Source organism: Thiospirochaeta perfilievii, assembly GCF_008329945.1.
GTDB classification, from domain to species: Bacteria; Spirochaetota; Spirochaetia; order DSM-2461; family DSM-2461; genus Thiospirochaeta; species Thiospirochaeta perfilievii.
Genome location: NZ_CP035807.1, coordinates 922,741 through 980,411 on the forward strand (window position 1 = coordinate 922,741; position 57,671 = coordinate 980,411).

General features: G+C 32.4%; 45 protein-coding genes and 2 pseudogenes (2 of these 47 only partly in view). 26 read left to right on the forward strand and 21 right to left on the reverse strand.

Features of this window, described 5'->3' with window-relative positions:
- From EW093_RS04260 to EW093_RS04295, 9 genes and pseudogenes are all read left to right on the forward strand, one after another.
- Positions 1-625, forward strand: partial view of an SH3 domain-containing protein gene (locus tag EW093_RS04260; protein WP_149567202.1) — the 3' portion only. The gene continues 650 nt to the left of window position 1, outside the view; only the last 625 of its 1,275 coding nucleotides appear in the window; its start codon lies beyond the left edge, outside the window; the stop codon is at positions 623-625.
- Complete coding sequence (locus EW093_RS04265) at positions 625-2,553, forward strand: ABC-F family ATP-binding cassette domain-containing protein (RefSeq protein WP_149567203.1); 1,929 nt, start codon at positions 625-627, stop codon at positions 2,551-2,553. The genes EW093_RS04260 and EW093_RS04265 overlap by 1 nt, the downstream gene beginning before the upstream one ends.
- A gap of 1 nt (position 2,554) precedes the next feature.
- Positions 2,555-3,175, forward strand: a complete 621-nt coding sequence (locus tag EW093_RS04270; RefSeq protein ID WP_149567204.1) for a rhomboid family intramembrane serine protease — start codon at positions 2,555-2,557, stop codon at positions 3,173-3,175.
- 54 nt (positions 3,176-3,229) lie between these two features.
- Complete coding sequence (gene prfA / locus EW093_RS04275) at positions 3,230-4,294, forward strand: peptide chain release factor 1 (protein ID WP_149567205.1); 1,065 nt, start codon at positions 3,230-3,232, stop codon at positions 4,292-4,294.
- A 2-nt stretch (positions 4,295-4,296) separates the two neighbouring features.
- Positions 4,297-5,133, forward strand: a complete 837-nt coding sequence (gene prmC / locus EW093_RS04280; protein ID WP_149567206.1) for a peptide chain release factor N(5)-glutamine methyltransferase — start codon at positions 4,297-4,299, stop codon at positions 5,131-5,133.
- Positions 5,126-7,150, forward strand: coding sequence for a RelA/SpoT family protein (locus EW093_RS04285; RefSeq protein ID WP_187759826.1), 2,025 nt, complete (start codon positions 5,126-5,128; stop codon positions 7,148-7,150). The genes prmC and EW093_RS04285 overlap by 8 nt, the downstream gene beginning before the upstream one ends.
- Positions 7,150-7,514: pseudogene (locus EW093_RS04290) on the forward strand (tRNA (cytidine(34)-2'-O)-methyltransferase); the annotation flags it as partial. The gene EW093_RS04285 and the pseudogene EW093_RS04290, both read left to right, overlap by 1 nt.
- Positions 7,515-7,517: 3 nt before the next feature.
- A complete protein-coding gene (locus EW093_RS17805) occupies positions 7,518-7,649 on the forward strand; it encodes a hypothetical protein (protein ID WP_281283477.1) in 132 nt (43 codons plus the stop codon).
- Complete coding sequence (locus EW093_RS04295) at positions 7,649-8,656, forward strand: tetratricopeptide repeat protein (RefSeq protein ID WP_149567207.1); 1,008 nt, start codon at positions 7,649-7,651, stop codon at positions 8,654-8,656. Before EW093_RS17805 ends, EW093_RS04295 begins: the two co-directional genes overlap by 1 nt.
- On the opposite strand, the gene EW093_RS04300 is transcribed toward EW093_RS04295, so the two are convergent.
- Both EW093_RS04300 and pcnB read right to left on the reverse strand, forming a co-directional pair.
- Positions 8,619-9,179: a DJ-1 family glyoxalase III gene (locus tag EW093_RS04300; RefSeq protein WP_149567208.1), complete on the reverse strand. Its 561-nt coding sequence runs from the start codon at positions 9,177-9,179 to the stop codon at positions 8,619-8,621. The two genes, EW093_RS04295 and EW093_RS04300, sit on opposite strands and share 38 nt — an antisense overlap.
- Entirely contained in the window at positions 9,176-10,297 is a 1,122-nt protein-coding gene (gene pcnB, locus EW093_RS04305; RefSeq protein WP_149567209.1) for a polynucleotide adenylyltransferase PcnB, read from the reverse strand. The genes EW093_RS04300 and pcnB overlap by 4 nt, the downstream gene beginning before the upstream one ends.
- Before the next feature lie 157 nt (positions 10,298-10,454).
- Here pcnB and EW093_RS04310 point away from each other — a divergent pair, with 157 nt between their 5' ends.
- Both EW093_RS04310 and EW093_RS04315 read left to right on the forward strand, forming a co-directional pair.
- Complete coding sequence (locus tag EW093_RS04310; protein WP_149567210.1) at positions 10,455-12,599, forward strand: SpoIIE family protein phosphatase; 2,145 nt, start codon at positions 10,455-10,457, stop codon at positions 12,597-12,599.
- A 3-nt stretch (positions 12,600-12,602) separates the two neighbouring features.
- Positions 12,603-14,744, forward strand: a complete 2,142-nt coding sequence (locus EW093_RS04315; protein WP_149567211.1) for a SpoIIE family protein phosphatase — start codon at positions 12,603-12,605, stop codon at positions 14,742-14,744.
- On the opposite strand, the gene EW093_RS04320 is transcribed toward EW093_RS04315, so the two are convergent.
- The gene (locus EW093_RS04320) at positions 14,731-15,231 is read right to left on the reverse strand and encodes a DUF308 domain-containing protein (RefSeq protein ID WP_149567212.1); all 501 of its coding nucleotides are present in this window, start codon (positions 15,229-15,231) and stop codon (positions 14,731-14,733) included. The genes EW093_RS04315 and EW093_RS04320 overlap by 14 nt on opposite strands.
- 502 nt (positions 15,232-15,733) lie before the next feature.
- Here EW093_RS04320 and EW093_RS04325 point away from each other — a divergent pair.
- Both EW093_RS04325 and EW093_RS04330 read left to right on the forward strand, forming a co-directional pair.
- Complete coding sequence (locus tag EW093_RS04325) at positions 15,734-16,594, forward strand: ROK family protein (RefSeq protein ID WP_281283503.1); 861 nt, start codon at positions 15,734-15,736, stop codon at positions 16,592-16,594.
- Between the two features lie 7 nt (positions 16,595-16,601).
- Complete coding sequence (locus tag EW093_RS04330; protein ID WP_149567214.1) at positions 16,602-17,555, forward strand: D-2-hydroxyacid dehydrogenase; 954 nt, start codon at positions 16,602-16,604, stop codon at positions 17,553-17,555.
- On the opposite strand, the gene EW093_RS04335 is transcribed toward EW093_RS04330, so the two are convergent.
- Positions 17,552-18,583, reverse strand: a complete 1,032-nt coding sequence (locus EW093_RS04335) for an adenylate/guanylate cyclase domain-containing protein (RefSeq protein ID WP_149567215.1) — start codon at positions 18,581-18,583, stop codon at positions 17,552-17,554. The two genes, EW093_RS04330 and EW093_RS04335, sit on opposite strands and share 4 nt — an antisense overlap.
- A gap of 3 nt (positions 18,584-18,586) precedes the next feature.
- Positions 18,587-21,361, reverse strand: a complete 2,775-nt coding sequence (locus EW093_RS04340) for a PAS domain-containing hybrid sensor histidine kinase/response regulator (protein ID WP_149567216.1) — start codon at positions 21,359-21,361, stop codon at positions 18,587-18,589.
- 83 nt (positions 21,362-21,444) lie between these two features.
- Here EW093_RS04340 and EW093_RS04345 point away from each other — a divergent pair, with 83 nt between their 5' ends.
- Both EW093_RS04345 and EW093_RS04350 read left to right on the forward strand, forming a co-directional pair.
- Entirely contained in the window at positions 21,445-22,818 is a 1,374-nt protein-coding gene (locus tag EW093_RS04345) for an aspartate kinase (protein WP_187759827.1), read from the forward strand.
- Positions 22,815-24,350 (forward strand): histidine kinase N-terminal 7TM domain-containing diguanylate cyclase, encoded by a 1,536-nt coding sequence (locus tag EW093_RS04350; protein ID WP_149567218.1) that lies wholly within the window; start codon positions 22,815-22,817, stop codon positions 24,348-24,350. Before EW093_RS04345 ends, EW093_RS04350 begins: the two co-directional genes overlap by 4 nt.
- A 3-nt stretch (positions 24,351-24,353) precedes the next feature.
- Here EW093_RS04350 and EW093_RS04355 read toward each other — a convergent pair whose 3' ends face one another.
- Both EW093_RS04355 and EW093_RS04360 read right to left on the reverse strand, forming a co-directional pair.
- Complete coding sequence (locus tag EW093_RS04355) at positions 24,354-25,097, reverse strand: acyl-[acyl-carrier-protein] thioesterase (protein WP_149567219.1); 744 nt, start codon at positions 25,095-25,097, stop codon at positions 24,354-24,356.
- Positions 25,098-25,107: 10 nt separating this feature from the next.
- Entirely contained in the window at positions 25,108-25,791 is a 684-nt protein-coding gene (locus EW093_RS04360; RefSeq protein ID WP_149567220.1) for an SOS response-associated peptidase, read from the reverse strand.
- A 20-nt stretch (positions 25,792-25,811) separates the two neighbouring features.
- On the opposite strand from EW093_RS04360, the gene dinB reads away from it, so the two are divergent.
- From dinB to EW093_RS04375, 3 genes are all read left to right on the forward strand, one after another.
- The gene (gene dinB / locus EW093_RS04365; RefSeq protein ID WP_149567221.1) at positions 25,812-26,927 is read left to right on the forward strand and encodes a DNA polymerase IV; all 1,116 of its coding nucleotides are present in this window, start codon (positions 25,812-25,814) and stop codon (positions 26,925-26,927) included.
- Positions 26,928-26,996: 69 nt separating this feature from the next.
- Positions 26,997-27,362: a response regulator gene (locus EW093_RS04370; protein ID WP_149567222.1), complete on the forward strand. Its 366-nt coding sequence runs from the start codon at positions 26,997-26,999 to the stop codon at positions 27,360-27,362.
- 121 nt (positions 27,363-27,483) lie between these two features.
- Positions 27,484-28,863 carry a protein adenylyltransferase SelO gene (locus EW093_RS04375; RefSeq protein WP_149567223.1) on the forward strand — a complete coding sequence of 460 codons (1,380 nt, stop codon included), beginning with the start codon at positions 27,484-27,486 and terminating at the stop codon, positions 28,861-28,863.
- A gap of 11 nt (positions 28,864-28,874) precedes the next feature.
- Here the strand turns inward: EW093_RS04375 and EW093_RS04380 are convergent, their stop codons facing one another.
- The 8 genes from EW093_RS04380 to EW093_RS04415 form a co-directional block, all read right to left on the reverse strand.
- Positions 28,875-30,482 (reverse strand): M23/M56 family metallopeptidase, encoded by a 1,608-nt coding sequence (locus EW093_RS04380; RefSeq protein WP_149567224.1) that lies wholly within the window; start codon positions 30,480-30,482, stop codon positions 28,875-28,877.
- The gene (locus tag EW093_RS04385; protein ID WP_187759828.1) at positions 30,479-30,856 is read right to left on the reverse strand and encodes a BlaI/MecI/CopY family transcriptional regulator; all 378 of its coding nucleotides are present in this window, start codon (positions 30,854-30,856) and stop codon (positions 30,479-30,481) included. The genes EW093_RS04380 and EW093_RS04385 overlap by 4 nt, the downstream gene beginning before the upstream one ends.
- Before the next feature lie 109 nt (positions 30,857-30,965).
- Entirely contained in the window at positions 30,966-32,657 is a 1,692-nt protein-coding gene (locus EW093_RS04390) for a cation:proton antiporter domain-containing protein (RefSeq protein WP_149567226.1), read from the reverse strand.
- A complete protein-coding gene (locus EW093_RS04395; protein WP_149567227.1) occupies positions 32,657-33,112 on the reverse strand; it encodes a PTS sugar transporter subunit IIA in 456 nt (151 codons plus the stop codon). The genes EW093_RS04390 and EW093_RS04395 overlap by 1 nt, the downstream gene beginning before the upstream one ends.
- A gap of 105 nt (positions 33,113-33,217) precedes the next feature.
- Positions 33,218-34,027, reverse strand: a complete 810-nt coding sequence (locus EW093_RS04400; RefSeq protein ID WP_149567228.1) for a 3'(2'),5'-bisphosphate nucleotidase CysQ family protein — start codon at positions 34,025-34,027, stop codon at positions 33,218-33,220.
- Entirely contained in the window at positions 34,024-34,998 is a 975-nt protein-coding gene (locus tag EW093_RS04405; protein ID WP_149567229.1) for an oxidoreductase family protein, read from the reverse strand. Before EW093_RS04405 ends, EW093_RS04400 begins: the two co-directional genes overlap by 4 nt.
- Before the next feature lie 51 nt (positions 34,999-35,049).
- Complete coding sequence (locus EW093_RS04410; RefSeq protein WP_149567230.1) at positions 35,050-37,833, reverse strand: alpha-amylase family glycosyl hydrolase; 2,784 nt, start codon at positions 37,831-37,833, stop codon at positions 35,050-35,052.
- 97 nt (positions 37,834-37,930) lie between these two features.
- The gene (locus EW093_RS04415) at positions 37,931-39,283 is read right to left on the reverse strand and encodes a LuxR C-terminal-related transcriptional regulator (RefSeq protein ID WP_149567231.1); all 1,353 of its coding nucleotides are present in this window, start codon (positions 39,281-39,283) and stop codon (positions 37,931-37,933) included.
- Positions 39,284-39,409: 126 nt separating this feature from the next.
- On the opposite strand from EW093_RS04415, the gene EW093_RS04420 reads away from it, so the two are divergent.
- Positions 39,410-40,243 carry a CvfB family protein gene (locus EW093_RS04420; protein WP_149567232.1) on the forward strand — a complete coding sequence of 278 codons (834 nt, stop codon included), beginning with the start codon at positions 39,410-39,412 and terminating at the stop codon, positions 40,241-40,243.
- On the forward strand, positions 40,240-41,055 hold the full coding sequence (locus EW093_RS04425) for a Cof-type HAD-IIB family hydrolase (protein WP_149567233.1): 816 nt from the start codon (positions 40,240-40,242) through the stop codon (positions 41,053-41,055). Before EW093_RS04420 ends, EW093_RS04425 begins: the two co-directional genes overlap by 4 nt.
- Positions 41,056-41,083: 28 nt before the next feature.
- Here EW093_RS04425 and EW093_RS04430 read toward each other — a convergent pair whose 3' ends face one another.
- A complete protein-coding gene (locus EW093_RS04430; RefSeq protein ID WP_149567234.1) occupies positions 41,084-43,132 on the reverse strand; it encodes an alpha-amylase family glycosyl hydrolase in 2,049 nt (682 codons plus the stop codon).
- Positions 43,133-43,354: 222 nt separating this feature from the next.
- Here EW093_RS04430 and EW093_RS04435 point away from each other — a divergent pair, with 222 nt between their 5' ends.
- The 5 genes from EW093_RS04435 (at position 43,355) to EW093_RS04455 (ending at position 50,317) form a co-directional block, all read left to right on the forward strand.
- Complete coding sequence (locus tag EW093_RS04435) at positions 43,355-45,322, forward strand: glycogen-binding domain-containing protein (protein ID WP_149567235.1); 1,968 nt, start codon at positions 43,355-43,357, stop codon at positions 45,320-45,322.
- 23 nt (positions 45,323-45,345) lie between these two features.
- Positions 45,346-45,828 (forward strand): hypothetical protein, encoded by a 483-nt coding sequence (locus EW093_RS04440; protein ID WP_149567236.1) that lies wholly within the window; start codon positions 45,346-45,348, stop codon positions 45,826-45,828.
- Between the two features lie 7 nt (positions 45,829-45,835).
- Positions 45,836-47,722, forward strand: a complete 1,887-nt coding sequence (locus EW093_RS04445) for a glycogen-binding domain-containing protein (protein WP_149567237.1) — start codon at positions 45,836-45,838, stop codon at positions 47,720-47,722.
- Positions 47,723-47,791: 69 nt separating this feature from the next.
- A complete protein-coding gene (locus tag EW093_RS04450; RefSeq protein WP_149567238.1) occupies positions 47,792-48,976 on the forward strand; it encodes a hypothetical protein in 1,185 nt (394 codons plus the stop codon).
- Positions 48,977-49,039: 63 nt separating this feature from the next.
- Positions 49,040-50,317, forward strand: a complete 1,278-nt coding sequence (locus EW093_RS04455; protein WP_149567239.1) for a CotH kinase family protein — start codon at positions 49,040-49,042, stop codon at positions 50,315-50,317.
- 4 nt (positions 50,318-50,321) lie between these two features.
- Here EW093_RS04455 and EW093_RS04460 read toward each other — a convergent pair whose 3' ends face one another.
- Positions 50,322-50,891: a DUF1007 family protein gene (locus tag EW093_RS04460; protein ID WP_149567240.1), complete on the reverse strand. Its 570-nt coding sequence runs from the start codon at positions 50,889-50,891 to the stop codon at positions 50,322-50,324.
- Positions 50,892-50,949: 58 nt separating this feature from the next.
- Positions 50,950-51,462 (reverse strand): annotated as a pseudogene (locus EW093_RS04465) (HoxN/HupN/NixA family nickel/cobalt transporter); the annotation flags it as partial.
- A 253-nt stretch (positions 51,463-51,715) separates the two neighbouring features.
- Here EW093_RS04465 and EW093_RS04470 point away from each other — a divergent pair.
- Positions 51,716-52,606 carry an Rpn family recombination-promoting nuclease/putative transposase gene (locus EW093_RS04470; protein WP_187759829.1) on the forward strand — a complete coding sequence of 297 codons (891 nt, stop codon included), beginning with the start codon at positions 51,716-51,718 and terminating at the stop codon, positions 52,604-52,606.
- A 145-nt stretch (positions 52,607-52,751) separates the two neighbouring features.
- Here EW093_RS04470 and EW093_RS04475 read toward each other — a convergent pair whose 3' ends face one another.
- From EW093_RS04475 to EW093_RS04485, 3 genes are all read right to left on the reverse strand, one after another.
- Positions 52,752-53,393, reverse strand: coding sequence for an early set domain-containing protein (locus tag EW093_RS04475; RefSeq protein ID WP_149567243.1), 642 nt, complete (start codon positions 53,391-53,393; stop codon positions 52,752-52,754).
- 244 nt (positions 53,394-53,637) lie between these two features.
- Positions 53,638-55,473: an alpha-amylase family glycosyl hydrolase gene (locus tag EW093_RS04480; protein ID WP_149567244.1), complete on the reverse strand. Its 1,836-nt coding sequence runs from the start codon at positions 55,471-55,473 to the stop codon at positions 53,638-53,640.
- A gap of 70 nt (positions 55,474-55,543) precedes the next feature.
- Positions 55,544-57,671: the 3' portion of a pullulanase-associated domain-containing protein gene (locus tag EW093_RS04485; RefSeq protein ID WP_149567245.1), read on the reverse strand. It continues 539 nt past the right edge of the window; 2,128 of the gene's 2,667 nt are visible here — the last part of the coding sequence; its start codon lies off the right edge, out of view — the gene reads right to left on this strand; the stop codon is at positions 55,544-55,546.

Consider the following 57,671-nt stretch of genomic DNA (forward strand, 5'->3'; position numbering starts at 1 on the left):
AGATCTTGATAATAAAGAGATTACCATATCCATGCCTGATCACTATGCTACATATAAATTTACTGAGTTTAAAAAAACTGGAGCTAATAACTACATATTAGAAGGCTCTCCTATTCAATTAGATTTCTCCTACAAAGGTCAGGTAATTGTAATCTACTCAGTAGACTCTAAATCCTATGAGACAGACTTTATCTATATGAAGGATAGTGTTGTAAACGAGATTATTGAGACAGAGAAAACATCAAGAAAGATTAAGTACAATGAGTTTCTATTTGGTGGACCAGTTTTTAATAGTAGGGCTTATGGAGAGATATCTTTTTATGAAGATAATAAATTCACATGGACCAATAAACAGAACCTAATAACAAAACAACTACTTACTAGTAATGCCTCATCAGAGGGGAAGATCTCCTTTGATATATTCTTAAGTCAACAACTTAAGAGTAAGTATGATGGTGTTATTACCTTTGACTTTGGGGAGCGGCAGGAGCTTACATTCTTATATAATTTTGAAAATAATGGAGTAACTTTTATTTATGTTCCTCCAGCAACTATTAAAGATAAAGTTGTAGAAACTGATGATTTCTATACGCCTATTCAGCTATTTTTTACAGGAAGTCTATAGTGACTACAGCAACAGGTATAGGCATAGGGATAGCCTTTGGGGATAGAGATGTTCTTAAGGATGTAAATATCACTCTAACAGATAAGAGTAGAATTGCACTCTCTGGTGGAAATGGTAGTGGAAAGTCAACACTAATGAAGATCCTATCAGGAGTTAACCCTCCTGATAGAGGCCAGGTTTCTATACCTAAAAGTGTTAGAACATACTATCTACCCCAATCAGGTATTGTATTCAAGGACAATACCCTTTTAGAAGAGGTTGAAGGAGCTTTTGATCATATTAGAGAACTAGAAGCTGAAATGGATAAAATTGGACATGAGCTTACAACATGTAGGGAAGATAAACATGAAAAACTTCTATTTGAGCATAATGAGATCCATGAAAAAATTGTAGAGAGTGGCTACTACTCTAGGGAGGGTGAAATAACTAAAATCCTTCAGGGTCTTGGATTTGACCTTAAAGAGTTTAATAAAAAGACCTCTGAGTTCTCTGGTGGTTGGCAGATGAGAATTGCTTTAGCTAAAGCTCTTTTGCAAAGACCCCAATTAATTCTATTAGATGAACCAACAAACTACCTGGATATTGAGGCTCGAGACTGGTTAGGAAGCTTCTTGAAAGTATTTACAGGGGGAGTATTAATTGTATCCCATGATAGATTTTTTCTAGATCAAGTTGTAGACCATGTAGCGGAGCTATTTAATGGAAGTCTAAAACTATACAAAGGAAATTATAGTAAGTATGAGAAATTAAGGGAGATCGAGTTAGAAGAGTTATTAAGACAGTATAAAAAGCAGCAGGAAGAGATAGCTAAACATGAAAATTTTATACGACGTTTTAAAGCAAAAGCTTCTAAGGCTACCCAAGCAGGTTCCCACGAGAAGGCTCTAGAAAAAATTGAGAGAATTGAAATTCCCACAAGTATGCAAAAGATGAATATAACTTTTCCTAAGCCACCCCACAGTGGTAAAAATGTTATAATGTTAGAGGATCTTAATAGATCCTATGGTGATAAAAAAGTTATAAACCACCTGGATCTTCATATTGAAAAGAATGAAAAACTTGTTATTGCAGGGAAAAATGGTGCTGGAAAGTCTACACTACTTAGGGTCTTAGCCGGTGTTGATAAAGATTATACAGGTAGTTTTAAACTAGGAACAGACGTTAAGGTTGGTTATTTCTCCCAGGATCATGGAGAGAAACTAAATGAGAATAATACAATTTTAGAAGAGTTAGAAAGCGAGAGTCCAACTGATTTAATACCAAAATTAAGAGGCCTACTAGGTGCCTTTTTATTCCAAGGGGATGATGTTTTCAAGGCTATAAAAGTATTAAGTGGAGGGGAGAAAAATAGGGTATCTCTTTTAAAACTCCTTTTAAAACCATTTAACCTTTTAATACTTGATGAACCTACAAATCACCTGGATCTAGGGTCTAAGGACGTTCTTTTAAGCGCTTTAACAGAGTATGAAGGTACACTGATTTTTGTCTCCCATGACAGGTATTTTATAGAGAGATTGGCAACAAAGGTACTTCACCTAGAAAATGGAGAACATAAACTTTACCTTGGAGATTACAACTACTATAAGGCAAAAAGAGATGAAGAGTGTCTTAATATAGAGGGTGATTACACAGAGATTAAAGAGGTTAAACAGTCAAAACTATCAAGGGATGAGGATAAAAAACTTAAAAATCTAATACAAAAACTTGAACGGGTAGAAGCAGAACTACTTACAAAGATAGAGAAACAGGGAGAGATTACAACCTCCTACCACAATCAAATGGCCCTAGAAGAGAACTATAGTAACCCACAAAAGGCTATAGAGATACAAAATAAGATAAAAGATAGTGAAAAGCTTGAAGAAAAGTTAACAATAGAGTGGGAAGAGACGTTAATAGAATTAGAAGAGACAAGGGAATTAAGGAGTTAGTTTGAAAATTAGAATAAAATATAATGCACCAGTATCATTAACACTTATTATATTAAGCTCATTAGTTCTATTTTTAAATACCCATGTAAATCCATACCTAATTTCAAACTGGTTTACAGCTGATGGATCTATAAGTTTTAAATATAGTGATCCATACTGTTATCTAAAGTTTATCTCCCATATTCTAGGACACACTGATATGGGGCATTTTATGGGTAATGCAATCTATCTAATTCTATTAGGACCAATTTTAGAGGAGAAGTATAAATCTACAACTCTACTTGGTCTTATCCTTATTACAGCTATAATTTCAAGTGGTATTAATGCCCTTGCCCTTGATACATATATGTTAGGCGCAAGTGGTATTGTCTACCTATTTATTGTTTTAATATCATTTACCAATATAGAAAAAGGAGAGTTTCCCCTATCCGTTGTTGTGGTTTTAGGTTTTTACATCTATAAAGAGATTTCTAGGGAAGATGCTGGAAATATCTCTGTTGTTACCCACTTTGTAGGTGCTGCAGTTGGGCTATTGTATGGTCTAATTACTGTGATGGGTGGTTTCAAACCATCATTTAACAATAAAAAAGATATCTCAACCCAAGATACGGTTATTCGATAGAATCTAACTTTTCACTAATTGATAATTACTGGTTAACCTGTTAAACTTTCCCTTATGAAATTAGACGTTAAATTAGATGACATGGTAAAAAGATTCAACGAAGTTGAAAAACAGATAGCTGACCCAGATGTATTATCGGACCAAAAAAAATATAAGGATTTAATGGTTGAATACTCACATTTAAGTGAAGTGGTAACAACTTACAATAGATATAATGAACTAACACAAAACATCCTAGAAGCAAAAGAGATGTTAGAAATGGAAGAAGATGCAGAGATGAAGGAGATGGCAAGGGAGGAGCTTAAAGAGCTTGAGTCCCAAGTTGATCCAATCCTACAAGAACTTCAGATGTTATTAGTTCCAAAAGATCCCCTTGATGGTAAAGATATTATTATGGAGATTAGAGCTGGAACAGGTGGTGACGAAGCTGCACTTTTTGCAACAGATCTATACCGTATGTATGTAAGGTATGCAGAACAAAAAAACTGGAAGGTTGAGATAATATCATCTAATGAGAACGAGTTAGGTGGTTTTAAAGAGGTTGTATTCTCCATCTCTGGTAAAAATGTATATGCAAACTTACGTTACGAAAGTGGTGGTCATAGGGTTCAAAGGGTTCCAGTAACCGAGTCTAATGGAAGGATTCAAACTTCTGCGGCAACTGTTGCCGTATTACCAGAAGCTGAAGAGGCTGATGTGGATATAAAACAGAATGACCTTAAGATAGATGTTTTTAGATCCCAGGGTTGTGGTGGACAGTCGGTTAATACTACTGACTCTGCAGTTAGAATTACCCACCTTCCTACAGGTGTTGTAGTTACATGTCAGGATGAGAAGTCCCAACTTAAAAATAAAAATAAAGCGATGAAGGTTTTAAGAAGTAGAATTCTTGAGGCTGAGATTGAGAGAGTAAACTCTGAGAGATCAGAAAATAGAAAAGAACAGGTCGGTTCAGGGGATAGATCCCAAAGAATAAGAACTTATAACTTTCCCCAGGGAAGAGTTACAGACCACAGAATAAATCTTACACTATATAAACTAGACTCTTTTATGCAGGGTAATATGGAGGAGATGTTTTCTGCACTTAAACTAAGTGCTCAAGAAGACGCTTTAAAATAAAAATGACAATACGAGATCTTTTAAACTACGGGGCTGATTCTTTAAAAAATAGTTCAGAAAGCCCTAGGCTGGATTGTTCAATCCTATTGGCTAAAGTAATGGGAATTGATAGAGCCTCTTTATTTGCAAGATACTCGGATATTGTTGATGATCCCCATATAGAACAATTTAAAAAGTTTATTACACTAAGGTCACAGGGTTATCCTGTGGCTTATATCTTAAATGAAAAAGAGTTCTACGGTTATACATTTTATTTAGAGGATGGAGTATTAACCCCTAGACCAGATACAGAGATCCTAGTTGAAACAGCGTTAGACCTTATAGAGAAAAATAGTTTAAAAACAGGGTTAGATATGTGCACAGGGACAGGCTGTATTGCAATTACCCTAAAAAAAGAGTGCCCTAAATTAGATATAATAGCAACGGATATCTCCCCTATTTCAGAGAGGGTTTTTAAGGTAAATAACCAGAAACTACTTAATAACTCTATAAATTTCATTCATTCTGACCTTTTTTCTAATTTAAAAGATAAAAAATTTGATATAATAGTTACTAACCCCCCATATCTAACAAAAAAAGAGACTGAAGATAGAGTTTTAGATGGGTGGAAAGAACCAGTATTAGCCCTTGATGGAGGGTTTGATGGTTTGGATTTAATTCATACTATTATTGATGAAGCTCCTAACTATCTAAATAACAGTGGCTGGTTATTAATTGAAGCATCTTCTAATCAGATGGAAGATATGAAGAGATCTATGGAGAGTGCTGGATACAAAAATATCCATATATTAAAAGATTTAGCATCTTTAGATAGAATTATAGTAGGGAAATATGAATAACTTGATAACTGAAGATGACATTGACAGAATATTAACTGACCTAAGTAAACAATTAGGCATATATACAGAGGATGAGAAATCTAGAATTATGTCTGCTGCAAAGTGGGCTTGTGACCAGCATAGGGGTCAAAAAAGAGCCAGTGGAGAACCCTATATTATCCACCCAATATCTGTAGCGGAAACCTTAATAAAGCTTAAAATGGATGTTCCCACTGTAATAGGTGGACTTCTTCATGATGTAATTGAGGATACTGATATTACAGAAGAGGAGTTTACAGAACTTTTTGGCGAGGAAGTAACAACCCTAGTTAATGGTGTAACTAAGATAAGTATTGTAAATGTTCAAAGTAAAAGTATTCAAGAGTCTGAAACAATAAGAAAGATGTTTCTTGCAATGGTTAAGGATATAAGAGTTATACTTATTAAACTAGCAGATAAAAAACATAACATGGGAACACTCCACTATCTAAGACCTGATAAACAGCAGAGAATAGCAAAAGAGTGTCTTGATATCTATGCACCCTTAGCAGGGAAATTAGGTATCTATGGTTTAAAATCTGAACTAGAGGATGCATCCCTTAAATACTTAGATAAAGAGTCATATTATAAAATTAAGAGCTTTGTCTCCGATAAAAAGAAGAAACGACAGCAGTTTCTAGCAAAAATTGAGTACAATATACTAGAGGCGACAAAAGAGCAAAACATAACTATAGATGTAAAATCTAGGGCTAAACACTTCTACTCCATATATAATAAAATGGTAGAGAAAAATAAGGACCTTGCAGATATTTATGACCTTCTTGGTTTAAGAATTTTATGTTCTACAACCCTAGAGTGTTACAATATATTGGGTATTGTACACAGTTTATGGAGCCCTATTGCTGGTCGGTTTAAAGACTATATAGCCATGCCAAAGGAGAATAACTATCAATCTCTCCATACTACAGTTATGGGAGAGAAGGGTAAAACTTTTGAAGTACAAATTAGAACTTTTAAAATGAACCAAACCGCAGAGTACGGTATTGCAGCCCATTGGTTATATAAAGAGGGTAAAAAAGATGGGCATGTAAAACCTTCAGATCTTGCTGTAATAAATAAGCTTAAAACATGGAGTGATGTTAATATAGACTCTGTAGAGTATATAAATACTGTTATAGGGGATTTACTTCAAGACTCAATATATGTATATACACCTAAGGGTGATATAATCGAGCTTCCTAAGGGTGCTACAGCCCTAGATTTTGCCTATCACATACACTCACAAATTGGAGATAGATGTGTAGGAGCTAAGGCAAATAATAAGATTATTGCCCTTACTAAACCTTTAAAGAGTTCTCAAATAATATCAATTATGACTTCAGAGTCTGCCCACCCCCATGTGAACTGGTTAAAACATGTAAAAACAGCACGGGCTAAAAGTAAAATCAGAAACTGGTTAAATGCCCACCATGAAAGTGTACATGCAGAAAAGAGTGTAATTGTAAAAGCATCCCCAAGTAAGATAAAGGAAGAGAGTGAGCACTTTGATACTTTTATAGATACAAGTGTGGAGCATCAAGAGGTTACGAACTCAGAGAATAACTCAATTATAATAGGCAATGAAAATAATATTCTAGTTAGTTTTGCTAACTGCTGTCATCCAGTAATTGGTGATAAAATTGTAGGCTTTGTATCAAGGGGTAGAGGTGTTATTGTTCATAAAAAAAACTGCCCAAATCTATCAGGAATAAATGAGTTTGAAGAGAGACAAATTTCAATATCATGGGAAGCAGAAAAATTAAATACAGTTAGAAAATGTAGGGTAACAGCTAAAAAGACCCCTGGAATCTTTAGTGAAATAGAGGGATCATTAAAAAAATATAAAGCCCACCTAATATCTGGAGTTTTAGATGAAAACGATAGAGGAATGTTAGAAGGAAATTTTACTATGGAACTAACAAATGGTGAAGACTTTAAAAAAATATTGAAAAGCATAAGAACTATACCTACAATTGCTTATGTACAGGAATTAAAATAATGGAATTAAATGTAGTTTTACACGAACCTGAGATACCTCAAAATACAGGAAATATAGCAAGAACATGTGCTGCTGTAGGTGCATCTTTACACTTAATAGAGCCACTAGGTTTTAAAATAGATGAAAAGAGTGTGCGTAGGGCTGGCCTTGACTACTGGGATAAACTTGGAGTTAAGTTATATAAAAACCTTGATGATTTCTTCTTAAAAAATCCAGATGGTCAATATGTTTTTGGGACAACAAAGGCTAAAAAAAATCACACAGAGATAGATTACTCAAAAAAGTGTTATATTTTTTTGGAAAAGAGTCTAAGGGGTTGCCGGAAGATCTGTTAAAAAAACACCCAGAAGGCTGTGTTAGAATTCCCATGAAAAGTGAGTTACGTTCTTTAAACCTGTCTAATAGTGTGGCTGTTATGGTATATGAAGCTTTAAGACAAAACAGTTTTGAATCCCTTAGTTCTCAAGGGGATCTGCATAATTTAAGTTGGGATGAGTAGTGAGAAAAATAGTTCTGTTTTTCTTAATCTCTACCTCGTATATCTTTGCAATTGACTATACAACTATACCTGATGATGAGTTAGTTGAGTTAGCTAAAGATGGGGATGTAGAAGCCCAATACAGTTTAGCAATACTATTAGATCAACTGAAATATGAAAAAAACAGTCAGAGATTAGACTATTTAGAGAGAGATAGCTTTAAATGGTATGAGTTAGCAGCCCAAAATGGGCATCCTAAGTCTATTACAAAAGTTGCCCTGGAGTATTTAAGTGAGTTTGGTCAATATAAAGTCAAGGATTATAAAAAGTGTATAAATCTCTTAACCCAATCTGCAGCAGAGGACCGGGAAGCAGCACTCTACCTATCAATAATGTACTATTTTGGTCTCGGAGTGGAAAAAAATAGTCAAAGTTCCCTTGAATATCTTATTCAATCACAAAAAAACTTCTATAGGTTAAGACCACTAATTTATCTAGAAAAAGAGCTTATTTCTATGGTGAGGGATCTGGTTAAACAAGAGAACCCCTATGCACTTTTTATACTTGGAGACTTCTACTATTATGGAAAGACAGGGGCTTATAACCAGGATTACAAAAAAGCCTATAGGGTGTATAGAAAAGCTGCCGATTTAGGAAATGTCTCTGCAATATATATGGTAGGTTTAATGAACTATAATGGTATTGGTATACTTAAAGATCTTCATGAAGCATATAACTGGATAATAAAAGCCGCTGAAAATAATATAATAGATGCTATTTCTAAAGCTGGTATTATGAACTATTTTGGAGAAGGAACAGTAATAAACTACGAATTAGCCCACTCTCTCTTTCTAAAGGCCTCTGAGGGAGGAGAATCCCTATCACAGTATTTTTTAGGCGTTATGTACTATAAGGGAGAAGGGTGCCAAAAGGATAGGGATCTATCTAGAAAGTGGATAAAGGAGGCCTATTTAAATGGCTCAACTTCTGCTAAGAAATTCTGGGAAACAAAAGAGCTGTGGAAATAATATCAGCTTTCTCTTTAGAAATTAGGTAACTTACAATAGCTAATGAGAACTCCATTGCAGTACCAGGACCTCTACTTGTTATAATGTTATCTGATACAACAACACTCTGTTCTAGAAAAATACCACCTTCTACCCTATCTTCAAAACTTGGATAACATGTAAAATCTCTATTAACCAAAAGACCTAAAGAACCTAATACAACTCCTGGAGAAGCACATATAGCAGCAACAAGACAATTTTTATTATAAGTTTTCTCTACTATTTTAATAGCAGCAGTTGAATTAACAATATTTGTAGCTCCAGGCATACCACCAGGAATAACGATACCTTCTACATCATCTACATCTATATAATCATCAATTAAAAAATCGGTCTCAATAACAATATTATGGCTTCCTTTAACACTTGTTGATCCAATACCAAGGGTAATAACTTCTAGTCCAGACCTTCTTAATATATCTATAGGTGTTATAGCCTCGATCTCTTCAAACCCAGGGGAGATTATGATTCCAATTTTTTTCATTTATCTAGCTTCCTTATTTTTTTAAATTTATTAAATGAAGGTCTTCCTCCATTCTTTGAATATCTTCTTTTTCCATTTATTTTAATATTTTTTCTTTTTAACAGTATTCTAGCTGCACTTTCTACATCCACATTTGGAGCAATTAGTGGTTTTAAACTAGTTTTAATATTATGAACAAAGTCTTTCATAACAATATTTTTAGTTGAAAATGTTCCTAACCCTGTTAGATATGCATCTAAAAGGTAGGAGAGAGCCAAGGCTTTACTCTTCTCAACACCCCTATAAAGTTTTTTATCCAATTTATCTAAATCCCTAAAAAATTGCTTTTTAAACTCTTTTCTATTTTTACCTATTATTGGGTCATTTATTTCTGGGAAAAGATATGAAAAAAGCCCATACTTAATAAAGTCATTCATAATTATCATAGATTTTCCAGAGAGAAGTATTTTAAAAACCTCTTCAGTTAATCTTGAAATAGATACATCATTAAGTAGATGGACATCCTTTTTCATCTGCATTCTAAGTTTAAATGGTATTTTAAGCTTGGAGATATTACTATATTTAATACCACGAATAATTCGTACTGGATCTTCATGAAATGTAGTATCCAAATCTATAATAGATCTTAATCTCTTATTTCTTAAATCCTTAACACCACCAATATAATCAATTACTTGATTCTCTGAAGGAGAGTAGTAGAGAGCATTTATAGAGAAGTCCCTTCTTAAAACATCCTCTTCTATACCTCCATAATCATTATGATTATTTGTAGATTCTAAGGATCTAAAGGTAGCAACCTCAAATATTTTAGCCCCAAAATATATATGAACTAGTTTAAATCTTCTACCAATAATTCTTGAATTTCTAAAAATCTTTTTTACATCTTCAGGTAGTGCATCTGTAACAATATCAAAATCCTTTGGTTCACGTTTTGACATGAGATCCCTTACAGCACCACCAACTATATATGCTTGAAAACCACGTCTATTTAATTTCTCGATTACAGTAATAGCGTCTTTGTCTATATATGATCTATTTATATTATGTTCTTTAGCTTGGTACACTTCAGCCTGTTTTTGGGGCCTTCCCTTTTTATCAGTTGTATAACGAATTAACATAATAAGAAATGTACTCTAAAATCACCCTAAATACAACCATAAAGAAATCAGATTATCCTAGACATCAGCACAACCTGATGTTATATTTATATTTATTTTTAATAGATTATAAGTCGATAATATAAAAATATATAGTTCCAGAGTTCAAGGATATAAAATGCGAATTAGAAATAAACTTATAACAGTACAGCTAATAATGACAATAACTCTATTTTTATCTATATTAATCTTCTCATTACACATGAATAAATATGTTTCCATAAATGATGCGGAAATAACTCTTGGACATTTAGATTCGGATATCTATCGTTTTAGTTTTTTTACTAATACAGCAGCTAATAAACGTTTAAGTCCAACAGATTTAGAAAATGAGCTAATAGAAAACTTCAATATTCATAAGGATAAGTTAGATTTTCTTCAAAGATCAACTCTTTTTAATACACAGAGCTTAAAAGAGTCATCTAAAAACATAAGGCTCTCCTATATACTTATTAGTAGTAAATCTATGCAGGACCTAAAAAGATTATTAGATAGTATAAAGGGTAGCAACACAGAAAAGATAATAACGGAATACGGGGTTAAAGAAGCATTACGTTTATCCCAATTATCACCGCCTAAAATCCTTAAAGATCAGACAGATAGAGATGAGATAATTGATAATCTAAATAAAGTTTACAAGGCTGAATTAGAACTAATAGATCAGTACACCCTTTATCAAAATCAATGGAATGAGTCTAAAAATAATTTTTATATAAGATTAGATGCACTAAAAAAGAGATCTCTTGGAATAACAATCTTTCTTTTAATTATTGTTATTCTGTTATCTTTTTATATTGGATACTCTATTACTAATGTTATAACAGTTAACCTAAATCAAGTTAATGACTCTCTATTTAAGATGACAAATGGTGACTTTACTTCAAGTTTACATATTGCAGCTGGAGATGAATTTGGGGACCTATCTAGGAATTTTAATAACTTTATTGAGCAGCTTTGGAAAAAGTTAGACTCTATGAATGTTATTATGAATGATATTGGCCACGCTATGAACGAGGACCTTGATTTTAGTAAAATACAAGGAAACATTCTCTCAAATGTAACTAATCACATCCATACTGATGCTTCTGCAATTTTTAGTTTAAAAAATGGCGAGCTACTGTTAACAGCATCAAAAGGACATTTTCCTCCATTCTATCCTATAGAAGAGGATCTATCTAATGATAGACCTAAAGCTGCCAGATATTTATCAGAGAACAATATACCTCTAGATTCTATAATTGTTAACGAGTGTATTGAAAAGAGAGAGCCTATTCTAATTAGGGAGTGTTTTAAACATCCGGACTTCCCCCAATGTAGAAACCCTAAATCAGCTCTATATATAAGTTCTTTAATGATGGTTCCCCTTATAAACTCGGGTAATATCATTGGGATTTTTGTTGTGTTAAGAACAACCAGTAAAAAATCCTTCTCGGATTTAGACTTCTCAAACTTTTCTTCCTTTAGTGATTATGCTGCCCTAACCATTGATACTCTAGAAAAGTATAATGAACTAATTGAAAAATTCGAGATGCAAAAAGAGATTGGAGTTGCTGCTGATATTCAACAGAGTTTAGTACCAACTAAGATGCCAAAGATACAGGGTCTTACCTCAAGTGCCTATACCCTTGCAGCAAAGGGAGTAAGTGGAGATTATTACGACTTTTTTAGAATGAATAAATATACTATTGGTGCAACAGTTTGCGACGTAGCTGGAAAAGGTGTACCTGCATCCCTTGTAATGGTTATGATTAGAACAATTTTAAGGCTTGTATCCTCTCCTGCAAGGGGAGCAGCTGAGACTCTAACAATGTTAAACCGAAGTATAAGTGGTAAAATAGATGTTGATAGATATGCAACTATGGCTTTTTTTAAGATTGATCTACAAAACATGAAATTAAACTACTCAAATGCTGCCCACCACCCTATCCAGATATTTAGGCAATCAACCCAGAAGTTCTATGCAATAGATAGCCCAGGACTTCCTATTGGTATAGATAGGGATGCTACTTTTATGGAAAAAAGGATATCTTTATACCCGGGTGATATAATTTTTATGTATACCGATGGTTTTCCTGAAGCTAGAAACCACGATGGGGACGAGTATTCCACAAACCGAATGTTACGGGAGATAAGACTTCACTGTAACCAGAATGCAAATAAAATATTAGATAGTGTAGTTGAAGATATGCAAAAGTTTACAGCAAGAGCAAGCCAACATGATGACCAGACAATTTTAATTATTAAAATTGATGAGGAGAAATAATAGATGAAAATACGTACAAAAATTACATATATTCAGCTTACAACAGTTTTTTGCATCTTACTCTCTATTGGAGTTTTATATAGATCTTTTACAGATATAGAGGAGTTAAAACAGCTACAGGTTAACTTTAATAGATTGATAGACATCGAATATAACGTTAATGATATGCTTTATAACTCGTTATATATTAATGAGAACATAGTTGAGTTTGGTATAGAAGTAACAAATAAATTTAATGCTCTTATCTCCCTTGTTGATTTTATGTATAAGGATATAACTAAAAATCATAAGTATTTAGATGCTAACTTTAAACAGTTTTACTATCAGTGGCACCAAAAGAACTCAAATTACTACCTGCCTTTAGCCCAAAACTTTAGGGAGTATGTATCCCCCACTAAGGGATGGATACCTATTATTAGTAATCATGGACTATTAAAAGGTTATGATATACTACTTGATGAAGAGTCAAAGGGTCTTGGTGATGAAGCTAGGATAAAACAACTCAAGTCTACAATTGACCTTATAAAAAATAATAAGCTAAGCCAAAAGGTAATTGAAGATCAAATTAAAATTGTACAGGAGGATCTTCAATACAACATTAATGTAAGTATTGCAGGGAATTCACTTCTTTTAATAATTTTGCTGATATTTATTGTAACTGCAGCTACAATGATGAGTTCAAGAATATCTAAAAGTTTAATAAAGAAAGTTCATAACGTAGAGACATCCCTTGAGAAGATAGCAGAAGGGGACTTATCTAGCCAGGTTATTGATAACTCTGGTGATGAGTTTACCGATTTAGCCAAGAGTTTTAATACCTTATCAACTATGTTAATTGGTAAAACTGCATCAATGAAAGAGATAATGAATGAGATTAGTGAAATTATCTCCAAGGATGTTAATATAGATGCTCTATTAATTAAGATAACAGAGCTTGCAAAACAGTCTTCTAAGGCTGATGCTGCAACTATTTTATTAGTAGATAAATTCTCTGATATTTTAAGGGTAGAACACTTAGAAGGATTTTTTCCACCACCCTACTCTGTATCCATATCTGTAAAATCTAAAAGAAGTCTAATAGAGGAGAAATTTAAATCAACCCCTATTCCCTTTCATAGTAGTTATTTAACTAAAGAGAGTGTTTTAAAGGGTGAACCACTATTTGTAAAGGATAGTGAGGAGGAGAGTGATAAACTTCCATTTAACTCAAACCCCCAGGATATTCTTTTTATTAAATCAAGTATGACAATACCTCTTGTTGTTTCTAATAAACTTTTAGGAGTTATATCTTTAGCAAAAACCAATAGAGAAGAGACCTTCTCGGATTTAGACTTCTCAAATATGGTATCCTTTGTAGAGTATGTATCCCTTACTATAGATAACCTTTATAAGTATATGGAGTTATTGGAAAAGAGTGAGATGAAAAGGGAGATGAACATCGCTTCTGAGATTCAAACCCAACTACTTCCTAAAAAAATACCAGTACTTCCTAATGTTGATATCTCTGCATTTTCTGATAGTGCTAGGGGTATAAGTGGAGACTATTACGATATTTATAAAATAAGTAAGGATAAGAGTGTTGCAACAGTTTGTGATGTAGCAGGTAAGGGGATTGCAGCGGCATTAGTTCTAGTAATTATTAGAACAATTTTGCAACTAGCATCAAACTCTAAATCTACAGCTAAAGACCTATTAACTTTTTTAAATAAGAGTATTTCCGACAGGGTTAAAACTGATTATTTTGCTACCTTATCTGTACTTGTATATGATAATAGTAATAATAGCATAACACTCTCTATAGCTGGGGATACTCCAGTTTTAATTTATAGAAGTAAAGAACAGGTTGTAGAGAGAATTACCCATAGTGATGTACCAGTTGGTATTGATAATACTACAATATACTCTAATAAAAGTATCTCTCTAAATGAAGATGATGTTCTCTATATGTTTTCAGATGGACTACTAGAGGTAAGAAATGACTTTAATGATGTATTCTCAATTAACGAACTGGAATCATTTATATTAGAGCACTCTAATAACAGAACTGAGACTATAACAGTTCTATTAAAGGACTACCTAAATGAGTTTAGAGGAGCCCAAAATAGAATTGATGATGAGACTGTAATCGTATTTAAGAAGATTTAGTTAAGTTATTTATTGATAATAATAAGTATAGAGATAGTCCTATTAAAGATCCACCTATGATTCTAGTTATTAAATTAGAAACTCCTAGGGGAAATAGGGCTATTAAAAGACCTAAAACAATAAGAATTATACCAGCAGAAGTCTCCTTTACCCTAATAATAGCCATAACCCCAATAAAAAAGATAAGTAGACCAATTATTACAAAGACCAAACTAGATATTGTAACTGCTATTTTACCAGTGTTAAAAACAAGAACTATTCCCGCTATAAGTAAAATGGCAGCTTTTACACCATCATATACCCAACCCTTTCTAAATTTAATAAGAATTACAGAAGAAATTAAAGAGTTAAAACCTATGATGATAAAATAAAACCCTAGTATAAAAAGCAGTATAGATAGTAGTGAAGTTGGATTTATAACTAAAACCAATCCTAAAATAAGCATGATAGAGAATTTAATATTTTTTAGTACAATATCATTATTCATTATTTATCTCCTTAAGTTGTTAACATTATAATTATACAAAAAAAGCAGTAATCCGGTGATTACTGTATTACAATCTCATTTATAAAAAAAGCAGTAATCACTTGATTACTGCAACAACAAATCTAAAAACATAACTGCGAGGTTTATGATTTTTTACATTTGGAAAAACTATACGTTTACATAATAACCTAGAATTCAGCATTGTCAACTTTTTTTCCCCTAAGGCACTATTGCCATATTGTAATAATGGGCTATAATCTTAAGTTATGAATATGACCGAAAAAATGATACTAAATCTAATCCGTAAAAAAATAAATTATCTAATACAGAGATTACAAAAATAACAGGAAAACATAAGTCTACAATATCCCCCTGTATACAATCGCTTATTAATGAAGATTTTTTAATTACAGCAGGTACAGGTTCATCAACTAAAAAAGGTGGAAAGCCACCTCTATTCTTAGAATTAAACCCAGATAAACTTTATACAATCGGTTTAAGTATAGAACCTGAAAAAATAACAGCTATTATAAATAACTTTGCTGGTAAAATTATACAGACCCATTACGCTTCTTATTCGGATAAAAACTCTACAGCAGCTGTAATAATGGATATAAAAGATGTCATTGATCAAATCATATTAAAAGAGTCTATTCCTGTTGATAAAATTGCAGGTATTGGAATTGGAATATCAGCCCAAGTAGATAGTGATAGTGGAATAATATATAAGTGTGAGGGAATTAAGTTAACTAAAGTACACTTAAAGGATGAAATTTCAAAATACTTTCCCTACCCTATATCCATTATAAACGATGTTAATGCCTCACTTCTTGCAGAAAAATGGTTTGTACATGATCCCCATGATATAAAGTATGAAAATTTTATGTATCTACTAATTGGGTCAACCCTACAAAACATGGGTCTTGGTCTATATCTAAATAATCAACTATACGAGGGTAGTAATCACCATGCAGGAGAGATGTACTACTACTTAACAGATAAGAGGTTAAAAAGCTCACTTCCTCCGGAAGAGGAGTTATTAGACTTTACAATCGATAAGGTTAAAGACTTCTTAAATGATGACTATGAACCTGTTAAAAAGTTATTAGCAATTTACACAGATATAATATCCGAGAAGATGATTCATAGTATAGAGTTATTAAATCCCCAAAAATTAATAATTGGTGGTAATGTTATTAATGCAGAGGAAGAGTTTTTAAACCCACTTATTGATGCAATAAAAAGTAAGACAGATGAATTCTTTGAGGATTTTTTACAGATAGAGATAAGTAAATCTGAACTTGATGAACTGGCTACACCAATGGGAGCAACAACTCTTATTATGGCCAAGTACTTTAAATAGGAGTTTTATGAATTTAGCAATTTTAGATGCAGCTACTTTGGGGATGGACCTGGATTTAACCCCATTTAATAAGTTTGGTGATGTTACCATATATCAATCAACAAGTAACCAAGAGTTAGTAAGTCATGGATACAATGCAGATATATTAATATTAAATAAATTTGTATTAGGTGAAGAGGAGTTTAAAAAACTTCCAAATCTAAAACTAGTTTGCCTAACTGCTACTGGATATAATAATATTGATGTAGAGAAGGCTAAAATCTACAATATCAGGGTTACCAATGTTGAGGGCTACTCAACAAATTCCGTTGCCCAACACACTTTTAGTATGCTTTTATACCAACTTCAACACCTAAAATATTATGATGAATATATTAAGAGTGGAAGCTACCAGGGTTCTAAAACATTTACCCATATAGAGAGAAGTTGGACGGAAATTTCAGGTAAAACTTGGGGTATAATTGGTCTTGGAAATATAGGCCGCAGTGTAGCTAAAATAGCCAAATCCTTTGGTGCAAATGTAATTTATACATCTACAAGTGGTGTTAAAAGGGAAGAGGAATATACAGAGGTAACTTTAAAGGAGCTATTAACAAAGTCAGATATTATATCAATCCATGCACCACTTAATAGCAAAACTGATAACCTAATATCAATTAAAGAGTTTTTACTTGTTAAAAAGAATTTAATTATATTAAACCTAGGTCGTGGTGGAATAATAAATGAGAAAGCCTTAGCCCATGCTATTGATAATGGACTAATTAGTGGAGCTTGTATTGATGTTTTAACATCAGAGCCGGTAAAGGATGATAATCCCCTTGTTAATCTAAAAAATAAAGATAAACTTTTTATTACCCCTCATATTGCCTGGGCAAGTATTGAGGCTAGAAACAGAGTAGTTAGCGAAATATGTGAAAATATTACTTCTTTTTTAAATGGAGAGGAGAGAAACTGGGTTTAACCCTTAAAAGACTCTATAAAGTACATATTTGTAAGCCCCTTACCCTTAACTTCTAGAGGTTCTCTTTTATTACAATTAAACGAGTCTTTAACTCTGTTAAAAGTATCTTCTGAAATATTTATACACATAGGTTTAGAGTTAGACTCCATTCTAGAGGCTATATTTACAGTATCTCCAAAAATATCATAGATATACTTCTTTTTACCTACAATTCCTCCTACGATATCCCCAGAGTGAATACCTATTCTAACTTCCCATTTATATTCTGAACTCTTATTATAATCCTCTATATAATTTATCATTTGGGTTGCAGCCTTTGAAATTTTATATGCGTGGTTACTAGTATGATTAGGAACTCCACAAATACCTAGATAGGCATCTCCAATGGTCTTTATTCTTTCACACCCATTATTTTCCATTATATCATCAAATTTTGTAAACATTGTATTTAACTCACTAATTAAAGTTATTGGATCTAACTCCCCTGAGTATTTTGTAAAATTAACAATATCTGAGAACAGAACACTTACATCCTTAAAGTTTTGAGGAAGACTGACACCGGTCTCTTTTAACTCATTTGCAACAGAAAGTGGAAGCACATTTTGAAGAAGTTTCTCGGACTTCTCCCTTTCAACCTCTATATCCTTTAATGCTGTTCTTAGTTTTAAGTGAGTTGTAACCCTAGCTATAACTTCTTCTTTTTGAAAGGGTTTAGAGACATAGTCTACAGCCCCTGACTTAAACCCCTTTACCTTATCCTCAATTTGATTAAGGGCAGAGATAAATATTACCGGAATATCCACAGTTTCAAGATCGTTTTTTAATATAGATATAGTCTCAAAACCATCCATACCAGGCATCTGTATATCTAAAAGAATAAGATCTGGTTTAGCTTTTTTAGCAATCTGTATAGCTCTCTCTCCACTCTTTGCCTGAAGAGGATGAAACCCCTGCTGAGTTAGAGTCTCTGTTAGAACCTTTAAATTCTCTTCAACATCATCTACAATTAGTATTCTTGACTTTTCCATAAACTACTCTTTATCCTGTTTTTTTATTTTTTCTATTAGTGTTATTAAGCTATCATCATCAAAGTTATTTGTAAAAAACTCTACAATATTAACAAAATCCAATAGAGCTTCACTCCCCTTTAAGGTTTCTAATACACCCTTAATAGCAACAAAATCATTTATTAATATATAGTCGTCTAACTTTTCAATTATATCACCGGTTAGCTCTCGACTAATAGTTTTTATATCTAAATTATCTATAGAGATCTCTTCTTTCTGCTCTTTAGCAGTTTTCTCATAGGTAAATTGAATATGGCTATTTTGACTGATTAAATTAAAGAGAGAACTTAACTTAAAGGGTTTTGCAATAAATCCATCAAAGCCTGAGGCTAAAATACTCTTCTCATCATGCTTAAAAGCACTGGCTGTTAGGGCAAAAACAGGGATGTGTTTAATTAAATCATCAGCCTTCATAAGTTTTACAGATTCATAACCATCCATAACAGGCATTTTTATATCCATAAATACTAACTCAGGTTTAAACTCTCTAACTCTCTCTAAGGCATCTTTACCATTAACAGCCTCTATAGTAACAAAACCTACCCTCTCTAACATCTCTTTTAATATTAGTCTGTTATTTATTTTATCATCTACAATAATTACTGTAGGATGCCTGTCTCCTTCAATACCAATAACAGTTCCAATATCTTCCTCAACATTATCAGCCTTAGCTGCATATTCAAAATCAATAGAGAAGGAGAAGTTACTTCCAACACCCTCTTTACTCTCAATTTCTAGTTTCCCACCTAACATCTGAATAAAACTGTTTGTTATAGCTAACCCTAAACCTGTTCCTCCCTCATTATCTGTAATACTAGACTGGGTAAATGGCTGAAGAATAGACTCAATCTCACTCTCGGGGATTCCCTTTCCTGTATCATTTATTGAAAATCGTAGCTTTCCAGACTGAATACCTACAACTATGGAGATGCCCCCATCATTGGTAAATTTAATAGCATTACCTAAAATGTTTATTAAAATTTGTCTCAACTTTCCTAAATCACTCTTTAGATAAACAGGAAGAGGATCTACATACTCTACATAAAGTGCTAGCCCCTTATTTTTACACCGTAAATCAAACATCTCTTTTAAGTCTTGGGTAAACTCTTTTAAATTAAAGACAGACTCGTGTAGTTCTATTTTCCCTGCCTCTATTTTTGAGATATCTAAAATATCATTTATTAATCCTAAAAGATGTTCTCCACTTCTTGATATAATATTTAATTTTTCAACCTGGTTATCTGTTAAATTCCTATCACTATTTAGTAGCTGTGTAAATCCTAAGACTGCATTAAGAGGGGTTCTAAGTTCATGGCTCATATTTGCTAAAAATTCACTTTTAAGCCTATTAGCCCTCTCTGCAGCCTTTCTTGCATCTTGCAGACTCTGTTCAAATAGAATTTGTTTGGAAATATCCCTTATTATGGCAGTATGAATTGTTCCATCGGGAGTAGAACTTTTACTAAAGTTTGCTTCAAAATCAATACTAACTCCCCCCTTTGTTCTTCCTCTATATCTTTTTAACCTGTTTTTACTATCTGTAATATCCTTTACAAATCGTTTGTTATCTGTCCCACAGGTTTTACAAAACTCCTCTTCCTGGTCAAATAAGGATGAAAAAGAGCTTCCATTTATCTCTTCCCTACTCCAACCAAAGAGTTTCTCGGCTGCTGGATTAAATATAAAAATATGTCCATCATCATTAAAGGAGATAATTGGATCTGCTGCGTTATCAATTACAGTGTGTAAACGCTCCCTACTGTTCTCTAACTCGGACTGTTGCTTAACTATTAATTTATTAATATTACCATATATTTTACTAAACTCATTATTATCAACAATTTCAATCTGAGCTGTGTTTGATGCGTTACTAGATGTTAACTTTTCCAGTCTACCCTCAACTGTTTCTAGGGGATTTTTTATCTGATTCTTTAATAAAACCAAAATTCTAAATGATAAAAAGAGATAAAAGAATATTTTTAATCCTATAACATCTAATATATCTTCAATCTCTTTATGGCTACGTCCACTCTTAGATAGTAACATCTCAGGAGACATATCCATCTTAGCCCCTACCCTAGGTATAAATAGATCCTGAAGGTTACCTGAAAAAACAGAGTAAAAATCTGATGCTATAGTAAATACCTGGAAACCTAAAAAAGTTATTAAAAGTATTACAACATAACTCATCTGTTTATAATAGGATCTAAATTTTGGTTCTAATGTAGGAGGATCTATCATTAAAGCACTTTTAATTGGGAAATAGATGTTTTCTAGGCTCATATTTATAAATATGGATGTAAAGAGACCGGTAATAATACCTTCTAACATATTATAAAAAGTGGGAAGAAGATCTTGATAATTATTGTAATACTCAAATGAGGAGTAGACAGTGCCTAAAACAAAGGCAACAACACTCATAAGTGTTATTTTTTTTCCTAGACTATTAAAAATAGAGATAACCCTATTCTTTTCATCCATACTTACTGGAATATTCCTATTAAATTTCTGCCAAAAATGGAATATTGGAAATAGAAGATGCATTATCATAAAGTTAAAAAAAAGTATTAAAAGTAGTGGAAATATAGAATTAGGAAAATCTACTACTGAATAGAAACTATTAAAAAAGGCATCCTTTAATGTTTTACCTTTAAAGGATATTAAAAATAGGACAAAAAATGGAACAAGAATTGTCACCATTAGAGTTTTTCTTAAAAGTTTTTTCCCACACTTATCCATTAAAACCACCTATACTATAAAATGTAACTTATATAAAATATAATACCTTTTTATATTAATACGTGCAAATATGGAGATTTTATTTGAAAAAGATTGTTGTTAAATTTGGGGGATCAAACTTAAAGACCCCAGAAGATATTAAAAATATTATTAAAGTAGTTAAATCCTACAACAGACCCTTGGTTATAGTAGTTTCAGCTTTTTTTGGGGTTACAAACTATCTAATAGATGGGATTTCTAAGGTTCAAACTTCTATAAACCATATAGATGAGATAAACAGTTTTATTAAAGGAATTAAAAAAGAGGCTATTAATCAACATATAGAAAAAAAAATTCTACAAGATGAGGTTTTTACAAAAATAGAGGAACGGCTTCTGGAACTTGAGAACTGCCTAAGGGGTATTCACTATATTGGAGATGTTCCAGACTTTGTAGAAGATAAAGTTCTAAGTTTTGGAGAGAAGTTATCCTCCCTACTCTTAACAGCTATTTTTAAACATAACGGAATAGATGCAGAAGAGAGACTTCCTGAAGATATGGGTTTTACTACCTTTGGAACATTTAGGAACGCTTCAATTGATTATGAAGTATCTATGGAGGGGGTTAATAGTGCCCTTAAAGAGGATAAGGTTTATATTGTTCCCGGCTTCTATGGAATCTCCCCAAAGGGAAGAATAACCCTATTAGGTAGAGGAGGTAGTGACTACTCAGCCGCAAGTTTTGCAAACTTAATAGATGCCGAATCCCTTGATATATGGAAGGATGTTGATGGCTATTTAAGTTCTGACCCTAAACTAATAGAGAAGCCTGTTAAAATAAAAAATCTATCATATAGGGAGGCTGCAGAGCTCTCCTACTTTGGGGCTAAGATTCTTCACCCTAGAACAGTTGAGCCACTAATGAAGAAGTCTATTCCAATACGTATTTTTAATATAACAAAGGAGAATCCAACACTTATACCCCTTTCAATAATAAGTCATGAGGAGAAGATTCTAGACTCTGTGATAAAGAGTGTAACATATAGTGATAACTTCTCAGTTTTAAAACTAAATGGTCCTGGTGTGGGAAATAAGCCTGGAATTCTAGGAAGAGTTACAACACTATTAGATGATCACGATATTAATATCTTATCAGTAGTTACTTCTGGTACATCTATAAACATATACTTAGAAGATATCGATTTAAAAGAAGCGACTCTATTAGTTGAGAAAGCTAACTTTCACACTATAACCAATATAAAACCTATGGATGACCTATCTATTGTGGCTATAGTGGGAGAGGGAATTCTACAACATCACGGTCTTGTTTATAAAATGTTATCCTCAATGAACAAAGAGGGGATTAATGCAAAAATTATATCTGGAGGCGCATCTGAAGTAGCAGCGTATGTTGTTATAGAGACTAAATTTAGAAATAAAACAATTAAAGTCATTCATGATGGATTTTTTTATAAATGATTATAACCTCTATCAATCTTAGTATAATATTAATACTCCTTGGCATAACCACACTATCCCTCTCTATATGGGCTTTTAACAAAAGAGAGTTACACTCAGCTCTAGAGTTCTCTCTTTTTATGTTTAGTGTAGCTATCTACGCCTTTGGGTACGCTTTAGAAATTTCTAGGACTGATATAGAAGGAATATTAAAGGCGATAAAATTTGAGTATACAGGAATTCCATATATATCCTATTTTGCAGTTCTATTCTCATATAGGTATACATCTGGTAAACCACTAAATAGATTATTAACTATTATTATGTTAATTATTCCTGTGACCTCAACTCTTTTAGCATATACTGTGGAGTATCACACACTTTTATACATAAACCCCCATGTGGATATGACTGGGTTCTTTCCAACATTGGATTTTGAAAAGGGGATATTCTATATAATTAGAATTATATACCAGCAATTAATATCTCTAATCTGTATTATCTACTTAATATTTAATCTAAATAAGGTTTCAAAAGTAAAAAGATTACAGCTATGGGCCCTAATTATGGCTCAACTTATACCCTGGATAATCCTTATATTCTATGTGTGTGGTTTTATACCAGGGAATATTGATATAAACCCATTCTCTTCATTTGTAGTAGGAATTATCTTTAGTATAGCAATACTAAAACTAAAACTATTTAAATTAATACCCTATGGAAGGGATATAGCAATTGATTCTGTAGATGAAGCCTTTATTTTAATTGATAAAAAAAGAGTAGTATTAGATTTTAATAGTGCAGCAACGTCCCTTGAATTCATTAATTTAGAGAAGGGATATAAACTCCCAACTTTTAATATATTTTCTAAACATCTTCATAAAGCTATTGATGATAGTCTATCAAATTTTGACTTCTCCTATACCTCAAACTCTATGGATATTTTTTATTATAAAGTAAATATTTACAATTTCAAATCCACTTTTAATAGGGATATAGGAAGAGTTATACTTATAAATAACGTAACTGATATTAAAAAACTTATGAAAGAGTTGGAACATAGGGCAAGTTATGACTATCTAACTAGACTTAATAATAGAAGATCCATTATGGAGCTTGGATCTAGGGAAGTGTCTATCTGTTATAGAAGTAAAAAACCCCTTAGTTTTATAATGGTTGATATAGATAGATTTAAAGATATAAATGATACCTATGGCCATAAAATTGGTGATCAGATATTAATACTGGTATCAAAGAGTCTAAAGGAGAACCTAAGAGATATTGATATTATTGGAAGGTATGGGGGAGAAGAGTTTTTAATTATATGTCCAAATACCACAGAAGATGAAGGTTTTAATACAGCGGAAAGGTTAAGAGAGTCAATTGATAATTTAAATATTAAAATAGAAGATAATTTAATAAATACTACAATCAGTTTAGGACTATATACTTACAACGTAGATAATGAAGAGAGACTAGAGAAACTAATAGATCGTAGTGATAAAGCCCTTTATAGGGCTAAAAATAGTGGAAGAAATAGGGTTTCTAAATAGAGTCTACCCTCTTTTTCTCCAAGTTGTTGACATTAGACATATCTCTTTATCAGTTTTTTTATTTACAAAGGAGTGTAATGCTTTAAAACCATTAAAAGAGGTTTTTAAGGATAAGTTATCCCCTAAAATACTCTCTCCTCTATATGAAATATTTACAAGCTCTAGCTCCATATCATCTATGTAATTATCGTCTAAATAGGTAAACAACCATTTTAAGTATCTAATATTACTTACATGATTATTTATATCTAAGTCACTTTTATTAACAGTAATTTCTGAGACACTATTATAATCACCAATAAGTTTATCAAATTTACCAGGTATTATATCAGTAAAAACATGGTTATCTTCTTCAAGTTTTATATTATTATTTAGGGATTCAAGTTTAATAGGTCTTCTTGAGTCAATATCTAAAAGAGCCCAAATACTACTTCCTTCTATAACACTTAAATTATCCTCATTAAAAAGCTGATAATCTCTTAAAGCTTTAAATCCTTTAAAACTCTTAGTCCATGTATCTATTTTAACATTGGTAGGCCATGTTGGATACTCATTAAACTTAAGTGCTATTCCTGTTAAGACCCATGTTAAGTTTTTCTCTCTTATTAATGTTGGGGAATCTAAACTATATTGAAGGCAATCTCTTCCTGCACTCTCTTGAAAAAGATCTAATACTGAAGAAGCCTCTAACTTTAAATATTTATCACAATCTGATGTCCTAACTTTTAACTCTTCTCTATGGGCCATTTAATATCCTTTAGTTTGGTGATTTCTCTATAGCTTTTAAATCATCATATTTAGGTTTTATTTTTTTAATTACCTCCCCATATGGTATATTAGAATCTAACCAGATGTCTATATCACTCCCATCAACAAAAAAGGGCATCCTCTGTTTACTATTGTGTACTTCAGCCATTATACCCTGTGCATCTGTTGTTATTAATGAGAATGTATTCACCCCACCCCATGGGGATAGCAGACCAAGGGCTAAAAGTGGTTTCCCCTGGTTATGGGAGATATAAAATGGAGTTTTACTACTACCCTCATCCTTCCACTCATAAAAGCCATCAAATATTATTAAAATTCTCCCATGTTCAACAGACCCTTTAAATGATGGTTTCTCCCTTAGAGTTTCAATCCTTGCATTTAATGTATATTTAACTATCTCTTCAGATTTTTTACACTCCCTAACCCAGCTAGGAATAAGACCCCATTTCCCAAGGCTAAGTACCCTATTTTCAAGAATTATTGGTAAAAATGGATGGGTGAAGGCTACCTTATACTCCCCATACCCTACATATTTAAAATCATTACTAACCCTTAGATTATACTCCTTTTGAGCAACCTCTAGAGGGGTCATTATTGTTGCATTAAAACACATATTTATACCTCTATTAATTTTAACTTTAAAAACACTACTAATCAATGTACAAAACAACATAATATTTGTATAGTGGTTTTATGGCTTTAAAGAAGATTATACATGTGGATATGGATGCATTTTTTGCAGCTGTAGAACAGAGGGATCATCCAGAATATAGGGGAAAGCCCTTAATTATTGGAGGGGATCCAAAGAGTAGAGGTGTCGTATCAACATGCTCCTATGAAGCTAGAAAATATGGTATACACTCGGCAATGCCAACTGCTACTGCTTATAAACTATGTCCCCAGGGGATTTTTGTTGGATGTAATTTTGAAAGAATAAAAGAGGCATCGACCCAGGTTCATGAAATATTTCATAAGTATACAGATATAGTAGAGCCCCTTAGTTTAGATGAAGCTTATTTAGATGTTACAAATAATAAGATTGGTGAACCTTCGGCTACAAAAATAGCTCAAATGATTAGAAGGGATATATATCAAAAAACCAAACTTACAGCATCCGCTGGTGTATCTTACAATAAATTTATAGCAAAAGTAGCCTCTGATTTTAATAAACCTAATGGGATTACTGTAGTTCCTCCAGAGAAAGCTAGCGAGTTTATCCTAAACCTCCCTATTAGAAAATTCTGGGGTGTTGGTAAAGTTACAGAAAAAAAAATGTTGAAACTTGGCATAAAAACTGGTCATGACCTAATAAAATACAAAAGATATGAGTTAATTGAACTTTTTGGAAAATCTGGACCATTCTTTTACGATATTGTTAGGGGAATAGATAATAGAGAGGTTGAAACACACCGTATAAGAAAGTCTATTGGAAGGGAGAATACATTTAAAGAGGATATTTTAGATAGTATAAGGCTTATAGAGTTTTTAGAAAGTGTAGCTACAAGGGTTGAAACAGATCTAAAAAAAGAGGGTAAAAAAGCGCTAACAATAACCCTAAAAGTTACTTACCACGACTTTACAAAGATTACTAGAAGCATAACAGCGCCAACCTACATATATAGGGCTAAGGATATTATATTATATATTAAATCCCTTATACCTAAAACTTTAATTGGTCAAAAAGCTGTTAGGCTCCTAGGTATTTCAACATCTAACTTTCAGGGTGAGGAGGAGGATAAATACGGTTTACGTCAATATTGGCTTCCATTTAAACCTGAAGAGATTGCCCCTAGAATTGATTTTTTATAATCTATTTACATAATAAAATAGTATTCCATAATTATTTATATATAATTAAAGTCTAAAGGGAGATGATATATGCCAACTATATTAATAATTGACGATGAAGAGTCAATAAGGTTTACATTAGAATCCTTATTAGAAGATGAGGGTTATATTATATTAAAAGCAGAGAGTGCTACTGTTGCGTTACAAACCATTAAGGATAACAAAGTTGACTTAGCTATAGTGGATCTCCACATTCCGGATATGAATGGAGAGGAGTTAGTTAAGAAAATTTATACAACCAACAATAATATAAAGTTTATAATGCATACTGGTCAAAATGATTATAGGTTAAATGATTATCTAAAGAGCATTGGTATGGATAGTGAAAATGTCCTATTTAAGCCTATTCTAGATTTAGAAGTATTAATAAGTAAACTAAAAAATATTTTAGATTAATTGGAAGAGAGATGTGACTGAGGGACGAAATATAACGGTAGTGGTTTAATTGTAGAGTTAACTCTCCTATTGATAATAGTTACTAATAAGATTATTATTATGAATAATAGGAGATTAAAAGATGTTTAACTTTGATAATATATATAAAACTCTACCTAGTAGTCTGTTTACAATACAAGACCCTATACCTGTAAAAAAACCTAAGCTTATAATAAAAAATAGAGAATTAATAAAAGAGTTAGGAGTAGATAACATTGATTTTACCCAGACTCTATCTGGAAATAAAATCCCTAACGGTGCAGAGCCAATTGCCCAGGCCTACTCTGGACACCAGTTTGGTCACCTAAATACCCTTGGAGATGGTAGAGCCATACTATTAGGGGAACACGTTTTAAGTAGTGGTCAAAGATTTGATATTCAACTTAAGGGATCAGGGAGAACCCCCTACTCTAGGGGTGGTGATGGCAGGGCAACACTATACTCAATGTTAAGGGAGTACCTTATAAGCTACGCTATGGAGAAGCTAAATATTCCAACAACTAGAAGCCTGGCTGTAGTTTCCACTGGGGAAGATGTATATAGGGATATGGCTGAGATGGGTGGTATATTAACTAGAGTAGCATCAAGCCATATACGAGTTGGAACTTTTCAATATGTAGCTATGTTAGGTAACCTAGAAACCTTGAAAATATTTACAGATTATGTAATTAATAGACACTACCCGGAACTAAAAAGTGATATTAATCCATATCTAGCTCTACTTAAAAATGTAATGAATAAACAGATAGATTTAATAGTAGATTGGTATAGGGTTGGGTTTATCCATGGAGTTATGAATACAGACAACGTCTCAATTTGTGGGGAGACTATTGATTATGGACCATGTGCTTTTATGGATATATATAATCCTAAAACAGTTTTTAGCAGTATTGATAGGTTTGGAAGATACTCCTTCGAGAACCAAAAAAATATTGGTGGCTGGAATATGGCCAGATTTGCAGAGACCCTAATTCCCCTAGTCGATAATAACCAGGATGTATCCCTTAGCCTTATTAATGAAGTTTTAAGTGAGTATAAGGCACTATTTGAAGATAGGTGGAATGTAATGATGGCTTCTAAAATTGGAATATCTAATCCTACAGATAGTGATTTCCAATTAATAAGTAGTCTATTAAACATTATGGAGGATAATCGATTAGATTATACAAAGACCTTTAGAAATCTTATATTAAAAGATGAACCTTTACTTAAAGATTGGTACAAAAAGTGGGAGTTAAGAGATATAAATAAGGATCTAATAATAGAGAGTAATCCAGCTATTATTCCAAGGAATTTTATTGTTGAGCATGTATTAAAGGAGGCTGCAACTTACAACAACCTTAACCCATTAAATGACTTTTTAGAAGTATTAGAAAACCCATACTCAGATGATGTTTTAGATTATTATAAAAACCCACCAGAAAGAGTTGATGAGAACTACAAAACTTTCTGTGGGACTTAAAATAGGGGAGTTTAGTTATTATTACTAAAAATTAAATTCCCACCTTCAACAGAGATAGAAAAGTCTAATGAACTCTTTATAACATCCATATCATGTTCACCTAAAGACTCTCTAGGAAGAAACAAATATGGATTTATAGATGTTTTAATTCTATAACCTTTTAAGAGTTTTTTAGGGTAACCATTTGGATAGTAGTTTATTTCATAGGATAGGTGTGGACCAGTAGATCTTCCTGTTGATCCAACATCTCCTATATGGAAACCCTTTGTTATTTTAGATCCTACTGTAACTAAAACCTTATCCAAGTGGGCATAGGTTGAGAAGAGATTATCCCGATGTTTTACAACAATATAGTTCCCATACTCTTCTGGATCATAGTCAATAACTACCACTTCCCCTGCTCCTGTTGAGTATATAGGTTCACCTTTTTTAAAAGCCATATCTACAGCTGGGTGGAATATAAATTCACTTCCAAAAGGATCCATAACAAGCCCCCACGGAAGAGTAATTCTAAATGATTTTAAAGGGGATCCAAGGGGATAGTCATCCCTAAAATCTGATATAGATCTTATTATATCAGTAAACTGATAAGCCTTTGTATAGGATGTTAAAAGTGCTCCACCATCCTTACTCTCATCAAGAAAATCTTCAAATAGTGTTTTATTCAAAACTACTTCACCAGAATAGACTTTAACTGGATATATCCCAACTGTTAATAATATTAGTGATGTAATTATAACACTTTTATATCTATTTAAACCTTTAGGATCCATCTTTACTCCTAATAATAAATTTTTTACTCTCTTCTTTATTGTTGACTCTTTACAAATACCAGCACATATAACACTGTTTTTACCAGTTTTGTTACTTGATATATTATTTAAAAGGGTTGTTGTATAATCTAAATAATTAATGTTTTTTACACTAATTTCATCACATAACAACTCTCTTAAAATTTCTCCATAATAATTTAAAAAGTAATAATATGGATTAAACCAAAATATTTTTTTAAGAAGTACCTCAAAATTCAACCAAATTAAATGACAATTTCGTATGTGATTCAACTCATGTTCAATGATAATATCTTCATCTGTTTTTATTAATCCAATTGGCATAAATATTACTGGCTTAATAATACCATGGGAAAATGGATGTTTTACTCTACTTGAGAACACAATTTTAATTCCATCAATATATTTTCTATTTTGGGTTCCTTTTTTTAATTTATGCACATTAAAGACTTCTCTAATAATAGTAAAAAATAGAGATATAACTGTAATTAAAAGTATTATCTCTTTAAAAACAAAATAATTTTTACTCTTTTTTTCTAGTTTTGATATAGAGTTATCACTTTCAATTTTTTTATCTTGATAGATTTGAGGGATATTTGAGTCTATCTCCAGTCTTTTATTTACCAAAACTGAGGCAAGGGTATTCTCATCAACAATACTACCTACAGGTTTTAATAATATTAAAGAAGGGATTATAAGTGTTAAAATAAGTATTAATCTATGAATTACCCACTGATAGTTATGATTATTATATCTCTTTCTAAGAGAGCAGTATGATAAAAATAGTGGTAATAATAATATTTGACTTATTATATATATTTTAATCATTTATCTTTCTCCTTTTGTAGCATTTCAATAAGTGTAGATAACTCATCCTTTGTAAGATCAGTATCCTTTACAAAGGCTGCAGCCATCTCTAATTTATTCCCTGAAAATAGATCCCCTAGAAGTTTCTTAAATTTACTGTGGGAGACTTCATCCTTATTTATTGTGGGAAAATAACTGTAAGATCGTCCATTTTTATGATGATTTACAAGGTTTTTCTCCTCCATTATCTGTAACTTTTTAAGAATAGTTGTATAACCAGGTTCTTTATCATCTAACCAGTTATCGATTATTCCTTGAACTTTTAATGGTTCATTTTTTCTCCATAAAACATTTAAAATCTTTAATTCTAATTCTGGAACATTAATTTTTTTCATTTTTATAAAATCCTTTACCATGGTAATTGGATCTTATTACGACAAGCGTCGTATGTCAATAAAAAAAGAGACTATATATTTTACAGTCCCTTTATTTAAAGCATATATATTATAGTGTTTCCATATCTTCTGCTTTTTTCTTTAATTCTACTAGCCTTCTAGATATAAATTGTTGCATTCTTCTGTTCTCTATCATACCTTCTACTCTACCATCCTTATCTACAACAGGAATTGAAGGAACATGACTCTTATCAAAAAGACTATAGATATCAGAAGCTTGGCTATCTAGAGTTGTAGTATAGAGAATACTGTCCATAATATCGTGGGCTAATAAAAAGTCAGATAACTCAGAAGCGATAAAGGTATCCTTTAAATTTTCTATGGATAAAATACCAACTAGTTTATTATCACTATTTACAACAGGATAGTAGAGGTTATCCCTTGAAGCAAAGATACTTAAGATGTTATTTAAATTCTCATTCTCTTTAATTAAAGGTATATTTTTATCAGCAAGATCTCTACCTCGGCTCTGTCTAATAAGGTCCTGGGCAGTAATATTAAGTCCAACTTCCCCACTTCTACTAACAGCAAACTTAACTGCTGTTGGACCTATTAGTTGTACAACAAATGTTGTGGCTGTAATAATTAAAACAATTGTCTCTCCAATTACACCATCAAAGGTATTTCCAGCTACAATTGATAAACCAATAGCAACACCAGCCTGACTAAAAAGACAGAATGGCAGGTACTTTCTAACTGATGTTGGAGCTTTGGAAATAATTGCTCCTAAAATACTCCCAGCAGCCTTACCACCCATTCTACCAAATAGATATACTAGAGCCATAACAACTGTAACCTTGGTTAAACCACCAACATTAAGGGTTGCTCCTACCATTACAAAAAACAGTATATATACTGGAGGTGTAAACTTTTCTACTAAATGAAATGTCTCTTCACTTCTTCTAGGTGCAAAGTTTGATATAAAAAATCCCATTGCCATTGTTGATAAAATAACATCAACACCTAATACCTGGGCTAGACCTATTAAAAGAAGTATTGCACCTATGGAGAAGGCTAAAATCTTATCTTCATCTACAAAATTCTTAATAATCCAGAATAGTAGAGCTCCAATTCCCACACCAAGGAAAACTGAAAGGCCAATCTCCCATATTAATGCTAATATACTTAGACCAAGGTTTGCTCCAGCTTGACCACTTAAAATACCAACAACACTAGATGCTATTGCAAATAGTAATAGAGATACTGCATCATCCATTGCTACAATTCCTAATATCATTGTTGTTAATGGGCCCCTAGTTTTATTTTCCCATAAAACATCTGTTGTTGCTGCAGGAGCTGTGGCAGATGAGATTGCACCTAATAATAGACCAAGGGATATTGCAATTTTTATATCATGGAAAAAGAGGTATGAAGTAATTGAGATTAGGATAAATACAATAAAAAAGGCTCCTAAAGACTCCATTAGTAGTATGGTTAAAAACTGTTTACCATATTTTTTAATTGTTTTAAGTTTAAGTTCTCCACCTATCATAAAACCGATTAACCCTAGGGCAAAAGTACTAAAGGGTTGCAAATTAGTAAGTGTTTTAGAGTTTATTAGATTAAAGCCTGTTTGGCCTAAAACTAAACCAAGTCCTATATAACCAACTACTTGGGGTATTTTCCACTTTTGAAATAGTCGGCCAACTAAAGTTCCACCAAAAAGGATAACACCTAATAAAAGAATCATATTAAAGGAACTAAAATCTACATTTTCTGTAAAAATATCAAAAAATTTCATTAAAAATCCTCTACTTTTAAAACTTCAGTTATCTCACTACTATTTTTACATTCAAGAAGTCTTTTCTGGAATGCTCTATCCTTAATTTTTTTAACTAATAATGATAATATTCTTAAATACTCTTTGTGTTGGTCAGCCCCTACTAATATCATAACTATTATTTTAACAATCTCACCATCTATAGACTCATAATCACTAATACCACTTGGGCTTATTGCAATTGTAACAATAGGTTCTTTAATCCCTTCAAATCTAACATGGGGGATACCTATACCCTGGCCAATTCCGGTACTCATAATCTGTTCCCTATAAAAAATCTCTTTTTTGAGATTCTCCACATCGCTACACTGACTAGAATTTTCTATTACTTCAATAATCTCCAATAGTGATTCAGTCTTAGTTTTACTATTAAGAATTAGACAGTTTGAATCCTTTATTAACTTATTTATATTCATGGCAACCTCTTTAAAAATCTTTTATTTCCTTTATATTCCTTTATATTCCTTTAAAAGTTCATTGTCAACAGTATCACACCCCCATTACTACATATATATTCCTTATTAATTATTGGAAGATAGATTCTTATCAATTGAGTAATAGACTCCAAACTTATTCATATAAGTAGTTTCCCGGTTATTTAAGTTTAAATCATTTTTGTAAAAGTCACTAACCCAATAATCAGCTTCTTTAAAAAAAAGTGTTGTACTAGAGAAATCCCAAATAGAGCCACCACCTTTTTCTAGTTTAGGTGTTTTAATATAGGCATCTGCAAACCCCTCTAAGATCCTAATTGCATTTAATACAGCACCTCCGTAATGAACAAAATCTGAATTCGATTCATTATTTATTAGGGAGATATTAACACCAGGGTCAACTATAATTTTATTTGAGAGAGTTAATTTTGGTTTCCACCTCTGGTTATTTCTGTAGAGACCACGACCTTTTATGGCACTATATAAAATATCTTCAACAGGATTATATACCACACCAACTGTAGGAATTCCAGATTTTGATATAAGGGAAATTGAGACAGAGTATCCCTCATTGGAATAGATAAAGGATTTTGTTCCATCTAATGGATCTAAACATATAAAATACTCTTTTTCTAACCTACTTTTATCATCTTCCGCTTCTTCTGCTAAAAGACCAAGATCATATTTAGTAATTAGAGGACGTACTTTTTCTAAAATTATTTCTTGGGATTTTAAATCAACTTCTGTTAATAAAGAGGATGCAATAGAGTTATTCATTTTATTCTCTTTTAGTTTAAAACCATTTTTTTTATATCTATTTATTATTTTTCCTGCATTTATTGAAGCCTCTATAAAAACATCCCTTATCTCTTTAAAGTTTGATGCTGTTAATTTCATAAATCCTCCAGAACTCTTCTAGTTACCCTCTGGCTATAACTATTTATCTTCCAGTGTCCAGGACTCCAACCCTTTAAAAATCGATAAAAATCCGTCCATGCTACAGGGTATAGGAGTCTCCACTCCCTCTCTAGCTCTTTAAAATTTATAATAGAGTTTTCCTTTATAAGCTTTAACTTTAGAGATTTAAAATAATGATCTAATAACTCCTTCTCATACTTTTCACAATCTTCCTCGTAGAGACAACTACCTACAAAGTAGGCTAAATCCTTTACTCCAACTCCCCCTCCTACATACTGGAAATCAACTGCTGCAACATCCTTATTACTATTAGAAAAGCAGAAGTTTGCAAGTTTAGCATCCCCGTGGAGAATTGTTTTATATCTGGTATTTTCGAGTTTCTTATCAATTAAAGTTGCTGCTTCTTTTAACTCTGTATCCTTAAGAGCTTCTAGTTCATCTGGTCTAGTTTCAAGATGCCAATAGGTTCCCTTTTCCCATAAACCTTTAGGAGGGGTGTTAATAAATGTTCCATGAAAATTTGCTAACCATGTTATACAGAGTTTAATATCATCTAAATCCACATCAGTTTTTCTCACTGAGTAACCGGATTGATTTAGATCTTCTAAAAGAATTAATACCTCTTTATCATGCTCATTTATGTTTAAACACTTTGGAATCCTGCAATCAGGGGAACATTTATCCGCCCAGTTTTTATACCACTGGCACTCTACCTCGTAGGATCTTATCTTTCTATTATGGGAGTTTGCACTATTCCAACCCCTAGGGTGTAAAGAACTACTTATTGGGAGTTTTACGTGTTTTAAAACAATACTACTATACTCTGAATCAATTAACTTATATCTTAAAATCTCTCCATAATTACTCCAAAGATTTTGTATAAGTTCCTTTTCTCCAAGGGATGATGCCCTTGTTACTCTTAATATCTGTTTCTTAAAATAATCATTCACAAAAAAGCCACCTGAAGAAATTATATCCCAGGTGAGCTTTATATTTAAAGGTTATTTTAATGTAATAACTGCTACATCATCCATTATTAATGGGGAGACACTACCATCTGCACCTCCAAAAACCCACTCATCACCATCTATAGTTAGATCTCTTAAGTTTCCAGAATCTTCATCCCAGGTTGTTATATATAATTTCCAACCTTTTAGGCTTTTAGGTGAACCTATAGATGCTGACGGAATGTATATTGATACAGTACTGTTTTCGTGGTCCACACTAGAAGTTGGTGATGGATTAATTATCTCTCCTAAACTATTTTCTATGGTTGAAGACCACCCTGCCATACTTACATAATAGTCCCAAGAGGTCATAGAGGAGGGAAGTTTTGCATTTAATCTAGGAAGTTCCACTATTTGACTATCACTACCCTCTTTTTGTAGAAATATATTAAAGAGAACATGGTCAAAATCATTTGTATTTGGTCCCCAAACATTTGTTGTTTTATTCATTTTTAAATCTAGTCTAATATCAGTTCCAGAGGTTAAAACATTAACTACATGAATATCTTCCTGGCCTATAAATGACTCGTTTGTAGGTTGCGTATAGTTTTCATCATATTTCTCATCAACTACTTCTAACATTGGAACATATGGTTTTTGTACTTTAATAACTACAGGTTTTGAGTAGATATAGTTACTAATATCCTCTGCCTTTATATATGCTACAATTTCGTGTTCACCATTTGTTATTGATGTTAGATCTATAGATGTAGACCAACTATCACTGGCACTAAACTCGGTAGCCTGTTTATAATTTCCGTCTAAAAATATCCCAACTGTGGATTTTTCACTTACATTACCAGTAATTATTAGACTACTATCTGTTATATTCGACTTAAATGATGATGTAATATCTACACGACTACTACTATTTGAAACTTCATCCTCTACACTATCAAAAAGGTAGATTCCAAAGGACTCTTTTTCAACTGCAATTGTAATATTACCATTTTTATCTGCTAAAATACTCTTAGGCATAGAGTTAGAAGATGGTTCTAACAATTTAAAACTACTATTTGCCTTAAATCCACCATCAATGTCTATTCCCACCTTGCTTTGATTAGAGGTATTAAAAACAATTAAAGCTTCGCTACCTGTTTTATCTACCATTTTATAGGCAAATAGGCCACTTCCAATAGTGTTATCTTTAATAATAGTTAATTCTCCATTTCTAAAAACAGGGTTATCCATTCTTAACTTAGTAAGAGCCTTTATATATCGATACCAGGGACTAGAGGTATCAAAATAGTCCATATCATTTGCGACCCCTTTACTCTTATAACCACCCTTAAACATCGCTCTCCTTCTTTCAGAAAAGTTTTGTTCGGTACCATAATATAGCTGAGGGATTCCAGGTATGGTCATAATAAAAGCGTAGGCTGATTTTACCATATTCTCTGTTGTAGATGTTATTAATCTCTCCATATCATGGTTATCAACAAAGGTTATTAATTTACTAGCATCTTGGTAACCAGCACTAAACCTATTATCTAAAACCTTTGATAATTCATCTGTAGGGTTTCCATTTCCAAAAACATTTCGTATTGCAAAGTTAAGATTAAAATAGATAACAGAGTCTAACCTTTTCTCTCCATTTTTTCCTAATGTATAGGACGCATTTAAATCCTCATCTTGATCCCATGACTCCCCAAAAAGTATAAAATCCTCTTTACCTAAACTCTTAGCATACTCTTTTACTCCATTATTAGCAAAATCCTCAAAAAAATCCTGCTCTACATACTTAACAGTATCAACTCTGTAACCATCTATATCAACCTTATCAATCCAGTATGAGTAGTAGCCTTTTAGCAAATTTCTAACAACTGGATTTGTTGTTCTTATATCATCAAGGTTACTTAATTGGTAGGTAAGGAGTTGGGACTTATCATTAAAATCTGATATAGCAGGAGTCCAGTTATAAAATGAGTTATACTCCAACTCATCAGCTGTAAAAAGTTCTGGATTATTAAAACTCCAGGGTAGTTGCTCTGGAGTATTAGTTGGCAGAGTTCCACCTTTTAATGACCAACTCCCATCGCTTCTTGAAACATTGAAATAGTCCCCTACATGGTTAACAACAATATCCTGTATTACATAGAGGCCCTTTTTATGGGCTTCATCTACAAAGTTTTTATAATCTTCTAATGTCCCATAGTGGGGATCTACCTCTAAGAAGTTAGATGCCCAATAACCGTGGGAACCACCAAAATTTCCTTCGGACCACTCATTTTTAATTGGTGGTGTAATCCAAATTGCTGTAGCTCCAAGATTTTTAATATAGTCTAGTTTTTGGGTTAGCCCCTTAAAATCACCTCCACTAAACCATGTCTCTTCATCTACACTATTTTCATTAAAACCAAGATCATCATTACTCCTATCCCCATTTTCCATTCTATCTAAAAGGGCAAAATAGATAATCTGATCACTCCATACCGGAGATTTAGTATACTCATCTTTGTCTTTTTTAAAGTCAAAATCAAACATAGTCATAGCATTACTTGTACTTCCATCTCTTTTGTAAGCAACAGCTCTTAAAAGAGTTGGTTCATTTAAAGTAATTTTTCCACTATATTTTAAAGAGTTCTTAGTTGGTGTAGAACTGTCTACACTATAATATACTCTATCCCCATGGTCTGATTTTATCGATACTTCTACCTGGGACTTGTACACACCTCCTATAGGTGAAAACTCTGGTTGTAAATAGACTCTATCTTCTCCTGTTCTACACGATAGTAGTACAAATGAAATAAGAGTAAAAACTAAAATTTTGTTTCTCATTTAAAATCTCCTAATTTATATTAAACCTGATATTCACCCTGAAATTCCAATTTAACAATAGGCAAATATGCTTAAATTAACCTCTAGGTATATATACCTAGCCTAGTTTTTTAATGATATTTATTAGTTCTATTCTATTTCTTGCATTTGATTTATGTAGTACATTGTAAACATGATTATCTACTGTTCTCTTAGAGATATTTAAGTTATCTGCAATCTCTTTATTTGAAAGTCCATCAATTATTTTTAATATAATATCCATCTCCCTAGCTGTAATACTAAATTTCTGTTCAAATAGAGTTAGATTAAGGGTATTATCTGTAGAAGAGTCACTTTTAAGTAGGGCGAATAAAAAAATAATAGTTAAAAATACTAAGAGTGTAATAATGTTAAACTTCATATAAAAATTTAATCTGTTAGACAAATTCTCAGCATAACAGATTCCAATAAAACCACTTATCTCATCTGTAATAATTACAGGGTAAATAAAACTATTTTTACCATTTAAATGGTAGCTGTTATATATATTTTCATACTTAGACAACTTATAATTTAAAACATTTATACTATCTAGTCCCATAAGTTGTTTTTCAAAGAGGTCCCCATCAATAGGGGATAATGTTGATTCCTCACCTATCTTTTTATAGTCAGTAACTAGAAGGTTTCTCTCTAAGTCAAAATAATAAAGGGAGATATACCTAAAACGTTTTGATATATTTCTGATTCCAAGTTTATCCAACTTATACCATAAAAAATAGTTAAATGATCTATAGATATCCCTATTACTAATAATATCATTTTGTAAAATAGTTATTATGGATTTTGAAGTAAAAGTATAATTGATATTATTGTAATAGAGGGTAAAAAGTGAGAAAAGGATATTGGATATAAAGAGTAAAATAGATAATAAAAAGATAAACTGTTTAAGACCACCCTTAAAAACAAAGAGGTAGAATAGATAGGGAGCGATAATTATTAATAAAATATATATTATGTTTAGTATTATTGTTGTTATATTTTCATAACTCTTAACCATAATAAGGGAGTTAAAACTCTCCATACCATTATAGACCTGTCTGTAGGAGTCCTTATCTTGGCTCCAGATAGGTGTATCCCTACCCTCTATATATACAGCAAACTTATACTGGTGCTCTCCTGGGGATAAAACAGTATCTATAGACCATCTATGATTTTGAGGATTTTCATCATCTGGAGTTAATATATAGTTTTCATTTCCTGGATCCCAGTCGGAAAAAAATCCTGTTAAAATAACCTTTGTTACCCTAGGATATGGATCGATTCCATATATTTTTGAGACATCATCTGGTAGTGGTAACTCAAAATCGATATTAACCCTGGATATATCTCTTAAATCAAGAACCTTTAGGACAGAGTAGGCCCCAATTAGTAATAATAATATAAGTACAAAGATTCCATAAAAAATTTTCATAATTCAGTCTATATTGCAAACGTTTGCATGATATGTCAATAAAAAATAGATAAAATAGAGTTATGCTTAACCTATAACGGTTTACCACATAGGGGAACACTAATATAATGAGTCCTTGAGGTTTCTATGATAAAAATTGGAAGATACAATAATTTAAAAATATCCAGGGTAGTAGATATGGGTCTATTTCTTACTGATTCAGAAAACAGTGAAGTTTTACTACCTAATAAATACTGTCCTATAGATTATAAAGTAGGTGATGAAATAAATGTTTTTATCCACCTAGATAGGTCCGATAGAGTGGTTGCAACAAACCTAAGCCCTAAAATTAAGCTCTACGAGTTTGGTTTTTTAAGGGTAGAATCTGTAACTGATGCGGGGGCTTTCTTAGATTGGGGTATGGATAAACACCTATATCTTCCTAAAAGTGAGAGTAGAGATGGAGTTGAGGTTGGCCAGTGGCATATTGTCTATATGCTACAGGACGATAAAACAGAAAAACTATATGCTAGTAGAAAAGTTGAAAGATATTTACAGAATGATGACTTAACAGTAAAAGAGGGCGAAGAAGTAGATCTTCTTATCTACCAAGATGCAGGTTTTGGACTCTCTGTTATTATTAATAATCAACATAAAGGAATGGTTTATAATAATGAAAATTTCAAACCTCTTTCTATTGGGGATAGGGTAAAGGGTTGGATAAAAACTGTAAGAGATGATAATAAATTAGATGTATCTTTGCAGCCAATTGGATATAAAAACTATATTGATCCAAATAACAAACTTATTCTAGAAGAGATAGAGAGACACGGAGGTTTTATTCAATTAAATGATAAAAGCAAGCCAGAAGAGATCTATGAAACCTTTGGTATAAGTAAGAAGTTATTTAAAAAGTCTGTAGGATCACTTTTGAAAAACAGACAAATTATATTAGAGGATAATGGAATAAAAACAGTATGAACAAAGATATTAAAATGATAGTAATGGATCTAGATGATACTCTTTTAAACGATGACCTAGTTATTAGTGATTATACAAAACAGGTAATATTTAATGCCCAAAAAAAGGGAATTAAGATTGTATTAGCATCAGGGAGACCAGCTCCTGCTATTGAAAAATACGCGAAAGAGTTAAAACTAAAAGAGAATAATGGATATGTAATATCCTACAATGGTGCTGTTTTAACAGAGATGAGTACTGGGACTATATTAAATAGAACAACTCTAACATTAGAGAACATAGATTTCTTATTAAAAACAGCTAAGGATAAAAACCTTTTTTTTCAGACTTATATTAATGGAAAAGTCGTAACAGATAGACATAATCAATATACGGATTTTGAAGGAGAATTAACAGGAATGCCTGTTATAAAAATAGAGAACCTTAAAGATGAAATAAAAGAGGAAGTTGTTAAAATAATTTTAATGGACGATCCTGATAGACTAAAACTAGTCGAAGAGGAATTAAAAACAGAAATTGGCAATACAATGACTATGAATATATCAAAACCATTCTTTTTAGAGTTTACCAATACTTTAGTTGATAAGGATAAAACTATTACATATCTATGTAATAAAATTGGTATAGATAAAGGGTCTGTTATGGCAATTGGAGATAGTTTTAATGACCTATCCATGATTAAAGGCTGCGGAATAGGCATTGTAATGTCAAACGGTCACAACGATGTAAAAAAACACGCACACCATATTACCCACTGTAATAATACAGATGGTGTTGCTACTGCAATTAATAGGTTCGCCCTAGCAGTTTAAACTCTGTATAAAGGGGGAACGTCCCCCTTTATTTTGCTAAAACAGTGGATGTATTTGAAGGAACAGAGACTATATTATTCTGAATTTTTACATCAGAATTTATAATTGGATAAACTCCTGCACTACTCCCATCTACAATAATACTCCAATCATTTGGATTTAAAATATCATCACATTTTAAATTTAAAACTTCACTCCCTGCATTGTGAATTACTATTAGTTTCTTAAAATCTGTCTTACCACCACTCTCTAAACTGTTATCTAAGGTATAAGCAATAAAACTATTGACCCCATTTTGAGTATAGGTATCACCAAAAAAGATTAATCCTTTTCTAATATTATTAGAACTTTGGTATCTTAAACATGGAATAGACCTTCTTAACTTAATAAGCCCTTTAAAATAGTTATATAGTTTTGAGTAGTCAGGATCATCCTTCCTTTCCCATCTATACATATTAGTATAATCTGGGGACCTGTAGGAATTTTCATGGAAATGTACTCCAAACCCCTCATCATAAACATTTTCACTATTTTTATTAATTCTATGGGGTTCTGCATCATTACTACTTAAGGGTTTAGTTCTAGCTATTTCAGATCCACCATGTATTGCAATTTTCCCTTGGGATGTAAATAACATAGCAATTGCTTGCTTTACAGCCTTTAGTTTATCGCTTTTATCACCCTTATGACTTATATTAATCTTATCCCACAGTGTAAACCCATCGTGTATCGACAAATATTGAAGTGTTTCATCTGGGTTTATCGCAAACCTATTATATGGGTCTGTATCAATATCTACATAAAACCCAGAATTATCAAAATCTTTTATTCCCCCAATAATTCCAGCCTTACACCTGGGATTTTCAGAAAATACACCTTGCACAAAACCAGGATTATCCATCCGTCCTGCGTATGAGTCCCTACTTGTATCGTTAAAATATGCTAGATCATAAACTTCATGATGTTCTATATTTGTAATTCCCTTAACTGGTGCTTTCCCTGGTTCTAAATCCGTATAATTCCACGCCTCGCCATATAAAATGATATTATTACCAAGAACTTCTCTCGCCTTCTTCATGGTTTGATTATCTATAAATCCCATTAGATCAAAACGAAAACCATCTATTCCAAACTCATCTACAAAGTATTTTAATGAGTCTACAATAAGTTCTCTAGCCATAGGTTTCTCCGATGCAAATGCTGGATCACTTACTGGTTCTGTACCACCCTCTTTTCTGTAATATTCACTCTCTGCAATATTATGAAATATAAAGTTTTGATATGTGTGGTTATATACAACATCCATTATTACACCAATACCATTATTATGAAGTGTCGTTACCAACTCTCTAAACTCTCGAATTCGACTATATGGGTCATCAGGGTCTGTAGAGTACCAACCATCTGGTGAGAAGTAGTTATGTGGGTCATAACCCCAGTTGTAATTAGTATTATGCCCCACTCCTTCTAGGCTGATACTTTTATCCTTTTCATTTACAGTATAAAAACTCTGTATTGGTAGAAGTTGAACATGGGTTATACCCAACTCTTTTAAATGTTCAATTCCTTTTTTAAAACTACTAAAACCCTTAAAAGTACCACTATGGGGTTCATCTGTCCCTATAGTGAAATCCCTAATATGAACTTCGTAGGATATCATCTCCATTGGGCTTTCTAATTTATTTTTACCAATAGATATAGGTTTAATTCCTGCACTTTTGGAATTTATATCAATAATTGCAGCCTTACCTATCTTATCTTCTCCATCTGGAGAAAATGCAGCCATAGATTTAGCATAGGGGTCTAGCCCATATGTAACTTTACCATTGGTTATTATCTTATACTGGTAATAGTACCCATCAAGATTTTCTATATTACAATTTACCCTATTTAGGGTAATTTCCCAAAAGCCATTTTCCCCTCTTATCATCTCTACTTCTGGAGAAATTATTTTATCTGAATTACTTTTATTATAAATTTGAACAAAAAGCTCTGTAGCACTAGGAGACCAAACTCTTAACGTAGCACTACCATCACTATTTAATGTTGCACCTAACCTTTCTTTTCCCAATTTCATAAACCTCAATTACTACAGAATGCAACCGATTGCAAGATTTGTCAAATAAAAAAAATCTAGTGGAAATATATATTTTTTTTTGAAAAATATTTTCTTGACAGATCCTGCAAACGCTTGCAAGATAGATAAAGCAGGAGTTGCAATCGCTTGCATTTAGATCCTCCAGTTTAGTGTTAGCGTTTGCATAATTTCCCAACTTTAATAATTTCACAGGAGGTAAATGTGAAGAAACGATTTTTGATTACAATGATCATAATGTTTTTTGTTACTCTTAATAATTTTGCAGATGTAGCAGTTAAAGACATAGATGGTACAAATGTTGAAATCATAATTACACACAAAGATGATGAATTAACGGAACTCAATGTTATTGGTTCTTTTAATAACTGGATAGAGCCAGGAACACCAATGGAAAAGGGTGAAAATGGCCTTTGGGAGTTAAGATTTAATGCAAATATCGAAGATGAAATTGTTTATAAATTTTTCTTAGATGGTAACTATATTCCTGATGAAAATGCACCTGATACTAAGGATGATGGTTTTGCAGGATTTAATGGATTAATAATTGTATCTGATCTATTAACACAACAAGCAGCATCCGAAGCAGTTGCAGCAGGGGAGAAACCAGCACCAGTTGAATATAAAAGCAAATTAAACTTTGGTATGTATACAATTGTTGGGGCTAAATCCACATTTGTTACCCAAGGATTAGTTGATAAAACAGTTAAAGGCTTAGAGACTGATACTGCAGGACTTAGTGGAAAATCATACTGGAAGATGGGTGGGACAATAGTACCTGATGTAAATGCATGGTTTGAACTAAAGGTTTTTGATTCCTACCAACCTTTTTGGGCTCAGGATGCTACTGGTCTAGTATCTCCAGATTTAGAAACAGGTCTAGCATCTTCCTTAGGTGGTTTATTAATTAATCCTGTAAACTATATAGGTGGAGACAATCCATCCCTAAACTCTGTTAAGTTTGGAATTGAATCAGAAGTTGTTAATTGGGAAACTGGATACGGTTATGCAAAACCCCAGGGTAGAACAGCCCTTTTATGGGAAACTCTTGGAGAAAAAGACGGAAATAACGGTTATATGAGGTTTGATCTTGGCTCAAAGTATGAACAAATGGGGCCAGCTAAAATTGAATTAACAGTTATGCCAAATGTAATGACTGAGAATTATGCTTTACTCTCCTTTTTAGGTGCTACTATAGGTAAAACAAAAATAGACTTTCAATACGATATGAAATCTGCGGCAACTAATGATTTATCAGCAATTTTTGACAAGCTTTACCACCAAGATTTTATTTTTGGTGTTTCTACAAAAGTTGGGAAATATGATTTAACTGCCCAGTCTATGATAAATTTATTTAGTGAAGAAGATTTTAACATTAAGGATCAGTTAGCTGGTGAAGTTAAAATATCAGGAGCATTAGGAAGTAAATTAGGAACCCATATAGGATATAGATATACAGGTTCTAGCTCTGAAATGTTATTTGGTAACAACGATAGTATTGGAGATAAAGGAACACAGAGGATCTCTGCAGAACTATACTCTAAGGGGATAAAAAACCTTAAAGTTGGTTTATACTCATCACTTATTTTAGCTGAGACAAGATCAACAGATGTTTTTGATCAGTTATACTTCTACCCATACACAGATATAGACCTTCCTAGTTTAGATGGGACCTTAAAGTTTAATGGAAAATTTAGCTACACCTTAGAAGACAACTGGATATATAAAGCTAGTAAAGAGAAGTATCTCTTCTCTGAGTTTGGTGCCAACCTTAATATTAATAACCCAACAGATAACATAGATAATATCGATTTTAAATACGGTTTAAATAACCATGATGAAGATAAAATATTTAATACACTAATAACTTCTTTAAGAATGCCAAACAACTTAACTGCCGAGATTGGCTTAGGAGTAAGAACTGTAAAAGAGAGTGCTTCTCAGTCTATTAAAGATGAGAATAATCTTATTGGTTTTTCAGTTGGAGGTTCTTGGAAAGTTCCAGTTAGAAAAATTAAATCTCCACTTTTATATGGTGCATTTGTTTACAACATGGATCCCTATGATGACGAGAGCAATAATTTAGCTATGGATGGTTATACAACTACAGATGGTGTTTCCAAAAGTGATGGTTATGCACAATTCCGTATAATGATGAAGTGGGACTTCTAACAATAAAAGTGAGGATAGATTTTATGAATAAAAAAATTAAACTAGCTGCGCTTTTGGCGTTAGTAGTATTTACACTTATGGGTTGCGACAACGCACTACATAATGGAACAGAGATGGCAATATCTAAGGTAACTGTAACTGGTCTACCTAGTGATACTTATCCAGAAGGAAAAGAGATGGTTTTCTCATATAACAGATCATCAACAGATGATGACTGGATACATGATGATGATCTTTTTACAGACCCCTACTATTCAGGGACTGTAAATGCAGAGGGGACTTTAACATTTAATTTTAGCCCCGCATTAGAGTTAACTACTCCAAAATTAGTATTTTTAATTATTGATCCCGATAAAACCTGGGCTATTAAAATTGCGAGTAACCACAGTCTTGATGGTGGTAGTAATGTAGAACTTGACAATACTTGGGCTGGTGCTTTAAACCCGGAAGAAGTAGAAGGTGTTGTTGATGGTGACTCTGTTAACTGGGATTACAAGGTAGATTAGGAGAGATATGATGTTAGATAAAATTATTTACGGCATAACAATACTTTTTTTCCTTACAGGTGTAGCTTTTGCAGATGTAACTGTAAAAGATCTTGGTAATGGTCAAGCAGAGATAACCTTTTTATACCAAGATGATGCCGCGGAAGAGATGAACGTTATAGGGTCATTTAATAACTGGATAGAACCAGGCGATGTTATGACTAAAAATGCTGCAGGTTTATGGGAATTTAAGTTTGTTACATTTTCAGATGATGAAATTGTATACAAATTTTTTGATGGTACATATATTTCAGATGAGAATGCTCCGGATGAAAAAGATGATGGTTTTGCAGGTATGAACGGTCTTATTATAGTTGCTGATCTACTATTAGAAGAGTCTCCAGCTACTCCTAATGATCCAACAAAGCCTGTAGTTCAAGCTAGGAAAAAAGTTACTTTTGGTACAGATACTTATATAGAGAGTGATACATCATTTAATACAGATGGAGATTTTAAGGCTGTTGATTCAACTATAAATGCTAAATCTGTATGGAAATTTGATGGTGACCTTGTAAAAAATATGCCAGGTTATATGGAATTAACTTTCTTTGATGGTAATCCAACAGTATGGAGTGATGGAAGCGTAGAAGTCTTAGACGGTCTAGAAGCACTTTCATCAGGCTTTATTTTTAATCCAGCTTACTATTTAAGCAGTGATAAAAAACCTTCTGTAGATAACTTCAAATTTGGTTTTGATACCAAGTATATATCCTACGAAACAGGATATGGTAGTGCAAACTTACCAGGACATGACTCACTTTTATGGGAAACGGTTGATGCAGATGGAATTAGTGCAGGAGATGGTTATTCAGCATTTAGCTCAAAGATAGATTTAGAGTCTGCTGGATTAACAATAGATACAAAATTTGTTCCAAATAAAAGTATTGGTGATAAATATGGTATGTATTTTGATCTAGATATGACTTTAGCAGGTTTAAGAGCTGATATTCAGTATGAAATGACATCTAGTTCAACTAGTGATATACAAGCAATATTTGAAAATATTCCCCGACAGGATTTAATTATCGGTCTTGGGTATAAAATGGATAAAGTCTCCATAAATACACAGATATTAAACTCTATGTATGTAGCAGGAGGAACAACAATGGCTAGGCCTGCAAAAGATAGAGTTGGTGCTGAAGTTAAAGTTTCTTATGCAGATGAAGACCTTATGGGATTAGATATTTCTTATAAATTAAGAGGAGCTGTTGCAAACTTTATCTACGCTACAACAGAGGATATTTTAGGTGATGAAGATACCCAGGGGGTGAATTTAAGTGGTTTTTACAAACTTAATAAAGCAGTTACTCCTAAGATGGATTTTTCAGCAACAATGTTAAATGAAGATCCATTAAATAGTAACATTGAGCTTACTGTAAAACCTGGTGCAACTTTTGATTTATCAGAACAAATAGGTAAAACAACTACAGGAGATATCTATGTAAGTGTTGGGCTTAATAGTAAACCAGCCGACGGAGATAAACCTTCTATATCTGTAGGTGCTACAGCAACTATGGAGAATTTAACAATCAACTACGGTTATAACGGAACTAATGCTGACCAAGTTTTTAACTCATTACTATTAAAAGCTGAACTTGAAAATGATTTAACAGCAGAATTAGGTATTGGATTAAGAAGTGGAAACGCTGTAATTAACCCATTTGCTCTATGTATAGGTGGTTCTTGGAAGGTTCCAGCACCAAAAGCTAAAACACCATTAATCTATGCAAACTTTACTTACAACATGGATCCATACGAAACAGGTGAAACTACTGCTACTCTTACTGATTATCAACTAGAGGATAATTCAGAAACAGAAGCAGCATTTAGACTAGGTATTGTTTGGAGTTATTAAAAAATAAATTATGACCGGGGACTCGCTGATATTATCAGTGGCCGGCATAAAATATAAGGAGATTTTATAATGAAGAAAATTTTACAATTATTAACATCTTTATTGTTGTTAGTTGCTATGTTCAGTTGTGATAACAGCACATCTGGTACTACTTTTGATTCCACATCTGACTGGTGGGTAAAAGGGTCATTTGATGGATGGAAAGATTCAGTTGATGATGAAACAAGACACTTTTTTACTATAGATGAAGTTGATAACAACATATTAACATATGAAGTTACAGGTCTTTACACTTTAGATTATGAGTTTGTATTAGTAGATGCAGCTGGAACAGAATGGAAAGCACCTACAGCGACTACAGCAGTATCTGATACAGCACTAACTTTTGTTTCAGCTGAAAATGCTAATGCAACATTTACAGCTGCATTTACAACTTATACTATAAAAGTTGATATTACAGATGCTGAAGCTCCATCAGTTACTATTGAGGCCGGTTCAACAGCAGCAACAGCTCCTACTTTTGAAGTTTTAGCTGACAATTTAATATTTAAAGGTGGAATATTTGATTCTAACTGGACAGCTCAGACAGGTGTTCTTGATGCAACAGCAAAAACTGTAACTTATGATGATTTAACTATTGTTTCTAATAGTGGTGAATTTGGTATAGATGGTATTGATGGGTGGTTCGAAGGTCTTACTATCGATTCTCCAACTGTTGAGGGTGAAAGTACTACACCTGCAAACTTCCTAAAATCTGGTGGGAACTCAAAACTAATAAATGTTCCAAAAGTTGATTCTGTTTATACTGTTGTTATTACAATTGATCCTGAAGCAACTAATATAGAAGAAAAATACTCAATAGCCTTTACTCTTAAAACTTTAGGTACTGAAGATTGGGTAATTGACTTTGCATGGTTAGCACCTAGAACTAAAATTAAAGGTGATTTATTTGATATTGGTTGGACTGCAACTGCAGGTACTGTAAACGCTACTGCTAAAACTGTAACTTATGAGGTAACTATTGATAATGCATCAGGTTCATTTGGTTTTGAAATATTTGATGGAGGAGGATGGGCTACTATTGAAGATCCTCTAGCATCAGGTGATGCTGCAGTTGAAATAATATCAAATGCAAATGGAAATGGTCAGTTCTCAGATGCTGCTGTAGATGATGTATATACAGTAGTTGTTACAATAGATGATACTGTTGCACTTGATGCCGGTAGATATATGTTATCAATTAGTAAAAACTAAAAATAATTTATACAAGTTATTAACCGTCTTTTTTAAGACGGTTTTTTTATAAATGAGGGAATTATGAAACGTTTTAAAAAAGTAATAATTTTATTATCATTAATAAATATATCAACAATTATATTTGGAAACAATTTTAATAAAATCTTTGACCATACTGTCATCCACGAAATAGAGATACAGATATCCCAGAGTGAGTGGGATGGTATTTTATCTGATATGGCTATTAATAAAAGAACAGGAAACTACAGAGAAGCAAAATTTATATATCGTGGACTAGCAGGTGATGAAGTAATTGATATTGTAGGTTTTAGAACAAGGGGTAATACAACAAGAAGGTATCCTGAAGTTAATGGGAAATACCAAAGAGCCCACTTTAAAATAAACTTTGATAAAAAATTTCATGGCTTATCTAAATTGAACCTAAAATGGAACTATAATAAGGACCCATCCCAAATTAGGGAGTTATATAGCTACGATATGTTAAATAAAGCTGGAGTTTTTGCCCCTAAAACAGGTTCAGCAAAACTATATATTAAAATAGGAGATAAAAAAAGAGTAGACTTTGGAATATATACCCTTATAGAACCAATTGATAAATCATTTTTAAAAAGAAGATTTGGGTCAGATGCTAATGATGGAAACCTATACAAGTGCCTATGGCAACAAGGGGGATCTGCTACACTCTATGGGAATATAACTAAAAAGATAGGTGTAAAGGATTGGACTATAGATTACAGACCTAGTTATGATAGAAAAACCAATGAAGAAGATACCGACTACTCAGATCTAATTAACTTTGCCAAAAATATAAGTAGATTAAAAGATAGTGAATATAAAGAGTATATGGAAGATCACTTCGAGATAGATAGGTTTTTACGTTACCAGGCTATGGCTATGTTGTTAGGTATGCCCGATGACTACTGGGCAATGGGAAATAACTACTATCTCTATTTTAATAATATAACAGGTAAAATTGATTTTATCCCCTACGATTACGACCATGGATTAGGTGGGGGTTGGGAAGGTATGAAGGGGTATAAAGCGATACAGGAAGCAGATATTTATACTTGGTTATCTAATAGATCTGTTAAACCACTATTAAGGTTATTAGACTTCCCTGAATACAAAGAGTTATACGAAGGGTATTTAAAAGAGTTTATACAAGAAGGTGGAATCTTCTCATTTACTACTTTTAAAGAAAAGTATGATCAGCAGTATAAACTCTACTTCCCCCTACTAGTTAATGATATGCACGAAGGGGAAGATATGGAACTTAAAAAATATATCCCTGAATATTTTGAAAATAAGTTGAAATCTATTACAAGTCAACTTAAATAATTCATTATTTCATTTTGTAACTATACGTTATCTCCCCAAATTGATTGATATGTTCTTTTTTTAATTTATATCCCTCACCTTTAGCTCTAATGCTGCTCTGAGGGATAAAAAAAGCTGTGTATTGAGATTTATCATTAAAACCATAACGTATATCTACATATCCTGTTTTAGTAATATTAAGTGGAACAAAAAAAGATAAGATCATAACTACATCAACTTTATCTATAACAGCTTTAAAACTAACAGGTTCTGGGTTTTCTATTAATTTATCATTTATATAAAAATAGGTATAATAATTAGAATCTACAATATTATCAAAATATTTAATCTTTAGTTCTAAGGCTTCATCAGCGGAAAACTCCATATTATTATCTATATCGTAATTATAGATCAGTTGAGAACTAAACATAGGGTCATATTCCCACTGCATATATACACCTTGTAATCCATTTTCATTGAAATAGTTATAAGAATAAGCCTGTATTTTCATATGTGGGTGAGCGTAAAGGGATAAGGAACTAATAAAAATTAGGAGTAGAAATAAGTTTTGTTTTTTTAAAATAGTATAGGCCATAAAGCTCTTCCTCCATTAAAGATAAACATAATTCCAATAAGTAGTAGAAGAAACTCCCCTATACTATGGAAAACTTTAGAAATATTATTACTTTTTTATTAATTTTCCCATGAGACTTAGAAGCTAATAAAGCTATAAAATAGAGAACAATGGTCATAGCAATAGTTAACGAGACCACAGAAGAAAATCCTACCCAAAATATCCCATAAATAATAGATGTAGACATAATTGTTAAGGATAGTGGACAAGGTACTATACCAACAGACAATGCAACAGGAATATTTCTTAAAATAATATTTTTACTACTTAAGACGTTAACTTTATACTCTTTATGATGTCTAAAAATTAGGTATATAGAAATACCAACAATAAGTAGACCGGATAACATAGTAAAAGAGTACTGTATAGCTAATAAAATGGCTCCAGATGAGTGTATTATTGGGATCATTATGGATAGAACAACCGTATCCCACTTAGTAGTCTCCTCAGATATAAAATAAGAGAATATAATCATTTTACCATGGCCGGGCCCTAGGGTGTGGAGTACCCCATATATAAAAGAGAAGAAAATAACTATAATGTTACATATAAAAGTATTTTTTTCATAATAGGTATTATGACGCCTACTTAGTACTTTTGGCAACTAAATATCGTTTTATTTTAAAATTTCATGAAAATATATGTAATAAAAATCAGTGTTACATTTTAGATATAAACTAACTAGCTCCCAGATGCTTTAAACTATGTGTAAAGCCTTACTTTTTTTATTTGTTATATATAGAATTACAATTGTTTTAATACTAAATGCTATATATAATTTTCTTATGGTACAAAAGCATGACCAACGATATAAGAAAATTTTCTCTAACCCTATTTTTATTGAAAAACTACTTGTTTCATTTGTTAATGAAAAATTTATCAAAGATTTAGATTTTACTAATATGGAAAGGCTCGATAAAAGTTTTGTAGATAGCAAAATGAAAAAAAGAGAGTCCGATATTATCTATAAAATAAATTTCAAAGGCAAACCTATTTATATTTATCTATTATTAGAGTTTCAATCTTCAGTTGATCAAACTATGCCTTTAAGATTTTTAAGATATATACTAGAATTATCCGAGAGTTTTGGTAAAGACAAAGATACGAAGTTTTATCCGGCGGTATTCCCCCTTTTGCTTTATAATGGTGAAGATAAGTGGACAGCTGAAATTAATCCTAAAGAGTTATATTCAAAAACAATACCAGAGAAGTTTATTCCTAGCTTCGAATATTACCCAATTATTATTAACAAGATAGAGAAAAAAACACTACTTAAAATACATAATGTTGTATCTGCAATATTTTTTTTAGAAAACACATCTTTAAATGAGATGCATAAAGCTTTTGATGATTTAATTATCCTTTTAAAAGATTCATCTCCTGTTGAAGTTAATGGATTTAAAGTTTGGTTAAATAGTCTTTTAAAAGATAGAAACATCGATATTGATGAAGATAAATTACAACAATTAGAATCGCCACAGGAGGTATTACCAATGTTTGCAGCGACATTAGATAAAATGGAAGAAGAATTTACCTATAAAGGGAAACTCGAAGGAAAACTTGAAGAAAAAAAAGAAATTGCAATAAACCTATTAAAATCTTCATTTGGATTTGAAAATACTTCAAAGATAACAGGTTTAACTATTGATGAACTTAAACAATTAAAGTTGGATTAACTTGTAAAAAGATATCTTATTTTGATAAATAGGATGTTGTACAATAATGTTAAATCAAGCAAAAATATTTTAAGTATTATTCAGGATAACTAACAACTAACTACCTCCATAAATTATTTTATGGAGATAATGTTATTAGTATGTCTTAATCTAATAGAGTAAAAAAACACTCCTTATTAATCCAGTTAAAATCTATTTTGTAGCTACCAGATGTTGAAATTGTTTTAACAAGATTACCTCCTGATGATAATGGATAATGAGTTAGTGCCCAATCTATATCAGAAACAGCAAATTTGAACTCATATTCTCCTGCTGTTAAGAACTTAGTAACACTCCAAGTGTAACTCTCAACATGGGTCATTTCTAATCCATTATTATCTGCCCAACCATTTGTACCTGCTATCTCACCACGAATATATGTCTGATCATAGGCCTTATACCCTTCATTCTCCATGTATAAATTATCCACTAATGTAGACCCATTGTTAAAATTCCAGTATATATATTTACTATCTTCTGTATCTGCCCAGTAATATGCATGTTTCTCACCATCAAAAGTGTAATAATACCTTAAATCATCAGGTCCATCGGTTCCAAATTCATGGGTGTATGTAAGAAAATTAACACTTGTATAATCCATGTCAAATTCACCTACACTACTCCAAACATCATCATCTTCCCGCTCTATAACGATAGTAACAGGAGTACTATTCTCTTCTGTTTCAACACGGAACATTATACTGTAATTTGCTTCAGGAACAGGAGTATCATTAAAAAAGTGTTCCATTGGATTATCACCCTTGTAAAAGACTCTTGATGTTAGTGGTGTTATCTCTGTTAAATCATCACTACCTAATAGTATATTCCAACTTCCAGGTGTTGAGTCGTAGGGACTTAAATCTAAGGTAAATTCTTCTATTCCCTCATTTAAATTAGTTAAAAATAACAGTGTCTCTTCTCCATTACTAAATGTATAAAAAAAGCCTTTAGAAACTGAAACTAAAGGCTTTTAAATTTAATCTAAGACCTAATTATCTAAGTTGTAAAATTAATGTAGTTGTAGTTGGTATAGGGATAACTTCATCCAATTCATACTCAGTACCAGTTATTAAGTCTGTAACATTTGCAGGAATTGTAACTGTTTTAGACTCATTATTATAATTATGAATAACTAGTATTTTTGAAGCTTCTGTTTTTACTTCATAAGAGTAAAGATCTTCTGACAATTCAACTTTTGTATAGTTTTCACTGCAAAAGAATTCTGGGTTTGATTTTCTTATCTCAATTAGTTTTTTATAATGCTCTAAAGTTGAACCCTCTACACCAACCTGCTCTTCATAGGAGATACCATCATTAGCCTTTGTATATAACATAGAGTTGTAAAAACCACCCTTACTCATGGTAGTCATGCCCTCACCTTTAGCAGACTGATACCAGTCCATTGGCTCTCTAATATTATCATCAGGTTTTTTTCCTAACATACCAAGCTCTTCTCCGTAGTATAAAAATGGAGTCCCGGGTAGAGTTAATAAAATTGAAGCAGCAAACTTCTCCTTAGTTTTATTACCACCTAATACAGATGCGACCCTATCCTGATCATGATTAGTAATAAATGTTGCATCAATAAAATTAGGGTTATACTTAGCATAAGCTCTGTGAATACTTCCAAGGGTTCCTAATAGATCAACTTTTTTACCTCTAGACATCTCTAAAATGTTATTAGCAAAACTAAAGTTAAATGAAGCCTCTAAATCTTCAAAAAATGACGCCATCTGATTTGTAGATGCCCAGTTTTCACCAACAAGTAGAGCATTTGGGTTAACAGATTTAACATGGGTATTAAACTCCTGCCACCAATTATGGGAAACATCCTTATCTGTATCATCAATATGTAGTGCTGCATCTAATCTAAAACCATCTACACCCATATTTAACCAGAAAGAAGCTATATCTTTAAATTCATCCCTTACTTTCTTATTTCTAAGGTTCATATCCGGCATACCTGACCAAAAGACACCATTATAATAACCAGTATTACTCTTATGCCACTGATTCCCACCAAAAGGACCGCTCTTTTTAATATTATCAGTAGCATCAGCCCAGTCATAATAGTCCCGGTACTCACTATCTACAGAACTTGCAGCATTCTGAAACCATGGGTGCTCTGTGGAACTGTGATTAATAACTAAGTCCATAATAATTTTGATACCATTAGCATGAGCTTCATTTAAAAGATCTTTAAACTCATCTAGGGTTCCATAATCCATCTCAACATCATAGTAGTCATAAACATCGTACCCGTGGTAACTTGGGGATTGATTTATTGGCATTAACCATAGGGCATCTATACCTAACTCTTTTAGATATGGGATCTTATTTTTTAGGCCTATAAAATCACCAATTCCATCACCATTGCCATCACTAAAACTTCTAACAAAAATCTCGTAAAAAACTGCTTTAGAACCCCATGCAGGAACTTCCCAGTTATTTGTATTTCCAAGTTTTGTAAAGGATATAATATTTGACTTAACAGACTTTTTATCTCTTTTAGCTACAATTTGATAGAAGTACTCTCTATTTGCTTCTAGGTTAGATATCTCAAGGCCTCTAGTTCCAACTAAAACATCCTCTTGAACAAGTTTTAAGTTATCTTTTGACTCTCCAATGTAAAAATCAACTAAGTCTCCTCTTAAAGCCTTAAATAAAAACTTTACAGTTGAATCATCAATATCTATATAACTATCTTGGTCAAAAATAGCTAACTCTTCTAATACTACGGGTTTAATCTTTTTAGTGCTTCTGTTTTCTGTAGTAGCACACCCTACAAGTAACAGTAAAGTAACTAAACTTAACAATATTTTTTTCATACTAAATCCTTATAAATAATAAAACTCCCCACAGTACAATTATATACAATGGGGAGTAAAAGAAAACAAACTACTCTTTTATTATTAATGCTGTTAACGCATCAATTTTAATTTTATCACTACTTAGTGTAAATCCAGAAATCTCTTTAACTGGCTCTACACCACTCTCATCAGAATCTACTAAAACGATTCCATTGGTTAAATCAACTTCTAAGCCAAGTTCTCTAGATACATCATCTGCATTAATAAATACATAGTATGAATCACCATCTGTGGATATTGCTTTATATACAATTATATTATCCTGGGGTTTTATACCCGCTGCTTTAACAAGCGATACATTCTTTTTAACTAAATCCGCATCTCCTAATCTAAAAGCGTCGGTAGATCTTCTAAGTTTAATTAAACCAGTTGTGTAGTCTATAGTATTTTTCGGTAGACCTTCTGACTCAATTTTTTCCCAATCTATCATATTAATAGCATCTGAGGAGTCATAGGAGTCATGTACAAACCACGGGTAATCAAAACCTTTAACTTCAGTTCCTTTAACGCTTGGCTTACCAGCTGCTCTCCACTGTTTAGTTCTACCGTACTCCTGACCTGCGTGTAAAAATGCAGTTCCCTGACTTGTTAAAATCATAGTATTAGATAGTCTTATTCTTTTCTGAATCTCTTCCTCATGGTGGTCTGGATCTTTATTTATTGATTGAGCAATAACATCATGTAACGGTAGGTTGTCATGGGCAGCAACATACTGAACCACATCACCTGGATCGTCTAATGTCATATTACTTGGACGTCCAGCAACATTGTTGAAAATAAGGTTAATATCCCTTTTCCCACCAGTCATAAACCGTGGTTGCCCCTCTGAACCAAAACCAGACTTTAACTCATTTCTCATCTCATCTGAGAAACTTCCAGCAGCATCTGTTTGGGCCATCCAACTCTGGTCAGCAGGAGTTCTAGAGTCCCCATCATCTCCGGCGTAGGTTCTCCAACCCTCACCAATCATAATAATATTAGGATTAACTTCCCTACTCTTATCAAAAGCCATTTGTACAGTCTCAGCATCTAGATCACCCATTAAGTCATATCTAAAACCGTCTACCTTATACTCATTAACCCAGTGTAAAACAGAATCAACAACTAACTTTCTAGACATAAAGTGGGTTGTACCTACTCTACCACCACCATAACTTGACTTAGGTTTCCCATCAACATCCATAAAATGATAATAACCAGGAATAATATCTTCTAAAATAGAGATTTTAGCAGTGTGGTTATATACAGCATCTAAAATAACACCCATTCCACTTTTATGTATTGCATCAATTAACTCTTTTAGTTCCTTAACCCTAAGTTCAGGATCCCTAGGGTTCTCAGAATACATTCCCTCTGGAGAGAAGTAGTTATGTGGATCGTATCCCCAGTTATATGTATTTGGACCAGCTGAATAATCAAGTTCTCTTGTCCCATTATCTAACTCATTACCAAAGTAATAGTTCATAACAGGTAATAATTGAACATGGGTTACACCTAGAGACTTAATATAGTCTAACTTCTCAATAAACGCTTTATAAGTACCAAATTGGGATTTTGTTTCTAAACTTGGATCAGATGTAAAATCCCTAACATGGATCTCCCATATTATAGCGTCTTCTCTTTTTGTATACCCTTCAATGTTAGCAAAATCTAGCTTTGGTCCAATTGATTTAAGATCTACAACAGCAGCCCTACCAACTTTTTCCTTACTCTCATTAAATGCAGCCATAGATTTAGCATATGGGTCTAAAACCCTTTTTGTTCTACCAGCATTAGTTACATCATAGGTATAAAAATAACCCTTTAAATCTTCTTTAATAACAATGGACCAAACACCCTTATCTCCTAGGGTTAAATCAGCCTCTTTATAGATAGTATCATCTGTTCCATCTTTATAAATTGTTAATTTTATATTAGATGCTAAAGGAGACCAAAGTTTAAACTCTGTACCACTTTTACTATATATTGCACCTAGTTCTCCATCGTAGGAAAATGTACTATCAATGCTCTCCCAAGAGAAATTAACCTTTTTTGATAATGCTCCACTTTTAACAACATATACACTTAAGGGATTTAATGGTTCTTTAGCTGTAATATATCCTAAACGTCCGTTTTTTATCTCCCAAGACTCAAGCTCCACAGGAACTCCATCTAGT

Excerpts from the sequence above, each read along its gene's own strand:
- prfA (WP_149567205.1), top strand. The coding sequence starts at position 3,230 with ATGAAATTAGACGTTAAATTAGATGACATGGTAAAAAGATTCAACGAA.
- prmC (WP_149567206.1), top strand. The coding sequence starts at position 4,297 with ATGACAATACGAGATCTTTTAAACTACGGGGCTGATTCTTTAAAAAAT.
- EW093_RS04285 (WP_187759826.1), top strand. The coding sequence starts at position 5,126 with ATGAATAACTTGATAACTGAAGATGACATTGACAGAATATTAACTGAC.
- EW093_RS17805 (WP_281283477.1), top strand. The coding sequence starts at position 7,518 with ATGAAAAGTGAGTTACGTTCTTTAAACCTGTCTAATAGTGTGGCTGTT.
- EW093_RS04300 (WP_149567208.1), bottom strand. The coding sequence starts at position 9,179 with ATGAAAAAAATTGGAATCATAATCTCCCCTGGGTTTGAAGAGATCGAG.
- pcnB (WP_149567209.1), bottom strand. The coding sequence starts at position 10,297 with ATGTTAATTCGTTATACAACTGATAAAAAGGGAAGGCCCCAAAAACAG.
- EW093_RS04310 (WP_149567210.1), top strand. The coding sequence starts at position 10,455 with ATGCGAATTAGAAATAAACTTATAACAGTACAGCTAATAATGACAATA.
- EW093_RS04315 (WP_149567211.1), top strand. The coding sequence starts at position 12,603 with ATGAAAATACGTACAAAAATTACATATATTCAGCTTACAACAGTTTTT.
- EW093_RS04320 (WP_149567212.1), bottom strand. The coding sequence starts at position 15,231 with ATGAATAATGATATTGTACTAAAAAATATTAAATTCTCTATCATGCTT.
- EW093_RS04330 (WP_149567214.1), top strand. The coding sequence starts at position 16,602 with ATGAATTTAGCAATTTTAGATGCAGCTACTTTGGGGATGGACCTGGAT.
- EW093_RS04335 (WP_149567215.1), bottom strand. The coding sequence starts at position 18,583 with ATGGAAAAGTCAAGAATACTAATTGTAGATGATGTTGAAGAGAATTTA.
- EW093_RS04340 (WP_149567216.1), bottom strand. The coding sequence starts at position 21,361 with ATGGATAAGTGTGGGAAAAAACTTTTAAGAAAAACTCTAATGGTGACA.
- EW093_RS04350 (WP_149567218.1), top strand. The coding sequence starts at position 22,815 with ATGATTATAACCTCTATCAATCTTAGTATAATATTAATACTCCTTGGC.
- EW093_RS04355 (WP_149567219.1), bottom strand. The coding sequence starts at position 25,097 with ATGGCCCATAGAGAAGAGTTAAAAGTTAGGACATCAGATTGTGATAAA.
- EW093_RS04360 (WP_149567220.1), bottom strand. The coding sequence starts at position 25,791 with ATGTTGTTTTGTACATTGATTAGTAGTGTTTTTAAAGTTAAAATTAAT.
- dinB (WP_149567221.1), top strand. The coding sequence starts at position 25,812 with ATGGCTTTAAAGAAGATTATACATGTGGATATGGATGCATTTTTTGCA.
- EW093_RS04370 (WP_149567222.1), top strand. The coding sequence starts at position 26,997 with ATGCCAACTATATTAATAATTGACGATGAAGAGTCAATAAGGTTTACA.
- EW093_RS04375 (WP_149567223.1), top strand. The coding sequence starts at position 27,484 with ATGTTTAACTTTGATAATATATATAAAACTCTACCTAGTAGTCTGTTT.
- EW093_RS04380 (WP_149567224.1), bottom strand. The coding sequence starts at position 30,482 with ATGATTAAAATATATATAATAAGTCAAATATTATTATTACCACTATTT.
- EW093_RS04385 (WP_187759828.1), bottom strand. The coding sequence starts at position 30,856 with ATGAAAAAAATTAATGTTCCAGAATTAGAATTAAAGATTTTAAATGTT.
- EW093_RS04390 (WP_149567226.1), bottom strand. The coding sequence starts at position 32,657 with ATGAAATTTTTTGATATTTTTACAGAAAATGTAGATTTTAGTTCCTTT.
- EW093_RS04395 (WP_149567227.1), bottom strand. The coding sequence starts at position 33,112 with ATGAATATAAATAAGTTAATAAAGGATTCAAACTGTCTAATTCTTAAT.
- EW093_RS04400 (WP_149567228.1), bottom strand. The coding sequence starts at position 34,027 with ATGAAATTAACAGCATCAAACTTTAAAGAGATAAGGGATGTTTTTATA.
- EW093_RS04410 (WP_149567230.1), bottom strand. The coding sequence starts at position 37,833 with ATGAGAAACAAAATTTTAGTTTTTACTCTTATTTCATTTGTACTACTA.
- EW093_RS04415 (WP_149567231.1), bottom strand. The coding sequence starts at position 39,283 with ATGAAAATTTTTTATGGAATCTTTGTACTTATATTATTATTACTAATT.
- EW093_RS04420 (WP_149567232.1), top strand. The coding sequence starts at position 39,410 with ATGATAAAAATTGGAAGATACAATAATTTAAAAATATCCAGGGTAGTA.
- EW093_RS04425 (WP_149567233.1), top strand. The coding sequence starts at position 40,240 with ATGAACAAAGATATTAAAATGATAGTAATGGATCTAGATGATACTCTT.
- EW093_RS04430 (WP_149567234.1), bottom strand. The coding sequence starts at position 43,132 with ATGAAATTGGGAAAAGAAAGGTTAGGTGCAACATTAAATAGTGATGGT.
- EW093_RS04440 (WP_149567236.1), top strand. The coding sequence starts at position 45,346 with ATGAATAAAAAAATTAAACTAGCTGCGCTTTTGGCGTTAGTAGTATTT.
- EW093_RS04445 (WP_149567237.1), top strand. The coding sequence starts at position 45,836 with ATGATGTTAGATAAAATTATTTACGGCATAACAATACTTTTTTTCCTT.
- EW093_RS04450 (WP_149567238.1), top strand. The coding sequence starts at position 47,792 with ATGAAGAAAATTTTACAATTATTAACATCTTTATTGTTGTTAGTTGCT.
- EW093_RS04455 (WP_149567239.1), top strand. The coding sequence starts at position 49,040 with ATGAAACGTTTTAAAAAAGTAATAATTTTATTATCATTAATAAATATA.
- EW093_RS04460 (WP_149567240.1), bottom strand. The coding sequence starts at position 50,891 with ATGGCCTATACTATTTTAAAAAAACAAAACTTATTTCTACTCCTAATT.
- EW093_RS04470 (WP_187759829.1), top strand. The coding sequence starts at position 51,716 with ATGGTACAAAAGCATGACCAACGATATAAGAAAATTTTCTCTAACCCT.
- EW093_RS04475 (WP_149567243.1), bottom strand. The coding sequence starts at position 53,393 with ATGGAACACTTTTTTAATGATACTCCTGTTCCTGAAGCAAATTACAGT.
- EW093_RS04480 (WP_149567244.1), bottom strand. The coding sequence starts at position 55,473 with ATGAAAAAAATATTGTTAAGTTTAGTTACTTTACTGTTACTTGTAGGG.